Raw genomic sequence first — 57671 nt, 5'->3', positions numbered from 1 at the left:
TTTCGTCATACCCGGTGAACAGGCCGTCTTTGAAACCGTAGTCTTTACCCACGATCAAAGCGGCGTTGGTGTACTCGACAACGTATTCCTTGAAGAACTGTTCGTTTTCGAGAATGTACTTGATCATGCCACCCAGGAAGGCGATATCCGTTCCGGACCGCAAGGGGACATGGAAATCCGATCTGGCAGATGTACGGGAGAACTTTGGATCCACATGCATAACAGTGGCTCCCTTGTCCTTGGCCTGCAACACCCACTTGAAAGATATCGGATGATGTTCGGCAGCATTACTGCCCATTATGAGGATGGAATCGGCATTCTTGATGTCGATCCAGTGGTTGGTCATCGCACCGCGTCCGAACGACTCTCCCAGAGCCGCAACTGTTGCGCTGTGTCAAATGCGTGCTTGGTGGTCCATGTGGACCACACCGAGACTCCTCATAGCTTGGTGTGCGATGGCGCATTCCTCATTGCCCGCATGGGAGGTGCCCAGCAGAAACATTGATTCCAGTCGGTTGACCGTGTCGCCCTTCTTGTTCTTGAGAATGATGTCCTTGTCACGGGTGTCCTTGATGCGTCGCGCAATGCGGTCCAGCACCCAGTCCCAGCTCTTTTCTTCCCATTTGTCGCTGTACGGTGCGCGATACATGGGTTTTTCCAGCCGATGATGGCTGTTGGTCATGCTGAGCATGGCCGCACCCTTCGCACACAGCGAACCTTCGTTGATGGGATAGTCCGGGTCACCTTCGGTGCCCACGAGCTTTCCGTCCCTGACATACCCGATGATATGACAGCTTACGGAACAGAACGGACATACCGTCACCACCTCTTTCGCGCCGGCAATCTTGATCGATGCCGCGTAGGCCTTGACCGGAGTCAGGCTGACTCCGAGCTGCCCAAGGGTGAGACACGCCGCGCCTGTACCTGCAAGCTTCATAAAGCTCCGGCGGTCGAGTTTCATACCTATGGCCTCCTTGATCTATGCCGCGCTGATCGTCGCCCGGCAGTGTTGTTTCTCGAACCCAATGTTCAAGCACTACCACATTAGCATAAAATTCAATTATCTCAATATGTTATATTTAACACATTAAAGAACGCGACGACACGCTTCACTTGTACTTTTCAAGTGAAAAAGGTAGATATTCCTTGCTCTTGGCAAGGGCAAACAACTCAACTTCCTGAAACCAGTCATCGAAGCTCTTGGCTATGTCGCTCCCGAAGGACGTCAGACGGTATCCCGCCCTCCTGCAACCGGCTCGTTCGATGAGCTTTTCACCAATCAACCCTTCGGTAGTTTTGATCTTGCCCCATGCTCCGCGATACGACATTCCGAGGTCTTGTGCCGCAGCCTTGAGTGACCCGAGTTGCTCGACCTTTCGCAGCAACTGCAAACGGCCAAGACCAAAAACCACGCCATTTGTATTCTCGAACCACAAATGCATCCGCATAGTCGGATCGCTCTTCGATTTCTCGCTGGATTTCGTAGTAGCTTTCGTCATGCTCTACCTCCCGAAGGGACATTTGGGGAATGTACAGGACGTACACTCCATACACAGACCGCCATTGCCGAGCTTGGCAACATCACTCCGCGTGATACGCAGGTCGGCCAACAGCCGTGGCAGCAAGATATCCAGGCTGGTGGTCTTGTGGAACAAGGCGCACGCGGGAACGCCCAGCACCCGGCTTTTTCCGATTTGACCGACTAGGGTCATGGCTCCCGGCAGGACAGGCATGCCGTAGAGCACATCTTTCATCCCGGCCTCGACCAATCCCTGACGCGTAACATCATCGGGATCGACGGAAAGGCCGGCCGTGGTGATGATCAGTTCACAACCTGCTTGCTCGAGTTCCTTTGCAGCGGAAGCAATTTCAGCGGCATCGTCCGGCCGGATCAGGGTCTTGGAGATGTGGCTGCCAAAATGGGCTACCTTTGCATTCAGAACATCGGCAAAGCGATCTTCGATCAATCCCTTGAACACCTCGTTACCAGTGATCAAGAGACCAACATTTACTTTTCTGAGCGGTGCGATGGAGAAAAGCGGGGTTCCGTTGAGGATGGCCAGAGCACGACCAAAGATATTCCTCTCAAGATATAAGGGAATGGCCCGCGTAGCAGCGATACGACGCCCGGCGCGGACCAGGCTGAACTCATGTCGGGAAGCAACGACCACATCGGGCAAGGTATTGAATGCCCGCTGTTTGGCGTCATCAAGAAGCAGAATGCCGTCGGTTTCGGCAATGAAATTTATCTTTCCTTCCCTGGGATCACCCTCGATGGCAACCCCGTGACCACACATCCTTCCAGCAAACGTTTTTGCTGCCTCATCCTCATGGATATAGCCGTTAGGGACTTTCTGATCGACATACAGATTGAAGCGGCCCATCTGCTGCAAACGGCACACATCACCCGCCGTAACAACATGCCCACGGGAGAATTCCACCCCTTTGGACTCGCCTGGGACAATCCTCGTCATATCGTGGGCCACGGCTTTGCCGATGCTTTCTTCTACCGGAGTGGATGGGATGGTCTGCTTTATGTCCACCGCGATAGCGGACTCTACGCCCTCCATATAGGGGGAGTCTCCGCTGCAATTACGACAGATGGCGCCATGTAAGGAAGGATATGCATCACCGCACAGCAAACATATCACAATCTCGCCCTTGCTCCGCTTCCTGGCGACCTCAGGCTTCACCATGATGGCCGAAACAGATAACATCTCAGGACCATGCTCTTCAATCTCACGACGAAGCGCTTTGGAATCCTGTTCCTTTTTCGGTTTAGTCTTCATCAACCAGCAATGGGTATGGGGAAACGCTGCCAACTTGCTCGGATCAAGCCTGACGCGAATGCCTTCGCCGGTCTGTTTGTCGAACAGGGAAAGTGCATACACCCCTGTATTCCTGACACGCAGCCAACCGTTGCCGAGCGTACACGGGGTCAACAACTGCACCGCATCGGGAAGGCACCATGATGTCTCGGATATGGCATCGAACAACACACCTTCAGGCATCCGGCGCTTGGCCTCCTCGACCATATGCCCGCCAAGAAGCAGGCCGGGAGCCGGGTAATTGTGAAACCACGTGGCCAATTCCACGAATTGAGAGAAGGAGAAAGATGTTCCCGGCTTGAGAGAGGTAGCGTATTCGGTCATTGATTTTTCCATTTTGATTTCATTATGTCTAAAAAGACACAATGCATCCCTATGGAGAGAACCGACTCGAAGACAACAACATCATAACTTGATTGAGGTTTGACACACAACAAGTTAAGTTGAATAATATTGGATAATTATAAAGAAATCACATTGCATTCGCATAGGCACAATAAAACTGACAGCAAAAAATATCTGCCAAAAAATTCATTTGTTACAGGATGGTAAATCAAAATTAACCAATCAAGATCACACCCAGTGTCAAACCATGAGCAAGATCTGCTTAACCCTTAAAAATCGAATAACAAGGCCCTATTTTTTCGTACCCCATTGCCCCCCTTCTCAAATCATTTGTATTCCGGTCTCCTTAAATCCCTTGAGCCAAAACTCAAAATGCCACTGCACTCGCCTCAGCACATGAGAGACTATCCATGCACCGCATAAACACTATTCAAAGAGGACATATTAAGGAAACGAAACCACAGTTCGGCTCCAGACAAAAGAAAAGGACTTCAGATAGATATCTGAAGTCCTTAATTTTCTATGGTGGAGCTGGAGGGAATTGAACCCACGACCTCTTGAATGCGATTCAAGGTGCGGATTTTTTTTTCATTTGAAATCATTATTATTTTTCAAGCAATAATACCATTTTGGGTGGAAAACAATGATTTGAGGCTGCAAAAAAGTCTCCGACCTGCCCAAAGTAATAACAACGCCCCCCTTGACACTTCATTAATACGCTTGTATTAATACACTCGTATTAACTGAGTGCATAAAACATGATTTTGCAATGCGCATTTGACTTGGCTGTGACCGACTTCGCTAATATTAATTCTAAAGACGCAAGGACCAACCCATGCGGGAGGGGGAAAAATGCTTCAGACTGTAGAACTCCAAGGCAGCTACTACGATATTGGCAAGGGATGGGGCGAAGTGTTCAAACAGGATATGGACCGGATAATTTCCACCGAACTGGGCCTGATTGCCGCATTTTATGGGATCAACACCGAGACAGTAATAGAACTCGGACAAAAGTTTTTTCCTGCCGCGCAACAATATGATCCCGACTTCATTGAGGTGCTTCGGGGATTTTCCGAAGGCGCAGGAGTGAATTTTGATACCACTTTTGCCATTCGATCAGTTCTTGAACTCCTGTGCTCTGGTCCTCCCCCCCAAGGAATGTGCACCTCTTTGGCTGTAAGTGGCACAGCTACTCAGAATGGACAGATGATTATTGGGCAGAACATAGATTGGCATCCAACCCTGCCCATGGCCCTTCTCAGAATAACTTGGCCCAATGGAGTAAAGCAACTGGCCCTATCTATGAGCGGAATATGGGAATACACGCTGTCAGCCTACGCGGATTCATCCCCATTCTCCATTATGTCCACCCTTACCGTCACTCCCAACACAAAGCCCGAACTGCCCCTTGTCCCGATCAGCTTTATCCTAAACAAGGCATCCCGTCAGAAACGCCTGGAGCACGCCTTAGACGTCTTTATCAACGCAAACTCGACCATGCCCAGTTATCTACTGGCAAATGGTGATGGAGACATGATTGGAGTCGAACTCGGACTTCACAGCCACGAACTGCTACACCCTGACTCTGACGTTTTGATACACGCCAACCACAACCTTTCAGAACGATTTGCAGCAGTGGATGGCTTCCTCAAATTCGTGCCGGATTCACCACTCAGATATACACGCCTGAAACAACTCGTTGCTCAGAACCATGGCAAGATCACACCCAAGCACGTCATGACGTTTCTGTCTGATCACAATAACCACCCGAAGGGGATTTGCGCTCACGTTGACCCAGATTCCAAGCTACCGCCATCTGCCACACTTGCCTCAGTGGTGATCATACCCGAAGAAGCTGCAATGTACGTAGCGGTTGGAAACCCATGCGAAAATGAGTATGAAGGATATCACCTTGAGGCGGATTGATCCGACTGAAGGAAACTGACATTTTCAATCATGGGCACTGACACAAAAAACAATATTCTGCTGGCTGCGGTCAAAGTATTTGCCGAACACGGCTATCAGGCAGCGACGATACGCCAAATAGTAGACATGGCTGGGGCAAAAAATCTCAATGCCGTTGTCTACTATTTTGGCAGCAAACAAGATCTCTACAAAGCGGTGATGGAATTCATGTTCCTTGAAGCAGAAAAATTCAAGGACGAGATTGACATGGACACATTCGACTCACTTCCCATTGAAGAGCGACTGGCCTCCATGATCCGGTTTTATTGCAAAGCTTATTATTCCATAGAAAATGATCTTGATAGCGATCTGTTCCGAATCTTCGTAAATGAGGCACGCAATTCATCGCCTTTTTTTAATGACGTTATTTCGCGACATCTCAAACCGAGCCGGGATTATATGTGCTCCCTATTAAAGGAGTACCTCGGACCAGATACACCGGACAGCATAATCAACAATTGTGAATATAGCATAACCGCTCAAATTCTATACGGAGCTCTTGGCTGGTCCATTATTAGCGGAACTGTGCCTGAGCAAAAACCATTTGCAGAATGCGTAGAAGAGCTAGCCGAACACGTAGTAAGATTTTCTTTGGCAGCACTAGCCACCTACAAAAACCCAAAGGGGTCCTAACTTCAAATCTCATATTCCATCCTCCAGCCGCCGCCCCCCCCAAAAGGGTCGCTTGATGAACATTCAAGCTGTCTATTGCAACTATTGATCTAGAATCATTGGCAATTAAACAGCCTAAAAGGTTAAAAGGGAGCAGGCACCACCTCGAAACAAAAAAGAGGTTATCCCCAAAATGGATAACCTCTTGAAATTCCTGGTGGAGCTGGAGGGAATTGAACCCACGACCTCTTGAATGCCATTCAAGTGGTCGCACAAAAGGACTAAACCATTAACCATTTAAAAACTATGAACTTTCGCCCAATTATTCCAATTTATGCTTATTGTGCATAGTGTGCATGAAGTACCTAGTATCAACAGTAACCGCATGCTGTCGCTGTGGTTTGGAACACAAAAAGGACACAAAGCGCGCCCACAGCTAACCACCTTCAAGCCGGCGATGATCATGTCATTCAACTAACTGATGCCTTCTCGAAACTCCCAAAGGTCTATGCAAAGCGTTGCACAGATACCTTCGCTGAGTTGGCATGATTCCTAATGGGTGCTTCAAAGAGGCATTTACAACACAACTTGCCTATCTCAGACGAAGTTATCCATACTTAGTAAATGCCGACAACGACAATCCTTCCAGATCGACGCACTCCAAAAAGATGTTTTTTGAGGGGCCTACTTAGGCAATAACCATCTTTGACTAACGACAATAGGAGCCGCAATTTGCGCCGCCACCTATCAGTAAACCGATACCAATTGTAATTTTACAATCACAATTTCTCTTTATCTTTTGATCTAAAAAACTTGGAGTGCTATCAAGAGAGTTAAGGGGGACAAATGTCAGAAAGCGAGCATATCAAGGACTTTTTCACGAACCAAAACGGTAAAGTGCTTTGCATAGTAGAAGACATGTCTTTGTTTCGCACTGTGCGACATGCGCTTAGCCCGTTCGGGATTGATTTAGACGAAGTCGTTCTTTTGGAACAATGCGCAAAGACAGGCCTTCAGACCATCGAAGAGATGAGCAAAAAAGGCTTACCTTGTATCGTCTTTATGGAGAGAACTCTGCAAGGAGAAAAGACAACTAACCTTGTACTCAAAATCAAACGAACTTCTCCCAATGCTTGTTTATTCATTAAGGGTACTAATTTTACCAAAGAGATAATTTCATATTTATATGAAATAGGTACGAATGCCATAATTAGCCCGCCCATATCCGCAGAATCTGTGTTTCGGAAGCTCTCAATATGTGTAGAGAAAACCAAAGAACAACATCTTGAATTATATGTCAGACAACTAATAGCTGAGGCCAATCCACAGGACGCGCTTTTGGCAATCGAAAAATATCTTCTCCTAAATCCGGAGAGCTGCAACGCCTATTGCCTGAAAGGCGACGCCCTGCTTGCTGATGGGGATTATCCCAAGGCTGTTGAGGCCTATGAATACGCTTCCCGATTAAACCCGCTATACACCGAACCCCTTAAAAGACTGACAGCATTCTATAAACATACTCTTGACGACAAAGCGCTTCGGCTTTTGAGAAGGCTGGAATCGATAAGCCCATTCAACCCTGACCGAAAACTGGAAATGGCCGAGATACTGCTTCGCAAAGGAGAAAAAGAAGAGGCAAGCAAGATGTTTGATATGGCATTTAAGCAAGCTTCAAAAGAATTCTCTACTCTGTTGGGGGACATGACCGAAAGAATTGCAAAAGCAGCGGGAGAACAGTTGCCGGATCTGGCAGAAAAATATCTTGCCAAAACCATAGAAGTAAAAAAGTCCTTTTCTATCAACGACCTACCTATTTTCAACAGACTTGGTATGATGCACAGAAACAGAGGGGAGTGGGAGGAGGCCCTTGCCGTGTATAAAAAAGCTCTCTCAATCGCACCCAAAGATGCTGCTCTTCACTACAACATAGCACTGGCATACCATGAGGGAGGTAATAAGGCTGATGTCAAATATTACTTGAACAAGGCCTTTGAACTGAACAGAAATTTTTACAAGAGAAGTCCTGGAGTGTCTTATAATTTAGGATCAATCTATCTGGAATATGGGGATAAAACGTCTGCTAAAAAGTTCTTTGAACATGTAATGGAACTGGAACCGGCCAACAAAAAAGCTTCAAAGAAGCTGGCTCAGTGTTAGAATTACCATCTGAATTATTACTTTTATAATCAATTATCAAGAGATGCGATCTTAGGCAGTACAATACGACATTGCTTCATTTAAACTAATCCCATGAATACAATTCTAGGCTTGTAGTAATTAATCTGGATTTTTTTCGAAATATCAGAGTATAAGGGAACAGATGGAGAACTGTATTATACGGGGTTCGCATGATCGTTCCAAATCGCCTTCTCTTTCTTCTCATCCTAACAACACTACTGTTTGCCAGTAGTAGTGTGTTAGCTGCTTCCTGGCGTGAACAAAATCTGACGCCGGAAGAAATCTCTTTTCTTGATGCTCACCCAACAATGTTAGCCGGGGTCGGCACAGCCTTTCCGCCGATTATGTTTGCCCAGAAAGCAAAAAATGAAACCGTTTTCAAAGGCATGGTGTCCGACTACATCCAAGTCCTTGAGAACCGTTTAGGCATTACAATAGAACCGATCCTCAACATCCCTTTCAAAGAGGCTTTGCAGCGAGGAAGAGAAAAGAAGATAGACATTTTTCCCTGTATTGCCGAAACGGTTGAACGACAAAAATATTTGGCATTTTCCGACCCTTACCTGAGCTACCCGATCGTAATAATTACAAGGGAAAAAGCCCCTTTCATCTCCGGCATTGGAGATCTCGCCTCATATCGTATTGCGATCGTGAAGCACCTCGCAACTTACAGTCGACTCGTCAATCAATACAAAGTGAAGCAGTTCAATTATGTATTCCGGGAGACAATCCCTGATATTCTCAAAGCAGTCTCCGTCGGAAATGCAGATGCCTGTATCGTGAACTTGGCTGTTGCAATTTATGAAATAAACCGCCAAGGGTTAAGCAATCTGAAAGTTGCCGCCCCCACACCATGGAAGGACAACACTCTCTCGATGGCAGTCAGGTCGGATTGGCCTCTCATGCTTGGTATTATCGATAAGACTTTGAAATCGATCACGCCCCAAGAGCATGCTGCAATCAGAACCAAATGGATCAGCATCAAGGTCCCTCAACCAATAGATTTCCAGAACCTGATTACTTGGGGACTAGCGATTCTTGTCACGCTTATAATCATCGGTATTTTGGCTACATGCTGGATTAGGTCACTCAAAAAGGAAATCAGACAGAGAAAGATCGCCGAAACCAAACTTATGGAATCGGAAGCGAGTTTAATTCTTGCAGCCGAGAAAAACGGCCTGACACTTTGGGATTGGAATCTTTCAACTGACTGCATTGAGTATACTACAACCTCATACTCCGGGTTGCCTCAAAACGAGTGCAACTTCAAAAAAGCGTGGTTGGCAACGATACATACCGATGACGTATTGAGGGCCGAGGCGGCATTGGACAGTTGTTTCAACCGTCATTGTAAGAAGATTGAGTTGGAATACCGCAAACAAATCGTCGAAGGGGATGTCATGTGGGAGCACATGGCTGCCGTCATGCTGCCAGGGGTTGATGATCAAGCGGACCGCCTACTCGGTTTTTTCCAAGACATTACCACACGCAAGAATTTAGCCAAGAAGCGATCATTATCGGACAAGCTCGAGTCTATTGGTGAAATTGCATCTGGCATTGCCCACGAAATGAATACTCCACTGCATTACATCAGAGGTAACCTCAAATTTATTGTTGGGATTGTTGAAAGTCTGTACAGCCATAAATCATTGAAAGAGCCGCAAATAAGCTCCCTCTCTACGGCAGAATGCATGGAGATGAACACTGCTCTTGAAGAGTGCAAAGCTGCCGCAAACGAGTCAATAGAGGGTGTCGACAGGGTGTCTAAGATTATTAACGCTCTCAAGCTAGTAGCTCATGGTAGTGAGAGCCAAGTTCATTCATACAACCTGAAGGATGTGATCGAGAAAGCGCTTACAATATCTGAGAATGAATGGAAATATTCTTCTCAAATGACTCTCAATGTCGATGATCACATTGAAATCGTATGCAATCCTAGCGACATAATACAATTACTAACTATCATTATCGTAAACGCAGCCCATGCGATAAAAGGCCGATTCGGAGAAAAGGTTGCAGGCAAGATCATCGTCACAGCTTTTATTGAAAATGAAACACTAATTATAACCATTACAGATAATGGTTGTGGCATTGCTGATAATAATCTCGATCGAATTTTCGACCCTTTTTTCACGACAAAAGATGTCGGGGAAGGCACAGGCCAAGGTCTATATATCGCCTTCAACATCGCGAAAAAATATAACGGAACAATCACCTGTTCTTCCAAGGCAAATGACGGGACGACATTCAACATCAGCCTAAACGGCATCGTACAAAACTGATATTGTCTTGCTACTTGAGGCAGGAGGCCTAATGCGCTTTCTCTACCGTTTCGAATTGTCCGACAAAACGATCAGCTTCAAAGTCAATATTGATGAGCACACCGGCCTAGCTAAAAAAAAGCCGGAAACGTTACTCCCACAATGGGTACTATTAAAAACACATCAGTGTAGGCACTGCCCGTACTCTCACGATGAAATACGATATTGCCCCCTTGCGGAAGCAATCCACCCAACAATTGATCCTTTTCTGAAGATTAAATCGTACGAAGAGGCCACCGTTAAAGTATCCACCCGGGAACGTATGTTTGGCCTTCGAACCACAGTCCAGCGAGGGCTAGGCTCTCTTCTCGGACTGTTGATCGCCACAAGTGGCTGTCCACATACGTCTTTTCTGAAGCCTATGGCTCGATTTCATCTTCCTTTCGCATCGGAAGAGGAGACGCTCTACCGAGCTGTATCGACTTTCATGCTTGGAAAATTCATCCAAAGTAGGGACACCGGCTGTACCATTCCCGATCTAGATGAGCTAAAAGCTGCTTACGGCGAATTAGAAATTGTCAACAGTCATGTAGCCAGTCGTCTTCGTAAAATGACCGCAGATGATGCTTCTATCAATGCACTAATCATTCTTGATTTTTTTGCCAAAAGCGTCCCTCTCATTATTGAAGATGACTTAGGGGAACTACCTACCCTTTTCTCATAGTCTTTCTCTCCCCCCTTAAGGGGCATTACCCTTTATAATTTATCACTCTTCCTTTGCTCAGCCACTCTGCTGTGATATGTTTATAGTAAATCTGAATAGATACTTTTGGATATTCTGCCTTATGCAAAAGGATTCATATGCTTGCCGATTTTATCAAGTCCAACGAGCAGTGGCTCATGGAAAGAGTACTGAGTTACGCAACGCAGCAGGAATATACTAAGTATACTTCAACGCTCGTTGAGGCATGGCGAGTTTCAATAGTTGGAATGTCCGACGCAATAGTACAGGTGATTGACAAGCAGGGGGAAGAGCTTCTTGAGTTCGGCCCCAACGACCGATTCTCCAAAATCGAATTCGCGGCCTTTGGCATTAAGGAAGCACAACTACATCGAAAGCGCGGTATCAGCCTCCAAATGTTCCTCGGGTTGTACAAATACTATCGATACTCTTTCATAGATCTTATTCGAACGATGAACATTTCTAGTGAGAAAATGGACCACTACGAAAAATTCGTAGAACGGGTTTTTGATCTTATTGAGATAGCCTTCTGTTCTGAATGGGCGGGACTGGAAGCAGACAACGCCATACTGGAACTACAAAAAAACAATCGAGAGATGACTAATGAAAAAAACAAGTATCTCACATTGTTTGAAAGTCTTGATGTGCCAGTATTTCTTATCAACAACGAAGGCAACATCGACAACCTGAATCCATCCGCCGCAACGCTCATTGGAGAAAAAATTAAGGAGGGCGGGGTTTATTACGGTATTGGGGAGATTCTTGATCGTATCAAATTACAACCTCTATCGTCTTTCTTCCCATGGCTTGATGATGTTCTGCGAAGTTTTTTTGAAAATGAACTGCAATCCGAACAATTCGAGACAGTTCTGAAAGAAGGAGAACACTACATTCACAAACTCGTTCGGCTGGCGAGAATGTGTGACGTGAGTGGGAAATTCAGAGGCGGAATTGTCGTTATTGAAGATACAACTGACAAAAAAAGGGTTGAGCAGCAGTTGGCACAATCACAGAAGCTTGAGGGAATCGGAGTTCTTGCCTCTGGGATAGCTCATGAGATCAATACTCCAATCCACTTCATTGGTAACAATCTGAAATACCTCCACACGGTGTTAGAGGAGTTGAAAGATTCCATAGATATACCGCAATCTCATATGAAAGATATGACCGCTGCCATCCGAGAATCACAAGAGGGCGTCGAGCGGGTTGCCAACATTGTGAAAGCCTTAAAGCGTTTTGCTCATCCCAATACAAAGGATTTGGTTCAAGTTAGAATCGACGAGGTCGTAGACAATATAGTCGAGATAACCCGCAACGAATGGAAGTATATTGCTGAGGTAACAACAGGTTATCAAGACGACAGGCTATGTATTGAAGGAATTCCCGGTGAAATCGGCCAAATAGTACTCAACCTGATCATGAACTCAGTACAAGCCATCAAGGAAAGAGAACGTAAAGAGCTTGGCTCCATAGAAATTCATGTAACTCGTGATGGCAACTTTATCGTTATTACCGTCTCCGATGATGGCTGTGGAATTTCGCTGGAGAACAGGCACAGGGTATTTGATCCTTTCTTTACAACCAAAGAGGTCGGGCAAGGAACAGGACAAGGCCTGCACATCGCCCACTCCCTTGTCAGGAAGCACAAAGGCAGCATTGACTTCTCCTCTCATGTCGGCAGAGGCACCTCTTTCAAAGTAAAGCTACCGGCATGCAGAGAACAACTATAGCCTGAAACTTCTCAGAATAATAATCTCATCATTCTCATCGATATGCGACATTAACAGCTCACAGTAAATAGGAGAGGGGTGCCGTGATATCAACTATAAGATTCAAAAAAATAATTCTATATATTATATGTCTTTTGACACTACTCACCGGGTGCTCTGAAAATAGGGAACCAATTATGATTGGTGCCATTTTCGTCATGACCAACACTCATGGCAAAGCAGACCCTAATGGACAGGTAGTGTTAAATGGGATGCAGTTCGCTATTAATGCCATTAATGCGCAGGGAGGAGTCGAAGGACACCCTCTCAAATTGATGCACCGCAACTGCAAGGCTGATTCTACAATTGCAATTCAACAATTCAAAGAGTTGGCAGAACTGGGTGCTGTAGTGATAATTAACAACTATAGCCATATTACCTTGGCCCTCAAAAAAATTGCATTGGAAACAAAGGTTCCACAATTGGCAATAATGGCCACAGCCGAGGATATAACCGAAGACGGACCATACACTTTTCGCTACTGGACTAAAGCTTCCGATCAAGCGAAAGCTCTCCTTCCCCTTGTTAAAAAGCTCAAAATTAAGCGGCTTGGGCTTGTGAACATTGATAATACTTATGGCAACTCGGTCTCGGATGAGCTCATGAGCAAAATGACCTCTACCGGCATCGAAGTGCAGAAAACGGTATACTCATCAGTAGGAAAAGATTTGGAAACAAATCTTGCCACCTTAGGCGACATCGATGCCATAAGCTTCACCTGCTTCCCGAGTGACATCCTACCCATCGTGAAAACGATCAAAAAAGTATACCCATCAATCAAAATTATCGGCCCAGTCAGCGTTGCCAGTCCTAAATTCTTCTCTGAAAAAGAACTAGATGGGATTTATATCCCGGCCCCATTAATTTACAATGTAACATCTCGACAAATGAAACAATTACGCGTTGATTTTGTTCAACAGTACGACAGTCCCGTGGATGTGTATTCTACAATAGGCTACGACAGCATCATGCTTCTGTATGACATCTTCAAAGCAAAAGGAACGAAGCCACAGGATATAGTTGAATTTATGGAGAGGGGATTTGTTTATCCAGGGTTATTCGGTGATGTCGAAAGCCAACCCAATTCTCATCATTTCCATTTCCCTTTACGCCCGGCTCAAATGAAAAACGGCAAACTCGAATTCTTCAGGCGGTAATATGCGCATCAATACCAAAGTAATCATCTTACTGACTGGATTCGCCATACTGCTGCTTAGTGTGACAGGGGTGGTGTACCATCGGACCTACAATGCTTTCCAAGATCAACTATTCGAAGATGGAGAATTCTGGGGGAAGCATATCCAAGGGATGATACAAAGCAATATTTCCTTTTATCAAGAAGACTTGGGCTTATTCATAGCCACCTTACAGTCAGACGCACAAATACACACTGGGGCATGGTGGCAGCAGGTAGATAACCCCATGCTTTCCTCCAGATTTATTGACTTCTTTGAAAACAATTTCGGCCAGAGATTTTATGAAGAGGTTTTTCTCGCCAATAAGGATGGAAAGATACTCGCCTCCACAGAATCAGAAAAACAGGATTGCTGTAAGGAAGATTGGTGGTCAACTACACTTGAGACAGGTAGATCTATGGATTTTTTTAAAGACTCTCGTGGTCGCTCGATGCTTCGCATTTCAATGCGAATTGATAACCCAAGTAGCGATCCGGTTGTCCTGACTGCTATCTGCCATTCCTCTTCGCTTATTCGAAAAATTGGTCACACTCTAGATGAGTATCACATCAATAAACTGGAACTTCTCACTGATCATTGGGAGACACTCTACTCCACGTCCTTATACAAGCCTTTTTCTATAAACACTTTTTTAAAAAATAAATTTTCCAACAAGAACATCAATGGAGTTTTTCAAGACAAGATAAATGGCAATAACGAAATTATCGTTGTTCAAACTCATTTGGCTAATACGAATATTCCCATTAAGTGGCATATCGTATTGTCTCTGGATTACAATAGATTGTTGAAACCTGTATTGGCTATACGCTGGTGGATCCTTGGAGGATCTGCTTCACTAATTCTGCTGGCCATGATTCTCTTCTATTTAATTAGGAATATTCAAACAAAACATTATGATGAACTACAACTCATCAAGAACCAGAAAGTACTAGAAAGCATACTCGATGGTATTGAAGCAGGAGTGCTATTCATAGACATGGAACGTTTCATCATAACAAGAGCCAGCAACGTTGCTGGCAAAATTCTAAGGGTTTCGCCTTCGGAGCTTACCGGCAAGCCCTGCTATGAATACATTTGCAGGTATGGTGATCAATTTCCAAAGAAAGGATGCCCAGCCATTGGGAAAAAGCTATTGAACGCAGAATTTGAGTTGAAGCGCAAAGATGAAACCTCGGTACCAATCTCTAAGACAGTGCTCGAATTGGAGATTAATGACAAACCCCATTTCGTCGCAGTCATCTTCGATATTTCCGAACGAAAGAACATCGAAAGACAGCTTGCACACGCTCTCAAACTCGAAAGCATTGGCAGTCTGGCTGCAGGAATAGCACACGAAATCAACACTCCAGCTCAATACATCACTGACAATCTGAGATTCATTCAAAAGGCCTTTGAAACTTGTATTGCATGCTGGGCACAAAAGGCTAATCCAGAGGCCCACCCCTCCTTATCCTTTGAGGATATCGATTTTTACAATGAGGAAGTTCCTCAAGCCCTCGAACAATCCCTTGAAGGGGTTGAGAGCATTACGACGACAGTTCAAGCCTTAAAAAAATTGTCTCATCCGGGACTGGATCTGTTTGAATGGAACAACTTGAATGCAATCCTTCAAAATCTTTCTATCGTTTCAAAAAACGAATGGAAATACACTGCAGATTTAAACCTTGATCTAATGGAAGGCTTACCTCAAGTACGCTGTAATTCTCACGATATTAGCCAAGCGTTTCTTAATTTAATCATAAATGCAGTTCATGCAGTTAAAGATCGCTTTAAAGACACAACAGAGAAAGGGACAATCTCCATATCTACCTCGGAAGATGGAGACAATGTCACCATATCCATAGAAGACAATGGAATCGGCATCCCAAAAGAGATTCAAGAAAGAATCTTTGATCCCTTTTTCACCACAAAGGATGTCGGGCAAGGTAGCGGTCAAGGTTTAAGCATTTGTTATTCGATTATTACAAAACATAATGGTACCATAGAAGTCACAAGTGATCTCAATGTCGGCACTCGCTTCACGATAGTGTTGCCGATAAATCCTGATGAGAGGGACTAATGAGCGACAAAACTCAAATCATGTTTGTAGACGATGAACCTAATGTTCTTTCTGCGCTGAAGCGTATGCTCAGGTCAAAGCATAATGAATGGGACATGACCTTTGTTGAATCCGGCCAAAAGGCTCTTGAGGCGATGGAACATGCTGAATTTGATGTTGTGGTTTCAGACATACGCATGCCCGGGATGGACGGAGCAGATCTCCTCAGCCGGGTTAAGTCACTATCGCCTACCACTATTCGTATTGCGCTTTCGGGACAGGTGGACCTTAACGAAGTTATCCGTAGCATCAAGGCTGTGCATCAATACATCTCCAAACCATGTGAATCCGACGAACTCATCGAAAAGATCGAGGGGGCACTGCACTCCCGATCTGTTCTTACGGACCAAAACCTTCTAGAGCTTGTTACCAAACTTGATGCATTGCCCGTAATTCCACAAGTTTTCCATGACATAGAAAGTGAATTGGCTCAAAAAGAACCATCTATTGATAAAATAGCGGAACATATCTCACGTGATGTTGGCTTTGTTGCCAAAGTCCTCAAGCTTGTGAACTCTCCCTATTTCGGACTTCCTTCAAACGTAGACTCCGTTCATAAAGCTATAACCATGCTTGGACTGGACACTATTAAAGCGCTGGTTCTCTCCACCCATATGTTCTCCCTATATGACGAGAAGAAGCTTCCCGAACTAAGCATCACCCTTCTTTGGGAACATTGTTTCAGAGTGTCCACTATCGCTCAGTTGATTGCAGAGTGCGAAGGACTTGACAGAGACACTATCGCACAGTGTCGTATGACCGGGCTGCTACATGACGTTGGAAAGCTTGTCCTTATCAGTAGTTTCCCGGAACAGTACAAGCAAATGCTGAACGATATTAATGGAACCAACAAGCTCATCTTCGAAGCAGAGAAGGAGACATTTGGCACATCACATGCCGAAGTAGGCGCATACCTAATGGGCCTTTGGGGACTATCCGGCAGACTGGTCTACGGCATCGGGCACCATCATCATAAGGTCAATCCAGATGATCAAGTTTCAGTAATAGCGCACGTTGCAGATGTTTTCGATCATAACTGCGTCATTATAAACGAAAAGTATAGGAAGACTAAAATTAACGAGGAACTGGAAGGCCTTGTCGACAAAGCGAAACGGACCAAGTGGATCGCTTACCTTAAAAAGAAATGGGACTATTGGGAGTGCATCCCGGCTGAAAACATTGATATTTTCATGCAGTCCATTGGCAGAGGTGTTAAATGAAACAGCGAATCCTCTTAGTGGACGATGAACCCAATGTGCTGTCTGCGCTAAGGAGACAGCTAAGGGATTTATTCGAAGTCGAAATAGACACAGACCCTTTAAATGCGCTGGCAAATATAGACAAAAAACACCCATTTGCAGCGGTAGTATCTGACTTCAGAATGCCCAAAATGAATGGCATTGAATTCCTTAAAGAGGTCAAGGAACTTTCACCCGACACCACCCGGCTTATGCTCACAGGATACGCCGATCTGAATAATGCCATCCACGCTGTGAATGACGGGAATGTTTTCCGTTTTTTAACCAAGCCATGTGAGAAAGAGGATCTTCGCAAACATGTAGTAGAAGGCGTTCGTCAATTTGATTTGGTTACGGCAAAAAAAGTCTTAATGGAGAAAACTCTCAAAGGCAGTATAGAACTCCTTGGCGAAATAACGTCACTGGTGAACCCGGTTGCTGGAGAACAGGTCAACAGAGTACGCCGCTATGTAAGATATCTCGCCGAGAAAAAAGGGGTCAAAGATTTATGGCGTTATGACATCGCAACGATGCTTTCTCAATTTGGCACTCTGATCCTGCCGCCGGGCACGTTGGATGACATCTTCAACGGAAAGGAAATAACACCAGAACAACTGCAAATGTTTGAAATGCACCCTGTCATTGCCCAAAGCATGATCCAGAAGCTGCCGCGGCTTGAGTCGATTGCAGAAATGATCGCATATCAGCTCAAGGGATATGATGGTTCTGGCACACCTCGAGACAACAAGAAGGGAGATAGCATTCCTCTTGGCGGGCGTATTTTGAAAATTGCCTTGGATTATGATGTGGCACTCCAAAAGAATAAATCCCCCCAAAAAGCCTTCATGAGTTTGGAAAAGAATATTGAAGTATATGACCCGGAGTTAATATATTATCTCGAGGGAATGCTCGGCAATGAGGCCAGATATGAAACTAAGATGGTTGCACTGGCTGATCTGAACCCAGGGATGATTCTTCATCAAGACATCATTTCTGATCAAGGCGCCATGCTGCTCAGAAAAAGCTTGGAGCTAGATAAAGACAAAATTGATCGGATACACTTATTTGCTAAACAAGTCGGTGTGCCTGAAAAATTAGAAGTACTCGTACCAGGTTAGTAACAATGATGAATAAAGATTATTCCCGACACAAAGTGCTCATGGTCGACGATGAAGCCAACCTTCTGGATAGTCATCGCAGATTGTTGCGCAATGTATTCGATGTGCATACGGCCTTAGGTGGTGAAGCGGCCCTCGAAAAACTAGAGAAAGAAGGACCTTTCGTTGTCGCTGTAACCGATATTAAAATGCCAACCATGAGCGGTATTGAACTGCTAGGAAAAATCAAGGAGCTTTATCCGTCAACGATTCGTATGGTCCTGACAGGTTATGCTGACCTGGAAATGGCAATCAGTGTCGTCAACCGAGGTGATATCTTCCGTTTTCTTACAAAGCCCTGTGCTATTGAAGACCTTACCAATGCAATCATTGCAGGCATAGACCAGTTCAAGATGACCCAGGCCTCTCAAGAACTAGCAATTATGCGCCGTTTAAACGATGGTCTGGAAGGAACCCTTCAGGCTTTTACCCGTCTAGTTGAATTCCGAGACCCCTATACCGCAGGGCACATGGAACGGACCTCAAAATTAGCTGTTTTGATAGCTGAAAGAATAAACTTGCCCGAAGAAAAAATACATGGATTGGAACTGGCTGCCCGAGTTCATGATATTGGTAAGATAGCCGTACCGGCAGGTATTCTAAATAAGCCTGGCACACTAAACGATGCAGAATTTGCGCTGATTAAAGCTCATCCTCTTGTCGGAGCGGACATATTCCAGACCTTGGATACGGAATGGCCAATATCCAGGATAATCGTCGAGCACCATGAACGCCTTGACGGTTCAGGCTACCCCAATGGCATCACCAAAGAGAGCATATTAATTGAATCGAAAATTCTTTCTGTCGCTGATGTTATTGATGCTATAATGACCCACAGACCATATCGCAAAATTCTTGGAGCAAATGAGGCCATTCGTTTTCTCAATGAAATGAAAGGATCTTGTTTTGATGTTCAATGCGCAGAATCAGGGATTTCCATACTCCAGGAAGAGAACATATACTCTGAAGAAGCATTTTAGTCTTTATCTTCAAAAGGAAGCTTGATGACAAAAGTACTTCCTTCACCCACGGTGCTCAAGACTTCAATACTTCCGTTGTGAAGGTTCGTCACGACATTATGAGCTATCGCCAACCCTTGCCCAGTCCCCTTACCAACCTCCTTAGTTGTAAAGAACGGGTCAAAGATTCTATCGAGTAGTTCCTCTGGGATACCAGATCCTGTATCTGATATTTCCAACACAGCTAAATCTCTTTCGGAATAGGTTTTTATTGAGATAGAGCCCAGTTCATCGTCAATATCTCGAACCGCTTCAATCGCGTGGGCTGCATTAACGACTACATTTAAGATTACTTGTCCGACCTCTGCTTTGAGGCAATAAATGTGATCTAATTGTTCATCTAAATCATAATTGATAATTGCAGAATACTTCCACTCGTTGGTCGCGACTGTAACGGCGTCTCTAACTATCTCATTTAAGCTCCAAAAGCTCTTTTTGACTTCGCCAGGATGCGCCAGTTGCTTGATCGATTGTACGATCTCCGAAATACGCTTCAACCCTGACTCTGACTCTTGCAGTGCATTGGGGAGGTCTTCCTTGAGGAACTCCACTTCCTGATCATCAATAATCTTTTCAGCATACTCAAGAATTTCTGATTCGCTTCCGCCCAACTCTCTATTTTTAATAAGTAGTATCAACTTTTGAGTCTTTTCGATCATCCCTGAATATTTCGCGAATGAATCCTCAAAAAACTGCAAGTTACTTGTAACATACTGAGTGGGAGTATTGATTTCATGAGCAATTCCGGCTGCGAGTTCCCCTATTGACTCGAGTTTCTGAGATTGGCGTAAGCGGGCTTCAATAACGAGTTGCTCAGAAATATCTCGGGCTACTCCGACATAGCCGATTCGTTCTCCGTTGTCGTTCTTAACTGGGCCAATAGTTGACTCTTGGGTGTAACGTTCGCCATTTTTCCGCCTATTAATAAACCTACCAGTCCAGATTTCATCAGCAACAAGTGTTTCCCATAACCCAATATAAAAATCTCTCTTGTGCTCACCACTATTAAGGATTCGTGGATTCTTTCCTAAAACTTCTTCCTTGCTATAACCCGAAACCTGTTCAAAAGCGGGATTGACATATGAGATTGTTCCATCAAGATCGGTGATTATGATCATTTCTGCAGCCTGTTCGATAGCCGCAGTGAGACGACTACGGGCAACATCAGCCTCTTTTATCCGGGTGATGTCAGTGAGGGCTACCAACTTTCCGACAGTCTCACTATGTGCATTCTCCAAATCAACGATCTGACCAAGAATCCACAGTTCATCCCCTTTTAGGTTCGTCAATTGGAACTCATAACGCTGCTTAATATTATTTTGAGTAAACCATTCTCGAATGATTTCATCCCTCAGGCCTCTTTCAATAAACTGGAGCCAGCCAACCCCAGCAAGCTCAACGGTAGAAGCCCGTGTAAGTTCCTGCATCTTCTCATTTGCATACATTAGATTGCCCATCAGATCTGTAATGACAATTCCTACTGGTGCAGCTTTTGCCAGAGCCCTGAATCGTTCCTGCGATTCTTTCTGTGCTTGGCGAGCAAGATGCTCATTGGTCACATCAATACCAATACACAGCAACTCGGGAGTTTGTGATTCAAACAACTTCACAGTCCACGAGACATAAGCAAACTCATTTTTACTCTTGGCAATTTGAGTAGGATTAAGGCTGGTCCTTTCTGATAAAAATTCAGCTATTCCAAAAATCGAAGGAGTGCTCACCTCTTCTTCAAACAACTGATACATCGGGATTCCAACGACTGAATCAACTGCAAAATAATTTTGAGCATAGTTATTCGCGTAAGTAATATTACCATTACTGTCGATTCGAATAATCAAACTATCAGCATTCTCAACCAGCCCACGATATTGCTGCTCACTTTGCTGAAGGGCTCTTATGATCGGCTCGCTTATCCTCAAGAACAGCCAAACTCCGATCAAAGTAAGAAAACTACCAACTCCCAAAACGATTATGTTTGCCTCCATAAAAGGCGCTTTGACTTCTTCTAAATCAACCTTTGCAACAATACCCAGAGTAGTATTTCTTAATGTTACGTAGTTATAAGCAGCCAAAACTTCAGTGGTGTCATAGTCGTCGGCAATAATTGTTCCCACTTGTCGTAAAAGGGCATGCTTCATAGGTATGGCTAAACCTGAGTCAAAAGGGATTTTAGCCATCGGGCTATCGGAGGGCACAGCTTTGCCATTTAGACTTAGGAAGCTTATGAAGCCTCCTTCACGTTTTGCAACTATGAATTCTACTTTGGAATCTTTCTCCATGAAAAGCGAGTGGGAACGCACGAGAAGATCGATAACTCCATGCTCATCTATATCTGTGGATGCCCATAAGCGCACACCTATTTCCGCGATGACATTTTTTTGGACACCCACCAATTCAGATAGACGGGCCCGCTGCTCAGAGATGGACATTTGATACATGTAGTAGCTGTTAAAAAAAGATACAGCTACCACCAAAGCTACCATTATAAGTACTAAGTATATGAATCGCCGTTTTTTCCAGATCATGACCGCCCCAGATTCTCCTTTGCCCTTGCCCCCGCATCAATGAATCGACTACCCCTACCCGATTATTCCGCTTTTTCTTCCAAGTATTGCTTAATCTTCATATCACTCCCTAGGATGTGAGTAAGCAACCAGCTTGCGATAAGAGCCTTGATTTCATTGGTATCGATATCCTCCTGATAGAACCTTGCACTTTGAAATCACTTTGCGCTGTTCTTCAACTGCACAGGTTCGTGTGCATGCTCACCCAACTTGGGGAAAAACAATTTTAGACATACAGTCTTCTTCTAAAGTGAAATGGATAACCGCATACTCTCTCAAACGAGATAGATGGCGATTGGTTCATATTGCATCATCCCTTTCGACAATCCATTCAACTCCCTATCACTAGTTCTTGATTCATTACTAACATGTAATTTCAAAGAGGAAAACTCAATATCGAATCCCGCATAAGACGATTGACAAAGGCTCATTGCAATTCAAAGAAAGATTGCCATGAGCGCTCTGCCTCCTATCAACTCACATCACTCTTTTGGGAACTATGATCGATAGGACCAAGTGCTACTTTCACTTTCCCATGTAGCAAGCCTATCTACTCAGCTTCAATCGGTAGTTTAAGGGTAAATGTTGTACCAACCCCCAACTCCGATTCAAATGCAATTTCGCCACCATGCTTCTGAATAACAGCGTGCGTTATAGCCAAGCCTTGCCCTGTACCGTAGCCGACGTCTTTGGTTGTGAAGAAGGGGTCAAATATTTTCCCATAGTTCTCGGGGGCAATTCCTATTCCCGTATCCATAATAGATATGGCAATCGTGTCATCTTCATGTTTGGTAGAAATTCTTATAATCCCTTTTTCACCGCAATCTGAGCACTTTGAAGCGTTGGCATGGGCTGCATTAACGATAATATTCAAGATAGCCTGATTCAAATCTCCAGGGACAAACATCAGCAATGGCAAATCCTGAGAATATTCCGTCTCAATCTCCGAACAATATTTCCACTCGTTTCGAGCGACAATAATGGTGTTCTCAATGGCCGCATTCACATCAATGGCTTTACGGTCCTCAAGGTCAGGGTGTGAGAACTTCTTCATTGCAGTAACTATAGTGGAAACGCGTCCGACTCCTTCAAGAATGTCATCAATGGCTGCCTTTGACTCAGTAATATCATCTATCAAAGCAACCTTATCCACTAAGTTAACTAGTTCTGAAGCGACTTTGACAACATCTTGTTCCTCAACAACCGCACTGCTCAAGTCTTCGTACTTTTCCATGCAATTCGCAAAACTTTCGATAACGGACTTCAAAAAGGTAACATTGCCGCCAATGTACTGAATCGGAGTGTTGATTTCATGCGCAATTCCAGCGGCCAATTGCCCCACGGACTCTAGCTTTTGGGCATAAGCTAACTGTCGTTCCAGAGATTTCTTCTCTGTCACATCAAAAATGATTTCGACATGAATGTTTTGATCCTTTATCCGCAAAGGAAGAACATGCTTCATAACTGGAATGACAGTACCGTCAGGTAAAGACAATTGCTGTTCTTTATTCAGCATCTTGGTCATATAAATACTACACTTTTTACCCGGTACCGCTTTCTTACCAGGACATATGAGATCACAACATTTTCTGCCCAATATTTCAGGGCGCGTCATATCAAGCATCTTCTGGCCAGTTGTATTAACATATATAATAGAATAATTTGCAGGATCTACAAAGAAAACTCCAGCTCCCATTCCATTCAAAACCGCCCTTAAGATCTTTTCTGATTCAGCCAAATGTTCACTGACTTTTTTTCGTTCAGCAATTTCAGTCAGTAGATGCTCATTCGAAGCATTGAGCTCCCTTGTGCGAACCTCAACTTTCATCTCCAACTCTTCATTTATTTCAGAAAGTTGCTTCTCCATCTTTTTTCTTTCTGTGATGTCACGAACTACTCCAACAGTGCCGATAAAGGTCCTTGTCACTGTTCCACTACTGCCCCGATAAAGCCCAGCAGCATTTATCTCAGCGATAACATCATCACCGGATAGCCCTATTAATTCTGCTGGCTGGACAGAACTACTATCCTTTGATTTTAGTCCAACAACGAGTCCACAAGTCATACGAGCACCTGTACGACGCTCATCGACTATCTTGGGACTATAGTCATCTTGTCTCTCTAAAAGTTCAGTTTCCTCAAGTATCCCCTCTCTTGAAATACTTTTGCTCTCAATAGGATAGAAAAGAGTCTTGAAATGCTCACCAATTAATTCTTCCTGAGTATAGCCAAGCCTAGCAACGGCCTCGTTTACGAAGGTAAAATGCCCAGATGGAGAGACTTGATAAACAACATCAGGAATTGTTTTGACCAAACTATGATAACGCTCTTCAGAGACTTTAAGTTCATTTAGGGAAACCGATAGCCTCTGATTTGCATCATTCAACTCTATCGTTCTCTCCTTGACCAAGTCTTCCAAATGGTCACGATGCATGCGGAGTTCAGACTCGGATTCTCTTAACTCCTTTGTACGTTCGTTGACCCTATCGTCTAGCTCTAATGTCAATTGCAGCAATTCAGAGTTGGTTTTTGCCAATTCTTCATGCACCTCATTGAGCTCTCTTTTCAACCGCGAGAGTTCTGAATGGCTGCTGGCCGAATTTCCAACTGACATATCGAATCCTTCTCGAGCTTAACGTTTTGTTGTATCTGCTCCGTCTGCCTTTTTAACTATGAGAATTGTGGCATCATCATTATCTCTTCCATAATTCCTAAGAAGCGCTAATGCCATCTGTTTTGCCGAGAGCAGACTTATGGTCGGATCATCTTCCAAACTCCATTTGCTGGAGATCCCATCTGAGTGCATTATAAGAAGATCATTTGCTTCCCATACATGTTCAGAGATGGAAACTCGTCCAACACCTGCCCCCAAAAAGCCCCTCTTGAAAACATAGGAAAAGCCTGGATTGCTTCCACGATATCTCACTTCAATATTTCCGACACCGGCCAAGGAGATACTGTTCCGTTCCCAATCAATTAATGCCAGGGCCATAACGACACCACGTGTAGCCCTGCAACTTCTGTCCACGCCTTTAAACAGTGCTTCTATCTCCAAATGGACATGATCTTCGACATACTTTTGGGCCGCACTTGCAGCCTTATGCGCGAACTGTCCATGCCCCAACCCATCGATAACGCAAACCATCAGCCTGTTATCAATTATGCGCACTACATAGCTGTCACCATTAAGGTTGAAGCCTGGGCATGGCCTACTTGCGACTCCAACATCCAAAGGGCCTGAAACAGCGTATCGTTCTCGTTTCTTCAGCTTTCTAGTACATCGTATCCTGGTACCAGACTGACCCTCTGGGACTGGCAACAAATCCAATGAATCCATGAATCTGTTCAGTGTGCCAAGTCCGATTCCAAGCCCGCCTCGAGAAGAGAGCCCATCAGCGATAGCTTCATCAATACTTCTAAGTCCTGGCCCATTATCTTTTGCAGTAAATTCAATCTCCCAATCCATGAGTTCACATTTGACTCTGATACTTAAGATTCCACCTTCGGCATGAAGAACCATGTTCATCGCCAACTCCTTGGCGCACACCACCAGTTCCTCTTGTTCAGTCGCATCGAAACCAATCTCTCGAGCAATCTTTTTTACTTTGCTAACAGCCCAGTGCACGTCGGCCGAATTCTCAACAATTACGTGTTCAGTTTTGGGGCAAGTACGATCCATAGACACAACAAGATTCCTTGTAGAAAGCTAAGCAGCTTGCGGCGAAGAGACTATTCTTCCTTTTAGCCACTTACGAATAACAACATTCGTACCGACACCTGGAGTCGACTCAACATCTATCTCATCCATAAGCCTTTTAGCACCAGGAAGACCGAGCCCTAACCCCCTAGAGGTTGTAAATCCTGGGGACATTGCTAGGTCAATATCCCTAATTCCAGGCCCCCTATCCTCAAACAGCAACTCAACACCAATTCTTCCTATTTGATTGAGCTTTTTCCAGTGCATGTTGCCTTGAGACGCATACTTATAAATATTTCTTGCTAACTCGGAAGCCGCCGTGACTATACGAGTAACGTCTGTGTCATTAAATCCAAGGCGTTGGCAGGCAGACCGAATCTCTTTGCGCACAGCGACAATATCGACTTCAGAAGTAATTGCGATCTTACCGGAATAGTCTTGGAAATTATCTATAGACATTATTCCTCCGAAGAGACCGAGGTTGTACTATTAAGCATATCGAGAGCCTTATCGACTTCAAGTGCCGTACGCATGGCACCAAGAGTCAACCCAAGCTGTGTTGCCGTAATAGCAACACCGACCTGCATACCGGCCAAAATCGTAGTACCTCCCATTAGAGAGACCATTTGGCCTGTTTCAATAATCGTTCTGGCAAAATAAGAATCCAGAGTACTTACTTGGGACAAATCGAGGATCACACCTTTCGTATCCTGTTCACTCATCCGATTCAGGATGTTATCTTGCAATTCCGCAATTACCATATCTTGCGGATCTTGAGGCAAGGTGACAAGCAGCACTCCTTTAATCCGAACAATTGAAACTGTTGCTGTATTCATTCTAGACCCCCTCACTCAACAAAACTGCTTTTTCCTTCTGTTGTAAGGAGAGAGCCAATCGCAAACCGTCAGCAAAGGAATTTCTGGTCTTGATTCCTTTGAGGCCAATTCCAAGTTGAATGAGAGTTTGCGCTATCGATGGACTCACACCGGTCAGAATAACTTCTGCGCCAACCATGTTTGCTGCATTAACCGCATCTATGAAGTATTGTGCGGATTGTGTGTCTACATCCGGAACACCAGTGATATCCAATAACGCTAAGGGAGACTTGGTTTCCACGATAGCCCCCAGAAAACGTTCCATGAGTAGTTCGGCGCGTTCCCCGTCCATCAAACCGATAAGCGGGGCAGCCACAATGCCGTCCCACACTCTCACAACAGGAGTTGATAAATCCTGAATAGCTTGGGTCTTTTTTTCTAACTCCTTTGCCTGTTCCTTCTGAACTCTTTGTTCGAGGTAGGATTCCGAAACAACTTCAGCAAATAATTTTACGAAGTTAGTTAAATCAGGCAGTCGCTTTTTTTCTACGATTGGAACATGCTTTAGCGCTTTCAAGTAATCCTTTGAGTCAAAGCCATATTTTCGAGCAAAGGCACGAAATTTATCTTTATCAGGGGGAGCGGTAAGAAACTGTCCGATAAACGCATTGGCGACATGTTCTCCCTCAACGATGATTGGGGCAGCGGCGTCGATCAATCCATTCTTGCACTCATAAAGTGTGTATTTCTTATCCTTGGAAAGTCGATTGGCTAAAATCACATCGGATTCAATGCACTTTTTGCATGTCTCTTCGTTTTTGCGATGAAAATCAGTACAAATTCTTTGCCACTGGGCTCCCACCATGACATTCCCATCCAAATCAATGATGGCGCCGGCAATTCCGGTAGCCTTACAAAAGGCCTCCAGCAATTTTTGATGCCGATCGAGAGCTAGGGTTTCGGAAAACGACATTTGCATAACACGCTCCTAGAAATAGAAATATAAGTTAGAAACTACTGACTCTGAATACTCTGCACTTCGAGGCCAAGCCTTTTCAAACCCACACGTATTCCCGCAGAAAGAGAAGCTCTCGTAATCACCTCAGACAAGTCGATCCCCAGATGCACCAACGTCTTAGCTATTTCTGGTCTAACTCCTGTGAGAATGACTTCTGCTCCCAAGAGACGAGAGGCTCCGATCGTATCAATGATATGCTGCGCAGTTTGCGTATCCAGAATTGGAACACCGGTAATATCTATCAATGCAACGGAAGAATTGGTGGTCTCAATGCTCGACAAGATGAGATCCATAAACTGCCGTGTTCGTTCACTGTCCAAACTGCCGATCAAAGGTGCTATTACAATTCCCTCCCAGATCTTTAGGACAGGTGTAGATAGCTCCAATATTTCTTGTGCCTGAGCGGCCAATTTGTTCTCGGTTTGTTTGCTGTGAAGAGCTTGGTTCACAGCCACGGCCAACGACTCAACAGCTTCCTGATCTTTCTTTGTAAATCGCCCCTTCTTTTTTGCCAGTGAAATCATACCAATAGTTAATTCACCTTGCTTCATGGGGACGCCTAGAAAAGCATTTAAAGGAGGGTGCTCCGGAGGGAGCCCTGAGCTTGATGGATGCTTGCTCGGAGCATTAGTAAGCAATGATTTTCCATCTTTAAGGACTTTTCCCCAAATCCCGGAAATATCCATATCTGTAATCAGTAAACCAGCTTTGGAACTATCGATACCGCACGCATCCCATCCCGGATTACTCACAGCAATTGTATCGAACCGACCAACAGGATTTATTTCTCCAATAAAGCCGTAGTCACTGTTCGTTATCTTCTCCAAAGTATGAAGGCAGAGCTTTGCCAACTCTTCCTCATCATTGCCTGTCAAAGCCTGAAGAAAAATATTGTTAATTCCCTCTAAAACACTTCTTTCAAGCGATCTTTGACCTTTTGCATCAGACTTAGATACCTTTTCTTTGGAACTCACGCCTGCCTCCTCTTTGAACTCAGATCAATTCGCCTATAATTAAACGCACCCAAATAGAAAAACCTATTATCAGATAAACACATTCAAAAACAATATGTCCACTTCATGGCGTTATAATAATGCACCAAGACTGAGGATGGGGTTGAGGAACTTACACCAGCACGTATAACTATTCAGGAATGATCGGAATGGCAGCAACCGAATAAGGACGGCTACCGGGTGCTCATATTGAGATAACCATTGAAGAAAAGTCCCTATTGTGCCTGAAATATTCAACACAGATGAAGGCAGCCAATTTACCAGTTATGAGTTCATCAGAACCTTGCAGGATGCTGGCATCCGCATCTCAATGGATGGCCGAGGGCGTTGGATGGATAATGTTATGATCGAACGACTCTGAAAGTCGCTGAAATACGAATGCGTTTATCTGCGAGAGTTAGAGACAGGGTCCGACAGCGAAGTCGAGAACATGCTTGAACATGCTGCTAATCAGAAAACACGCCATTACATGTTTTTGGCAATTATGATCGCCGTCGCGCATGGTTGTGCTCGCCAAGAGGCACTTAACCTCAAATGACCCCATATCGATCTGAACTTTCAAGAAACAAGGCCGATCAGCTTCTTTCGCACCAAAAACAAGCATGACAGAATTCACGCGATAATGCTTCGAACAAGAGAGGCTTTACTCAATCGAAAAGCACACGTTGAAAAGATGCGAAAGAAACGTGGAATCAAAGTCAGAGACGAATATGTTATCGGCCGACTCGATGGTACTGGATTTAAGGATGTCAATAATGCTTGGAGAACCATTCGAAAGGCATGCGGATTCAACAAAAAGATTACCTTCCATGTTCAGCGCCACACATACTGCACCAATATTGTACTCTCTGGCAGTTCAACGAAGCATGCAGCAGCCATGATCGGACACAATGATCCCCGAATGACCGAACGATACACCAACCTTGAAAACCTTATCCACAATCCGGCGCAAGACAGACTTGCCGCACATTATAAAAACACAAAAAAATCCAAATAGGACACATTTGGGTCACAAAACCGTTTTTCGGTTCCAGACAAAAGAAAAAGGACTTCAGATAAACATCTGAAGTCCTTAAGTTTCTAGTGGTGGAGCTGGAGGGAATTGAACCCACGACCTCTTGAATGCCATTCAAGCGCTCTCCCAACTGAGCTACAGCCCCACGTCGTTGGAAAGTCAATTTGCAGAAAGTGCGGGATGTTGTCAACACAAAATAGTGTAGATTCACACTTTTATCAATATACGTGCCGTATTAATCTCAACAAACAATATATTGGACCTATTGAAGACGGAGCCATAGATTTCCTCCAACAGGAATGACAAGGAGGCACATATGTCTATTTCTTTCAGTGACACCAAAGAGTTATGCGAGCAGGAGCTACAAGACCTGTTTCTCTCCGTAGATTGGGATTCCGGGAATTATCCAGAAAAGCTGGTGAAGGCCATCCAAGGAGCACATGGGGTTTTTACTGCTTGGGATGGGGACAAGCTCGTCGGATTGATCAATGTTTTATCAGACGGACACATGGCCGCTTACGTTCATTATCTGCTGGTTCGTCCGGAATACCAGGGCAAAGGGATTGGAAAACTCCTCATTGAGCAAATGGCCGAGGCGTACCAGGACGTTCCGACCAAGCTACTGATTTCCTACAACACCAAAGCCGGGTTCTACGAACGACAAGGTTTTGTCGCCGCAACAGACAAGTCTCCCATGTTCATGACCTCAATGCGCTTGTAACCTCCATTCTTCACCGAACATAATGATGCATCCCTTCTTTTTTTCTGGTAATCCCCACACTCAGGTTGCCATTGAAATTGGAGGGATGCTTCATGAAAAGCATAAGCAAATATATTATTGGGCTAGCTGTAACCGTAATGACAGCAACATCAGCCTGGGCAGGCCAACAACTCAGCGTTCAGGTTCAAAACGGCCAACTCAGAAGCAAGCCCGGCTTCTATGGAAAGCAAACCGACACCCTGCCGTATGGGGATGCTGTAGAACTTAAAGCCGAAGAGGGAGAATGGCGTCGTATCACCTCCATCAAATCCGGCAAAAGCGGATGGATGCATTCCTCAGCGCTGAGCGAGCAGAAGATCATTCTTCGCCCTACCAATAGTGATGTACAAGCAGCAGAGCAAACCGATACCCTCATCCTCTCTGGACAAGGTTTCAATCAAAGGACCGAAGATAAATACCGAGAATCCACCAAAGCTGATTATACATTGGTAGACAAGATGGCCGCCGAAAGCGCCTCCCCCAAAGAAGTCGATGAATTCATCAAGGCTGGCGGCCTTGGGAAAGGCGGTATCTAATGAAACGTAGAAGCTTTCTCCGCGCCTTGTTTCTGACCACTCCCATCCTGCTTGCCCCGGGTCTTGCCAGTGCATTTGAAATCGGCCTTCCCGGTGGTTTCAAGGTGGACACTGAAGATATCAAAAACAGCTACAAAGCCCCCCCGAAAAAACCAGCGGGGTATCAGGAAATTACCCCGCAACAGGAGCACTACCTTGGCAGGGCTGTGGCAGCTTCAATATTAACGAAATACTCTCCACTCCAACATGATCGTGCGCAAAAGTATTTGAACGTCATGGGATTAGCTCTGGCAAAAGTATCCGACCGCCCTGAAACATTTGGCGGCTACAAATTCATGATCCTTGATACTGACGAGATCAACGCCATGTCAGCACCGGGAGGCTTTATCTTTGTCACCAAAGGCATGCTTCGATGCTGCAAAACAGAAGACGCCATGGCCGCAGCGCTAGCCCATGAGATAGCACATGTTCAACGCAAACACCCGCTCCAAGCCCTGAGCAAGGGCGTCATCAATCAAGCAGCGAGGACACAATCCCTCCCCGGCACATCCACATTCTTTCTTGAAAATGAGAAGAACCTCGCCAAGACACTAGGCACGGGCACTGAGACAATTACCACGACGCTACTCGAAAATGGATACTCCACAGAATTTGAAGAGGAAGCGGACAAAGACGCCGTCACGATACTACAACGCTTGGGCTATGACCCCAATTATTTCATCGAAATGTTACAGGTCATGAAAAAGCGCTTGGCCGAAGAAGCGGCTTTCGCCAAGACTCACCCTGCACCGGAAGACAGGATCAAGACAGTGGAGAGCATTATCGGAGCCTATAGGAAAACCAAACCATCCGTTGCGAGGAAGTTTCGCTTCATGACCATGACTGGTGGCATGTAACTCAAGAGCAAATAAAAAAGGGAAACCTCATACAAGACTCCCCTTTTTCCGTTATTTATCCGACTCGTTATTTAATTTCACCATACGGGACATACTTGCGCAGATTCTTTTGAAACACGGTATCACCATGAGCCATGGGGACTTTGATACTGGCCAAGGCATCGTTGTATAGCTTGATCTTGGCATCATCAGTATCCTTGCTGAAAGCAAAATAGAGCGGCACCTTTTTATAGACAAAAGCCACCTTGTATTTTCTTGGGTCAATCCGCATTTGACGCATCAGATAGGCCGTCTCCAGATTGGAGTAAGCAATTAGATCGGTCTTTTTCCCTTTCAACTCAAGAAGGGGCTGCACATAACTCGTGTGCATCTTGACCTTTTTTGGGTCAACGCCCTCTTCAATAAGGGTATCTAAAGGATCACTGCCGCGAATACTCCCCACTTGGTACTTTTCGACATCTTCGGTTGTCGCGATGGTGTACTCGTTCCCCTTCTTACCGATCAGGACATACTTAGGGAAATAAACAGGCCCCACCCATTTGAATTTCTCTTCAACTTCAGGCGTGCGAGGGACATTCAAGATGACCCTCTTCGGAAGAGTCTCCGCATCGGCATACGCTTTTTTCAGCGGCATTAATTTGATGTTCTTCCGATGAAACGGAGTACTCGTCATCTTCATGATACTTTCAATTGTATCAACCGACACACCTCCGACACGAAGCCCTTTATTGAAAGTAAATGGAGGGTAAACTCCGGACATAACGACATACTCATCCGCACTTGCAACAGATGACACTAACAACACCAAAACAACTAGTAGACTCGAAACGATCTTACACATACACCCCTCACCGATTTTTCTCTCTCGATTAGAAGAATACTCACGATAGTTGTATGTTCAGCTAAACAGATGTTTGTCAACAATCAGATATCTATTTCTTCAAAACGGCCAGCGTTCACGACATGTCATTTCTTAAATATCAACCATGACAAAGATCATGTTGTTACACTCAAATTCATGAAATCAGATATGTAGATTGACGATAAGATAGCCGTAATCAGCATAATAGACTTTCCACATGATAACTTTTCCTAATATTTATCTAAGATAAAAATTAATCAATACTTTCAAGCTATTAAAATTATTCAAACCAAAAATAACTCGTGGATAATAATATCAGAACAAATACAGTATTAAACACCACTATGTGGAAAACTTAATATAAAATCTCATAATCGCCCCTAATCGTCATACAGAAACATTCCTGAAATACCAGCAACAAGCATTGTGAAAGGACTCTTATCCACAACATAAGTGCTCATATTAACTTAATTTCAATCCGTTGACTTGTGACGCGACAGGCCATATATATAATCTAAGATTTTAAACTAAGAATCGACATATAAGCCACGCAACTTTTGTAGGAGGAAGTTATGGCCGACCAAATTACCGTCACGAAGCCTGCCATAGATGGTGTCACAACCATCCCGGTAGCAGCAGATGCAGCCCTTATATTTGACTTTGACATTTCCACTGCCGAATTCAACGGCAACGGTCCGGATCTCGTCATCACCCTTGAGGAAGGCGGCGTCGTCATCGTCAAGGACTACCTGATCATGGCCGAAGAAGGCACCCTGCCGACCTTCGAACTCATGGACGGCACAGAGGTCCCAGGTGATGTCTACCTGTTCGCCTTCAACGAAGAGTCCTCTGACCAGCAGGACAATTTCGATACCGCAGCCGATTCCGCAGCCAGTGGCAGTGGTGTTGGCTCTTATGTTGACGATAGCGGCAACCTGTTCCGCGGCGTCGACAGTCTGGGCAACCAGGGCGATCCGGAATTTGAGTCCTCAAGCTTTGCGCGCCGAGGAGGCTTCGGAGCCAGTGACACTACCGAAGCACCAAACACCGCCCCGATCATCAACGGCACCCTCTCTCTGTCCCTGAATGAAGACAATGACCCTCAGGTCGCCGGTGATCCATATATCATTAATGATACGGACATCCTTGCTCTGGTCACTGACACACCGGGTTCCTTTTTGTCCGTAACCCAACTGAATGTTTCTGGTGGCACTCTCACCAACATCGGCCCCGGCCAGTGGTCTTATGTACCTGATCAGGACTACTTCGGCACAATTGACGTGACCTTCACCGTAACAGACGCAGGCGGTCTGTCCTCCAGTGGGACTGGCACTATCACTGTCGTCCCTGTTAACGATGCACCTGAGGCCGAAGACGACACTAACGCCGTCACTGAAGATGCCATTATCAATGGCACCGTTGCTGGCAACGACAGCGATGTCGATAACACCGCAGAGGAACTCTCCTACAGCCTCGCGGACGACCAGGCACCGGTTAAGGGATTCACCCTGAATGCAGACGGCTCCTACACTTTTGACGCATCTGAATATGATGACCTGACTGATGGTGAAAAGCAGACAATCACCATCAAGTATCAGGTTTCTGACGGCGATTTGATAGATACGGCCGAACTGACCATTACCGTGACCGGCACCAACGACACGGCGGTCATCTCCGTGGGTGGTACCGATTCCGACACCGGCGCAGTCACCGAGCTGGCCGAAGGCATTGCCGATCAGGCTGTCACTCTGACAGACTCTGGCAAGCTCTCCATCTCCGACGCGGACGATGGCGAAGATGTCTTCTCCACCACCGTAGACAACACCGGCAAGGTCGGCGCACTGTCCATCACCACTGACGGCAACTGGACCTACAACGTCGACAACACCGCCACCGAAGTGCAGCAGCTCGGCGCTGGCGAGACACTCACCGAGACCTTTGTGGTCACTTCCGATGACGGCTCTGCCTCGCACACCGTCACCGTGACCATCAACGGCACCGAAGATACCCCGGTCATTACTGGCACCGCTTCCGGCGATGTCACCGAAGAGACCGACATCAGCGTGTCCGGCGCACTCGACGTCACCGACGTTGATCTGGTCGACACTCCTGACTTCGACGCAGGCACGGTTCAGGGCAACTACGGTGCTGTCACCATCGATGCAGACGGCAACTGGACCTACACTCTGGATTCCAGAGCTGACGCGCTGAACGCTGGCGACTCCGCCTCCGACAGCATCGTGGTCTACGCCCGCACCGACGACGGCGAAGTAGTCTCCCAGACCATCTCTATTGATATTACCGGCACCAACGACACTGCGGTCATCTCCGTGGGCGACACCGATTCCGACACCGGCTCCGTCACCGAGCTGGCAGAAGGCGTTGCCGATCAGGCTGTCACTCTGACAGACTCTGGCAAGCTCTCCATCTCCGACGCGGACGATGGCGAAGATGTCTTCTCCACCACCGTAGACAACACCGGCAAGGTCGGCGCACTGTCCATCACCACTGACGGCAACTGGACCTACAACGTCGACAACACCGCCACCGAAGTGCAGCAGCTCGGCGCTGGCGAGACACTCACCGAGACCTTTGTGGTCACTTCCGATGACGGCTCTGCCTCGCACACCGTCACCGTGACCATCAACGGCACCGAAGATACCCCGGTCATTACTGGCACCGCTTCCGGCGATGTCACCGAAGAGACCGACATCAGCGTGTCCGGCGCACTCGACGTCACCGACGTTGATCTGGTCGACACTCCTGACTTCGACGCAGGCACGGTTCAGGGCAACTACGGTGCTGTCACCATCGATGCAGACGGCAACTGGACCTACACTCTGGATTCCAGAGCTGACGCGCTGAACGCTGGCGACTCCGCCTCCGACAGCATCGTGGTCTACGCCCGCACCGACGACGGCGAAGTCGTCTCCCAGACCATCTCTATTGATATTACCGGCACCAACGACACGGCGGTCATCTCCGTGGGCGACACCGATTCCGACACCGGCGCAGTCACCGAGTTGGCCGAAGGCATTGCCGATCAGGATGTCACACTGACCTCCACCGGCAAGCTCTCCATCTCCGACGCGGACGATGGCGAAGATGTCTTCTCCACCACCGTAGACAACACCGGCAAGGTCGGCGCACTGTCCATCACCACTGACGGCAACTGGACCTACAACGTCGACAACACCGCCACCGAAGTGCAGCAGCTCGGCGCTGGCGAGACACTCACCGAGACCTTTGTGGTCACTTCCGATGACGGCTCTGCCTCGCACACCGTCACCGTGACCATCAACGGCACCGAAGATACCCCGGTCATTACTGGCACCGCTTCCGGCGATGTCACCGAAGAGACCGACATCAGCGTGTCCGGCGCACTCGACGTCACCGACGTTGATCTGGTCGACACTCCTGACTTCGACGCAGGCACGGTTCAGGGCAACTACGGTGCTGTCACCATCGATGCAGACGGCAACTGGACCTACACTCTGGACTCCAGAGCTGACGCGCTCAACGCTGGCGACTCCGCCTCCGACAGCATCGTGGTCTACGCCCGCACCGACGACGGCGAAGTCGTCTCCCAGACCATCTCTATTGATATTACCGGCACCAACGACACTGCGGTCATCTCCGTGGGCGACACCGATTCCGACACCGGCGCAGTCACCGAGCTGGCCGAAGGCATTGCCGATCAGGATGTCACACTGACCTCCACCGGCAAGCTCTCCATCTCCGACGCGGACGATGGCGAAGATGTCTTCTCCACCACCGTGGACAACACCGGCAAGGTCGGCGCACTGTCCATCACCGCTGACGGCAACTGGACCTACAACGTCGACAACACCGCCACCGAAGTGCAGCAGCTCGGCGCTGGCGAGACACTCACCGAGACCTTTGTGGTCACTTCCGATGACGGCTCTGCCTCCCACACCGTCACCGTGACCATCAACGGCACCGAAGATACTCCGGTCATCACCGGCACCGCTTCCGGCGCAGTCACAGAAGAGACCGACATCAGCGTGTCCGGCGCACTTGACGTCACCGACGTTGATCTGGTCGACACTCCTGACTTCGACGCAGGCACGGTTCAGGGCAACTACGGTGCTGTCACCATCGATGCAGACGGCAACTGGACCTACACTCTGGACTCCAGAGCTGACGCGCTCAACGCTGGCGACTCCGCCTCCGACAGCATCGTGGTCTACGCCCGCACCGACGACGGCGAAGTAGTCTCCCAGACCATCTCTATTGATATTACCGGCACCAACGACACGGCGGTCATCTCCGTGGGCGACACCGATTCCGACACCGGCGCAGTCACCGAGTTGGCCGAAGGCATTGCCGATCAGGATGTCACACTGACCTCCACCGGCAAGCTCTCCATCTCCGACGCGGACGATGGCGAAGATGTCTTCTCCACCACCGTAGACAACACCGGCAAGGTCGGCGCACTGTCCATCACCACTGACGGCAACTGGACCTACAACGTCGACAACACCGCCACCGAAGTGCAGCAGCTCGGCGCTGGCGAGACACTCACCGAGACCTTTGTGGTCACTTCCGATGACGGCTCTGCCTCGCACACCGTCACCGTGACCATCAACGGCACCGAAGATACCCCGGTCATTACTGGCACCGCTTCCGGCGATGTCACCGAAGAGACCGACATCAGCGTGTCCGGCGCACTCGACGTCACCGACGTTGATCTGGTCGACACTCCTGACTTCGACGCCGGCACGGTTCAGGGCAACTACGGCTCCGTCACCATCGATGCAGACGGCAACTGGACCTACACTCTGGACTCCAGAGCTGACGCGCTGAACGCTGGCGACTCCGCCTCCGACAGCATCGTGGTCTACGCCCGCACCGACGACGGCGAAGTAGTCTCCCAGACCATCTCCATTGATATTACCGGCACCAACGACACGGCGGTCATCTCCGTGGGTGGTACCGATTCCGACACCGGCTCCGTCACCGAGCTGGCAGAAGGCGTTGCCGATCAGGCTGTCACTCTGACAGACTCTGGCAAGCTCTCCATCTCCGACGCGGACGATGGCGAAGATGTCTTCTCCACCACCGTGGACAACACCGGCAAGGTCGGCGCACTGTCCATCACCGCTGACGGTAACTGGACCTACAACGTCGACAACACTGCCACCGAAGTGCAGCAGCTCGGCGCTGGAGACACCCTCACCGAGACCTTTGTGGTCACCTCCGCTGACGGCTCTGCCTCGCACACCGTCACCGTGACCATCAACGGCACCGAAGATACTCCGGTCATCACTGGCACCGCTTCCGGCGATGTCACCGAAGAGACCGACATCAGCGTGTCCGGCGCACTCGACGTCACCGACGTTGATCTCGTCGACACTCCTGACTTCGACGCCGGCACGGTTCAGGGCAACTACGGCTCCGTCACCATCGATGCAGACGGCAACTGGACCTACACTCTGGATTCCAGAGCTGACGCGCTCAACGCTGGCGACTCCGCCTCCGACAGCATCGTGGTCTACGCCCGCACCGACGACGGCGAAGTAGTCTCCCAGACCATCTCTATTGATATTACCGGCACCAACGACACGGCGGTCATCTCCGTGGGTGGTACCGATTCCGACACCGGCTCCGTCACCGAGCTGGCAGAAGGCGTTGCCGATCAGGCTGTCACTCTGACAGACTCTGGCAAGCTCTCCATCTCCGACGCGGACGATGGCGAAGATGTCTTCTCCACCACCGTGGACAACACCGGCAAGGTCGGTGCACTGTCCATCACCGCTGACGGTAACTGGACCTACAACGTCGACAACACTGCCACCGAAGTGCAGCAGCTCGGCGCTGGCGAGACCCTCACCGAGATATTTGTAGTCACTTCCGCTGACGGCTCTGCCTCGCACACCGTCACCGTGACCATCAACGGCACCGAAGATACTCCGGTCATCACTGGCACCGCTTCCGGCGATGTCACCGAAGAGACCGACATCAGCGTGTCCGGCGCACTCGACGTCACCGACGTTGATCTCGTCGACACTCCTGACTTCGACGCAGGCACGGTTCAGGGCAACTACGGCTCCGTCACCATCGATGCAGACGGCAACTGGACCTACACTCTGGATTCCAGAGCTGACGCGCTGAACGCTGGTGACTCCGCCTCCGACAGCATCGTGGTCTACGCCCGCACCGACGACGGCGAAGTAGTCTCCCAGACCATCTCTATTGATATTACCGGCACCAACGACACGGCAGTCATCTCCGTGGGTGGTACCGATTCCGACACAGGCGCAGTCACCGAGCTGGCAGAAGGCGTTGCCGATCAGGCTGTCACTCTGACAGACTCTGGTAAGCTCTCCATCTCCGACGCGGACGATGGCGAAGATGTCTTCTCCACCACCGTGGACAACACCGGCAAGGTCGGCGCACTGTCCATCACCGCTGACGGCAACTGGACCTACAACGTCGACAACACTGCCACCGAAGTGCAGCAGCTCGGCGCTGGAGACACCCTCACCGAGACATTTGTAGTCACTTCCGCTGACGGCTCTGCCTCGCACACCGTCACCGTGACCATCAACGGCACCGAAGATACTCCGGTCATCACTGGCACCGCTTCCGGCGATGTCACCGAAGAGACCGACATCAGCGTGTCCGGCGCACTCGACGTCACCGACGTTGATCTGGTCGACACTCCTGACTTCGACGCCGGCACGGTTCAGGGCAACTACGGCTCCGTCACCATCGATGCAGACGGCAACTGGACCTACACTCTGGACTCCAGAGCTGACGCGCTGAACGCTGGCGACTCCGCCTCCGACAGCATCGTGGTCTACGCCCGCACCGACGACGGCGAAGTAGTCTCCCAGACCATCTCCATTGATATTACCGGCACCAACGACACGGCGGTCATCTCCGTGGGTGGTACCGATTCCGACACCGGCTCCGTCACCGAGCTGGCAGAAGGCGTTGCCGATCAGGCTGTCACTCTGACAGACTCTGGCAAGCTCTCCATCTCCGACGCGGACGATGGCGAAGATGTCTTCTCCACCACCGTGGACAACACCGGCAAGGTCGGCGCACTGTCCATCACCGCTGACGGTAACTGGACCTACAACGTCGACAACACTGCCACCGAAGTGCAGCAGCTCGGCGCTGGAGACACCCTCACCGAGACCTTTGTGGTCACCTCCGCTGACGGCTCTGCCTCGCACACCGTCACCGTGACCATCAACGGCACCGAAGATACTCCGGTCATCACTGGCACCGCTTCCGGCGATGTCACCGAAGAGACCGACATCAGCGTGTCCGGCGCACTCGACGTCACCGACGTTGATCTCGTCGACACTCCTGACTTCGACGCCGGCACGGTTCAGGGCAACTACGGCTCCGTCACCATCGATGCAGACGGCAACTGGACCTACACTCTGGATTCCAGAGCTGACGCGCTCAACGCTGGCGACTCCGCCTCCGACAGCATCGTGGTCTACGCCCGCACCGACGACGGCGAAGTAGTCTCCCAGACCATCTCTATTGATATTACCGGAACCAACGACACGGCGGTCATCTCCGTGGGTGGTACCGATTCCGACACCGGTTCCGTCACCGAGCTGGCCGAAGGCATTGCCGATCAGGCTGTCACTCTGACAGACTCTGGCAAGCTTTCCATCTCCGACGCGGACGATGGCGAAGATGTCTTCTCCACCACCGTGGACAACACCGGCAAGGTCGGTGCACTGTCCATCACCGCTGACGGTAACTGGACCTACAACGTCGACAACACTGCCACCGAAGTGCAGCAGCTCGGCGCTGGCGAGACCCTCACCGAGATATTTGTAGTCACTTCCGCTGACGGCTCTGCCTCGCACACCGTCACCGTGACCATCAACGGCACCGAAGATACTCCGGTCATCACTGGCACCGCTTCCGGCGATGTCACCGAAGAGACCGACATCAGCGTGTCCGGCGCACTCGACGTCACCGACGTTGATCTCGTCGACACTCCTGACTTCGACGCAGGCACGGTTCAGGGCAACTACGGCTCCGTCACCATCGATGCAGACGGCAACTGGACCTACACTCTGGATTCCAGAGCTGACGCGCTGAACGCTGGTGACTCCGCCTCCGACAGCATCGTGGTCTACGCCCGCACCGACGACGGCGAAGTAGTCTCCCAGACCATCTCCATTGATATTACCGGCACCAACGACACCGCGGTGATCACCACACGTCCTGGCGGCGACACCGGCAGCGTTTCTGAACGCCCCGAAAATGCGGCCAATCAGGATGTAACCCTTACCACCAAGGGTAAGCTCTCCATTGAGGATGCCGACGAAGGTGAAGACGAGTTCTCCACCACCGTGGACAACACTGGCAAGGTCGGTTCTCTGACCATCACTGCCGACGGCAAGTGGACCTACGAAGTCGATAACAACGACTCTCGTGTCCAAGAGCTTGAGGCTGGCGAGACGCTGACTGAAACCTTCGTAGTCGAGTCTGCTGACGGTTCTGCTTCGCACACGGTTACCGTGACCATTAACGGCACCGAAGACACTCCGGTGATCAGCGGCGATGCTTCTGGAAGCGTTGTTGAAGCCACCGACATCAGCGTATCCGGCGCTCTTGACGTCAACGACCTTGACGCTGAAGAGAGCCTCGGATTTGACGCTGGCACGGTTCAGGGCAACTACGGTTCCGTTGAAATCGATGCTGACGGCAACTGGACCTACACTCTGGATTCCCGCGCTGACGTTCTCAATGCAGGTGACGATGCGACCGACAGCATCACTGTCTACGCCCGCACTGACGATGGCGAAGTGGTCTCCCAGACTATCTCTATCGATATCACCGGCACCAATGACGACGCTGAAATCTCTGTTCCCGCAGATGGCGCAGACACTGGCTCCGTAAATGAAGATGATTTCGAAACGACCCTGACCACCTCAGGCAAGCTCGATATTGCTGACGCAGATGATGGAGAAGCCAATTTCTCCACCTCTGTGGATCAGGGCGACAACCTCGGTTCTCTGACCATCGATGCCGATGGCAACTGGGACTACTCAGTTAATAACAATCTCGATGCAGTTCAGCAGCTGGGCGTTGGCGACACCTTGACCGAGACATTCGTTGTCTCTTCTCAGGACGGCACCGCCTCTCACACTGTGACAGTCACCATCAATGGAACCAACGACGCTCCGACCATCGATCTGGACGGCGGCAGCCACCTCGAAGTGAACTTCGTCCGTGAAACTGCCGGTTACAACAACCTCTTCGGCGTCTACAAGATCGCCGCAGACGGCACTGCTTCCGAACCGCAGGTTCTTATCAACAACCAAAACGCCGGTATCCCCGGTGGTCACACCCTCGGCACTCTTGAGCCCGGTGAATCCTACGGTTACTTCATCATTGCCAATGGCTCCGGCCAGTACGGCGATGTTTCTGACGATCAGCTCTCCTTCGGCATGGGAGCCGACGGCAAGATGGTCCTCATGATCGATGGCCAGCCCTCCAGCCATCCGGTTTACTTTTCTCAGGATGAGCACAACCCGGATTCTCTGGATGGTAGCGATCCCAACCACACTGATAAGAACGGCGTTTCCGCTCCTGGTCACTTCATCATTGAAGACCCGGATGCAGACGGTTCCTACATCGTGCGCATGGAAGACCTGCCCAATGGCGGCGACCATGACTATGTTGACATCGTCGTCCGTATCACCCCGGTTGAGGGCTCCGAAGGCACAGGCTTCGAAGGTACCTACATCGAGAACGCCGGTTCCGTTTACATCGCCTCCGCTGCGCTCGATATCTCTGATGTCGATAGCGCAACCATGACCGATGCAACCATCACCCTGACCAACACGCTGGATGGTGACGAACTGCAGCTCGGCACTCTGCCGGACGGCATCGTCGCCACCACTTCCACGGATGATCAAGGCAACATCGTGATCACTCTGACCGCAGCCGACGGCACCACCGCTCCGGTGGCTGACTTCGAAGCTGCGATCAAGTCCATCGCATTCTTCAACACCTCTGATGATCCGGACACCGCCGACCGCACTGTCACCGTAACCGTCTCCGACGACTACGGCGCATCCAGCAACACTGCAGTGTCCACCATCCACGTGGAAGCTCGCAACGATGCTCCGCTCATTCGCAATGACGCAGTCTCTACTGACGAAGACAACTCCGTCACCATCGACTTCGCCACGCTGCTGGCCAATGACAGCGACGTGGACAGCGACACGCTGACCATCACCCGCGTACTGAATCCGCAGAATGGTACGGTCACCATAGACCACGATGCCCAGACCATCACCTTCACTCCGGACCCGGATTACAACGGTCCTGCTTCCTTCACATACGGCGTCTCCGACGGCGACGGTGCCTACCGCGAAGGCAGAGTCGACGTTACTGTCAATCCGGTCAACGAACCGCCGACCAGCGTGGACTTCGCTGTCGCAGGCGATGATATGGGCGAAGCCGTTACCATCGACTTCCTCCGCGATGTCGGAGCCACCGATCCTGACGGCGTAAATGTTGACGACGTGGACGGCACCGTGACTCAGATCAAGATCACCAGCCTGCCCGAGGGTGGTACCTTGTACTACACCCCGGCAGAGGGCGGCGATCCGGTGGAAGTCACCGACGAGACCACCTACGATGCTGACGGCACCTTCACCTTCGAGCCGGAAGAGTTGGATAGCTCCACTCTGATGCTCGGCACCAAGGACGGCAGCCACCTCGGTCTGGATAACTGGGGCAGCAACACTGACGGCGACGCCACCACCCTGACGCAGACTGTTAACGGTTCCACCGTTACCATCTCCAGCGGCACCGGCACCCTGTCCGGCAACGCCACTGATGGCTACCAGATCACTGCGGGTGGTGCTGGACGTCCGCTCTATCAGTACAATGAAAATACTCCGAGCCACATGGGCTTCGGTATCGGCGATAACGACGGCAACGGCATCGAAGCCGGTGAGACCATCACCGTGGACTTCGGCGACAGCGTTGTCTCCACTGCTAAGGTTGGCTTTGACGGCCTCGGCGGGCACTTCGACGACGGCGGCTCTGTCGGAGCCAAGGCTGTCTGGATCGCCATGCTCGATGGCCAGGTTGTCGGTTCCGGCGCCGTGGTCAATGACAACACAGACGGTTCCCTGTTCGAAGAACTGGTAATCACCTCCGACATGATCGACGGCGGCCTGTTTGACTCCATCGTCTTCACCACCGATTCTCCGACCAATTCCAACTGGGAACTGCGTTACGTTGAATCCGAATTCGGTGCAGACAGCTCCTTCACTTACAAGCCTGTCGACAATGACGGCCTGGAAGGTAACGAGTCCGTAGTCTCCATCGATGTAACTCCGGAAAACCTCACCCACGAACCGCCTGTCAGCCAGAGCTTCAGCGAAGACGTCAACCCCGGCGAAACCGTTGCCGTGGACTTCACTGACGGCGCACTGAGCGATCTGGAAGACGGCACTGTTGACACCGTGGTCATCAAGTCTCTGCCCACCGAAGGCAAGCTTGTCGATGATCAGGGTAACGAAATCAACGTGGGCGACGAAGTCAACATCAACAATGTTAATTACGAAGCCCCCGACACCGTGGACGGCCCGGCAGTAACCGGCGTCTTCCTGGGTGCTCGCGATGCAGGCGACGAAGACCTTGCCAACTGGGGCACTGAAATCGACGCCAATACCCGCCAGATGGCTGTCACCGATGACATCACCGTCACGGTCACGTCCGAAGGCGGCAGCCTGACCCAATTCCACGCCGAGAACCCGAGTCACATGGGCACCGGAATCGGCGTCGGTGGCGGCGAAGGCATCAATGACGGCGAGACCATCTCCATCGACTTCGACGGAGCCCTCGTCTCGGTAGCCGAAGTATCCTTCGATGGCCTCGGCGGCCACTTCGAAGAAGGCGGCTCTGTTGGCGCAAGCGCCACTTGGGTTGCCTACAACGGCGACACCGTCGTCGCATCCGGCGAAGTCTACGCCCCGGATTCCGGTCTGGAAAGTGTAGTCACCATCGGTCAGGACATACTCCAAGGTCAGCTCTTTGACCGCATTGAGTTCTCCACCGATTCGACCGCCGCCTCCAACTGGGAACTGAAGTACGTGGATGTCGAATTCGGCTCCGGTACCTCCTTCGACTATGCTCCGATCGACTCTGACAACATGGAAGGTAACACCTCCACTGTGAGCCTGACCTTCGACGCTCCGGACTCCCTGACCGACGAAGCTCCCATTGCAGCGGACGACACCTTCAACACTAATGAAGATGAAGCGCTGACCATCTCCTACGCCGACCTGCTCGCCAATGACGTCGAGCTGGACGGTGAGGATCTGACTCTGGATTCCGTACAGGATGCACAGGGCGGCACCGTGGAAATCGTGGACGGCCAGGTGGTCTTCACTCCCGATGCCGAATTCAGCGGCACCGCTTCCTTCACCTACACCATCAGCGACGAAGGCGGCACGCAGTCCACTGCCACCGCTACCGTCGAAGTAGCCGAAGTCAACGACGCGCCCGTGGCCGTGGATGACGAGTTCGGTTCTGTTACTGTTAATCCGGGCCTCGACATTGATGTCGACACCCCCATGGGCGTGGCACCGCAGGCCGTAGCGGACAGCTGGAAGGAATCCGGCGTCACCGTCGAAGCCTACAAGGGCGACGCACTCAACATGAATAATTGGACCTCCGAGTCTGACATCGTGATCAGCGGCAAGACTGTAAACGCTGACTACGATCCTGAAAACGAATACGCCGGCCTCGGTATCAGCAACCCGAGCGAAGAAATCGACGCAGGCGAAATCGATGGCCTGCGTGCATTCAATGGCTCCGGCAACAATAACCACACTGAAGTCATGTCCGTCTCCTTTGCTCAGGGCATGGAGAGTGTGACTCTGGAACTGGCAGCTCTCTTCGACGGCAACCGCTACGACGCCGGCAACATGGAAAGCGCCCGCATCGCTGTCTACGGCGAAGCCACCAGCCCCAACGGCAAGCCCGTACTGCTCGGCTACGTAGACGTAGACGCGGACGACAATGGTCAGGTGACCGTTTACGGTCCCAAGACGCAAGGTCAGTACCCAGCCATCGGCACCGCCACTGTCACTCAGGGCGAGCACGACGGTCTGGTTAACGTGACCCTCGACTCCGACACCTTCGGCGACGAGATCATCCAGCTTGGCCTGATGCCGCTCGATAACGGTGTCGGTTCCTCCGGCAACAACTCCGACTTCCTGCTCAAGTCCGTCTCCGCTACCTCCGAAGGCAGCATCGACGCCACTTACCTGGAAGGTGAAACCATTACTCTGAACGCCAGCGACCTGCTGACAAACGACACTGACGCCGAGGGCGCAACCCTCACCATCGCTTCGGTCTCTGATGTGGTGGACGAAGACGGCAACGTGATCGGTCATGGCAATGTGACCCTGAACGCTGACGGCACCATCACCTTCGAGCCTGAAGGCGACTTCTCTGGCAAGGCTTCCTTCACCTACACCGTCACCGACGGCGACAAGGAGAGCGAACCCGCCACTGTCACGCTGAACATCACTCCTGTGAATGACGCACCGGTTCTCGATCTCGCCGATGGCCAGGTCGTTACAGTGGACAGCCAGGATGCTGGCTACACCAACATGCTCGGCATCTACTTCGTTGAAAACGGTGTCCCGACTGAACCGGAAATCATTCTGGCCAACAGCCACGATGCCAACATGCTCAAGAACGTCCTCGAGACCTTCGACGGCGACGAGGATGTCCACTTCTTCGTCATCTCCGATGCAGGCGACAAGGGCATCTCCGCCAGCGATGTGCAGCAGGATGGTCTGGTCTTCGCCAAGGACGACGGCGAATGGGCCCTCTCCATCCCGCAGGCTGACGGCTCCGCAGAGTACGTAGATGTCCAGTTCGACATCGCGGCCTTCAACCCCAATGGCGAAGAAGCGACCTTCCGCTTCGAAACCGCTGCTGACGGTTCCATGAGCGTCATGATCGACGATCAGATCAGCACCGGCGATGACGACGACTTCAACGATCTCGTTGCCAGCGTGGATGCGGCCGCCGATAATGATACCGGCTACGCCACCACCTGGGTCGAGACTGAAGACGCTGTCTCCATCGCAGGTGACGTCACCATCACCGATGTTGACTCCGCCAACATGTCCAGCGCCACCATCGTGCTCACCAACGCACAGGATGGCGATGTGCTGAATACCGACAACCTGCCTGACGGCATCACCGCCGAGACGGTTGTTGCCAACGGTCAGATCACCGTCACCCTGACTGGCGCCGCAGACCTGGCGGTCTACATGGCAGCCATCAAGGCAGTTACCTTTGAAAACGGTAACGTTACTCCGAACACCACCGACAGAGTGGTTCAGGTCACGGTCTTCGACGACGAAGGTGCCGCCAGCAACACGGCGACCAGCACCATCGCAGTCGTCGATGATCCGACCACCGTACCGTATGTCCCGGAACCGGAATACAACGGCAACGACGGCATGACCGTACCCGATGACTTCGACAGTCATCCGACCAATGGTGACGATGTGCTGGTTGGCCATAATTACGGCGACGTAATCCTTGGAAGCAACGGTAACGACGTCATCTACGGCCTTGGACACGGCGACAACCTGCATGGTGAAAACGGCAACGACACCATCTACGGCGGCGATGGCGGAGACGTCATCACCGGCAGCAATGGTCAGGATGTGCTCCACGGTGGCGACGGCAGCGACGTCCTCACTGGAGGAAACGATAACGACCTGATCTACGGTGGCCGAGACAATGACCTCATGGCAGGCGACAACGGCATGGATACGCTGGCCGGTGGTGAAGGTAACGACAAGCTGTACGGCGGACACGACTCCGACCTGCTCCACGGCGGTTCTGGCGATGACACCCTTTACGGTGACTTCGAGAACAGCCACAAGGGCGGCGGTAGCGACACCCTCATCGGTGGAGACGGCGACGACCATCTCTACGGCGGTCGAGGCAACAACCTCCTGGTTGGCGGAGAAGGCGACGACTTCCTGACCGGAGGAGAACACAACGACATCTTCGTTACCGGCGATGGCGACGATACCATCGAAACCGGTCGCGGAAACGATACAGTGTTCATCGACCAGTCCGTACTGGGCCACGGCAGCGACATCGTGGTCACCGACTTCAACGCTGGACACGACGTCCTCGAACTCGGCGACGGAGTTTCGGTCAAGGATATCACCTCCGGCACCGAAAACCATGTCGAGTACACCGAAGTGCTGGTAGGCGATGAGCAAGGAAACGACGTAGTGGTCAAGCTTCTGGGCGTCTCCCAGACTGACCTGTCGGATCACAATTCCTCGGTCGATTCCACCAACACTGCGGCAGACGATCTGATCCAGTACATGATCGACTCCGGCAACGAGTCCTAATAAACAATAAGAACAAGAGGCCCGGTTTACACGTAAACCGGGCCTCTTGCTTTTGGATTTAACCTTGCCTTTAGGAACGATTGCCGATAGAGAATTAAATGGATGTATAAACATTTTCTAAACAAAGTTTTCCACACATGAAACGGCTACTTCTGACCATAATCGCAACACTGCTGCTCACCATCCCTGCCCTGGCAGCAGAGGATGGAATGATCTCATTGAAAGAGAGCGTTGTTGCTGCGGTCAAACAACATCCGCAGATCAAATCATTGCTGCACAACCGGGACGCCCAGGCTAACAACCTCCGCGCATCCATCGGCCGTTTCTTCCCTACTCTCGATTTGACCTCCAGCGTCGGTTTTCAGAAGTACAGCAGCTCCACCACGAGACTCAACGGCACTGACAAACGGTATAAGAGCGCCAAGGATACCACCGTCAGCCTGACCCAGAACGTATTTGACGGCATGAACCGCTTTTATGAATATGAAGGTTCCAAAGCTCGTCTGAAATCTGCTGAATTCCGCCTGATCGACAACGTCGAGACTGTGGCGCTGGAAGCTGTACGTGCCCATATGGATGTTGACCGAGAACGCAGACTCGTTGCTCTGGCCGAAGACAACATCATCGCTCACAAAGAAGTGCTCGCTTCAATTGTAGAGCGTGTCGCTGGTGGCGCTGGCAGCAAGGCTGACGAAATGCAGGCCCGAGGCCGTGTCGCACGAGCTGAGACAACATTCATTACATATACCGGCAATCTGCGCACTGCAGAAGCTCAATATTTCCGTGTAACCGGCATGAAGGCCGACGCACTGGACAGTGCTGATTACATGTTGGGCGACGTCCCGGAGGAGATGACTCCCATTCTGGACAATTGCCTCACCTATAACCCCAAGATCCTCGTTGCCAAGGCTGACCTTGAAGCCACCAATCAGGACAAGGGCGTGAGCGGCTCTGATTTCTATCCTACTGTAGATTTGGAACTGAGCAGCCGTAACACGGACAAGTTGGACGGTGCTGCCACCTACCTGCAGGACAACCGCGCCATGCTGAACGTTTCCTGGAATCTGTTCAACGGTGGATCTGACTACAGCCGCCTCAAGGCCGCAAAGTCCCGCATCAGCGAATCGCAGGCCAACCTTCAGGATACGACAGATGACCTGACCCGTCAGGTCGCCGCGGCATGGACCGAATACGAGACCGCGTACAAGTCCGTTGAAAAACACATGGAAGCGCTCCAGTACAGCATGGAATCCCGTGACATGTACATGATGCAGTTCAACGTGGGCCAACGCTCCCTGCTCGACGTCCTCGACTCCATCAATGAAGTGTTCAGCAACTCGGTGCTGCTTGAGACCTCACAGTCCAACACCAACTTCGCTCTCTACAAACTGCTGGCTCTGCAAGGCGCTCTGGTAAAGACCATGGACGTTGCTGCCAGCAACTACGACAAAGAAGCAAAGTAACCCATTTTTCATGCGAATAGAAAAGGGGCGCGGTTAATACACCGCGCCCCTTTTTTTTAACTATCTATAATCGTAATGACGAAAGGAGCTTATTCGACTCAAGCAACCGGGAGTTCCCTTCTGGCGAGTTATGCACTCCTCAAAACGCGGCGACGCCTTAATGCTCAATCACCCGGATGCTTCGCCAACCGCCCTTGCGGAATCGGACCATGAATGCCGTGGCTAGCAATGCGACATAGACAAGCAGACAAATCCACGGGCCATGCACTCCGCCCACACCAAGCCACGTCATGACGGAAATGGGAATGACCAGACAGCCGAAGGCTCCCAAACACATGGTGCGCATGATGAACCGGGTGTCACCTGCTCCCTTGAGCCCCCCCATATACACAATGGCGACAGCATCGATGAGCGTGAATGCGGCCACGTATCGAAGCAACACCACACCAGACTCCTTGACCAAGGCAAAATCACCACCAGCATCTCCGCGAGTACGGAAAAGCTCCAGAAGCGGCCCGGGAAAAAGGATAAATAGGGTGGCCATCAACGCCATGTAAGCCAGGGCAATATGTAGCACGGACTTGGTGGCATATGCCGCATCGTCCGGATTGCCGCTGCCCATGGCCTGCCCTACGAGAATGGAGGCCGCGATACTCATGCCGATCATGGGCAGGAAGGCCAACGTGTCGATGGAGATGGCAATATTCGTGGCAGCCAATTCGACCTGACCGAGGCGGCCCACCATAAAGACGAAGAACGAGATACCGAACATGTCGATAAAGAACTGCACTCCTCCGGGCAATCCGAAGCGCATGAAACGCTTGAATAGATCGGGCAAGAAACGACGTGCCGATCGCACACGGAAAGCTTCCTCGTTCTCCTTGGTGAACACCATGAAAGTAAGACAGATGGCGGGCAACATCGTGCCGAAGACAGTAGCCAGACCGGCACCTACGATACCGAGTTCAGGAAACGGCCCCCATCCATTAATGAGGCAGTAGTCCAACGGGATGTTGATGCCTGCAGCAGCCATATTCACCAACATGACAGGACGGGTAAGCCCTCGGCCTGAAAAGAAACAGGACAGCGTAACACCTACCAAGGCGGGGCCACCGCCCAGCGTCAGAATGCGGAAATAGACGATCTCCAACTCACGCACTTCAGGCGCATGCCCGCCCAGCATAAAGAGCGGCTCGGCAATAAACCAGAGGGAAGAGAGAAATATCCCGGCAGGTATGCAAAACCACAAGCCCTGCCACAATGCCGCACCAACACGTTCAGGCCTCTGAGCTCCAGTGTACTGAGAGACAAAGACACCGATGTATTCGGTGACGCCGAGAAAAAATGAGAAGAAAAGAAAAGAGGCAATACTCGCTGGAAGCGATGCGCTGAGCGCTTCCAGCGAATAGTTGCCGAGAAAGATGCGATCAGTGAAGGTCATCACAGTGGATGACATCATGCTGATCACCAGAGGCATCCCCAGAATCAGGGATTCCTTATATCCGTTATGTGCGTTCCATCGCGTAAGCATCCCGGTGGGATACTCTACATGAAGACACTCCACAACATCTTAGTTCCAACAATATATAACAAGATGGCGAAAATGCGCTTAAGCTTGGCCACAGGCAGGGAATGCGCCAGCTTGGCACCCCACGGAGCGGTCAACATGCTCATGCTGATGATGCCGAGGAACGCCGGAATATAGACATACCCAATGTGCGGTCCGGGAATACCTTCCACACCCATTCCGTTGATGACATACCCCGCAGTTCCGGACAGAGCGATGGGCAGTCCTACGGCTGCGGCCGTGGCAATGGCAGTATGCATGGTCTGGTTGCACCAGGACAGGAACGGCACAGTCAACGTACCGCCACCGATGCCGACAAGCGCGGAAAAGATTCCGATACCATTACCAGCGCCGAAGACACCTAGAGTGCCCGGCATTTCACGGGAGCCAGAGGTCTTCTTTCCGAAAAGCATCTGCGTGGCAACATAGTACAGGAACAGACCGAAGAACGTCTTCAAAACGCCAGTGGAAAGAATGGATGCCACCCATGCGCCGAGATACGTACCAGTGATGATACCGGGAGTCAGGCGCTTGAAGGCGTCCCAATTGATGGCATTATGCTTGTAGTGAGCATACATGCTTGACAACGAAGTAAAGATGATGGTGGCCATCGATGTTCCCAGCGCGACATGTTGAATGTGCACGTCAGGGAAGCTCTGCAACTCGAAGGCGATATTGAGCATGGGCACGATGACCAGCCCGCCGCCGATACCGAGAAGACCGGCCAGCACTCCGGCCAATGCCCCAAGGCAAATATAGATAATATATGTTGTAATCATGGGTATACTATACGGCCCGCTCCTTTCGAAGCGGGCCAATTTGATGTTCTATACGCTGAAAAGGACATGGGCGTTGATATCCTTGACCGTATGTGAACCGGTCAGGACCATTGCCTGAATCAATTGCCCCTTGAGGGTGGCGAAGTATTTTTCCACGCCTTCCTGCAAACCGCCAACAGCAGCAACGGAAACGGGACGACCGATCATCACGGCATCTGCACCCAGAGCGAGCATCTTGAGGACGTCCACACCATCGCGGATACCGCCGTCGGCCAGAATGTCGATCTTGCCGGAAACCGCACCTGCAATGGAGGGCAGAACCTCAGCAGAGCCAGGCGCATGGTCGAGCACCCGGCCACCATGGTTGGAAACCACGATTGCATCAGCACCGACTTCAACAGCCAACTGAGCCTCGTCCGGGGTCATGATGCCCTTGAGGACGAACTTGGCACCCCAGCCGTGGATCTTCTCGATGATCTTGGACAACTCTTCCGGAGCCTTGGGAGACACAGGACGGCCCATCTGACGCAGGGTGATGAGACCCGCGGCGTCGACATCCATACCAAATACTTTGCAACCGGTGGCACGGGCCTTTTCGAATTTCTCGTCCATTTCATCACCTTCCCAAGGCTTGATGAAAGGAATGCCGTGACCATCGCTCTTCTCAACAGCGGCATACGCTGCTTCATGGATGAACGGCGGTACACCATCGCCCACGCCAGCAATAAGACCAGCAGCCTTGGAACCGCCGACCACTGCGTCAGCATATTCTTCTTCAGAGATACCGCCGCCCATGTTGAAGGACACGCCGCCAATGGGCGCGGCCATAACAGGAAAATCGAGATCATAGCCCAGCACGGTGGTGCCGGGATTCGGAGATACGGCATCATGCAGCAGACGCATATTCAGTTTGACCTTGGCGAGCGCAGCGACATTGTTCTTAAAAGACGCAGCCGTTCCCAAACCGCCCATTCCGGGCACTTCGCCAACACAGGCACGTCCGTCACAAACTTTGCAGACACGACAGTAGCCCTTCATCATTTCTCGCGCTTTCTCGTGGATCTCTTTCATCATTTCCTCCTGATGGAGAGTTGCTTATTTTGCTGAAAATACTATTGATTCGACTTCTTCAATGTGCTCACGCATGGCTCTTTCAGCCTGCATGACGCGACCTTCCCGGACGGCATCAACGATAGCTCGATGTGCTGCCAGAGATGCACCTTGCCGCTCCTTGGACTGCAAACCTACAGCACGACTCTCGTTGAGTTCCTCGTGAAGTGCGCCCACCATGGCGCGCATGATCTTGTTCCCAGAGGCTTCGGCAAGTATTTCGTGAAAAAGTTGGTCCAGATCACCGCCAAAAATTCCTTTTTTGGCAGCCTCTTCCTGCTCACTGATCACGTTCTCCAGCCATGTAACATCACTGGGGGACGCATTGCGGGCGGCCAATGCAGCGATCTCCGGCTCGATGAGCTTGCGGACTTCGAAAATTTCTTTGAGCTGTGGCTGGCTGCGGAGAATGGCTCCGGCAAAGTTGGCGGCAAAATCCTCGGGATCGCTATCACGCACAAAGGTGCCGGCACCCTGACGACTTTCCAGTACATCTTTCTCTGCCAGCGCTTTGATGGCTTCGCGAACCGTATTGCGGGAAACTGAGAACATCTCCGCAAGTCGACGCTCGGGCGGCAACTTGTCGCCCGGCTTGAGTTCTCCCTGTTCGATCATCGCACGAATCTGGAGAACGATATCTTCATAAATGGCCTTCCGGCTAACCGGCTTGATATACATGACTCCCTCCATAGGAGTTTCAAGACAGCCCGGGTTGCCATCTGGCACAACACATTTTGGACATCATTGTGGCAACCAGTGCAGACAGCAACCCGGGCCGGCCCAAACCAATCCGCAACGCGCCAACACCTCTCAGGCGCTGATTGGTTGGACCAATGACCCGACTAGACCAATCGATTGCGTGGGTCAACTTTTTTTTGAAATAAAAACCATATTTGAAGCTTTCCCAGACCACCTCCAGACACAAAAAAAGGGGCGTCGGCATTGCCGACGCCCCATACGGAACAGACTAGAACTACTGACTATCCCAGTTCAACCATAAACGGAATAACATGAAGCTGATTGCTCATTTCCTGAGTCGCGCCCAGCTTCCAGGATGCACCGCCCTTACCCGCAGCCTCGGCTGCGGCATCGGCAATGCCCTGCACGTTAATGATGGGATGACGGGCAAACACCTGAGGCAGCCCGTATGTCAGATTGCAGGCCAGGCACTTGCCTGGACGCTGTGTCAGGCGCAGCTCGAAATTCAGCTTGTCGCCTCGATTTCCAGCGTACCCGAGAGCAATGTCGTAAGCTCCTTCCTCGGCATCGCCAAAGAGTGCTTCGAAAAAGTCATTGGTACGCTCAGCAGGGAAAAGCGCCTCCAGCTTCTCCTGCGTGAAAATTGCTTCATAGTCCATAAATTAGCCCCCTAATAAATTGCTTTCAGCCATGGTCAGAATAGCGTCTTTACAAAAAAACGAAGCGTCGTTCAAGTCGTTTCGGCATTGGTGCAATTGTTCACACGTACAACCAAAACAGTACTCCGCCTGAAAGCATCAAGACTGCACATGCTGGTAGGAGCTTGCGCCAGGTACGGGCCAGATCACACTCAAAGTACTGACAAGTAAGAATAAGACAGATGTGAATAGGCGAGGCCATCACTCCGGTCAGACCTGAGAAAAGGGCCAACAGCATGTAAGACGTGATCTGGTCCTGCATGCCAAGACTGTGGAGCAAGGCGATCAGCAAAGGAAACGTTGAGCCCACATAAGCGATAGTAATGCCAGCGACCATGCCTACAAGGAATGGGAGAAAAACGGCAGCTGCAAACAAGGCTGCCCCGCCTCCAGCCGCTTTGGCCATTTCGTCCACAACACCCGCAGCCTGCATCACTTCCTTGAATATGAAGATCGACACCACAACAAAGATCATGGACCACATGGACTTCTTGGTCATGATGTCTTTGAGGAACGGAATCCCAAGATTGCTGTTCTGCATCATGATACAGACAACACCTGCAGCAAGGGCCAGAACAACGCCCCATTCAAAATCAACTCCGGGCAGGAACGCCGATATGACGCCCTCAAGGCCAATGGCCCCGACAATGGCGACAATCAAGGGCAGACCTTCACGAAACACATGCCGTTTTTTCCGTGCTGTAACCGGCTGAGGAGCCATGAGCTCCCCTTTGCCCAGAACGCCGGGCCTCAGGAAGAAGAACCACCCTGCTGCAAGCATCACAACAGTCCCGGGCCATGTCAGCGACAAGAGTTCGCCAATGGAAATATCCGCCAAAGAGACAGTCAGAATTATTCCGGGGTACAAAGGCCAACACAGTTCCCAGACATGGCGAAACCAGTAGTTGACCACGGCACGGTCCGAATTTCTGACCCGCATATCTTCAGACACATTCTTGACCATGGGAGCGGAGAACACCGCACCACCGGGCATGGGCAGAAGCCCGATAAGGGCCGGAAAGAATACAAGACGTAGACGAGGACTGGTCAAATACCCCGAAAGCGAATCCATGAGCCGACGAGACTGATTGGACCGCTCCATGGCGTCGGAAAGAATAAGGATAAGGCCTATGATAGCAGCGAGAAAGAGGAACTTATCCTGTGTCAAAGCCACTACGCCAGCATCGGCCCACTCACCCAAACCAAGCCCAAACAGAAAAGCCATCACGCCCCCGCCAATCAGGATGGAAATCCCCACCCCAAGACGGAAACGGATGCCCACCAGCATGACGACGAATGCAGATAATACCTTTATGAACGGCAGGAGTTTGAGCAAGAGAGATTCCACGACGGCCTCCGGAAATAGTGCGTGTATTTCCGGTGGATGTACGCCCTTTTTTTATGAAAGGAAACGGGAAACAGGAGGCTTTCCGCGGTCACCAGCAAGGTCGGCGACCACCGTGATATGGCTGGGCCAGGCCTGCTGCGATTAAGATGGCAGCGACATCGGTATCATCAGCAAATACATCGGCAACAAGACGAAAATACTTACCCCGACGGATATTACGCAGCTCAACCGTCTTGGCCTGCGTGAGAAGTAACCCCAAAGCCTCTTTTGCTTGATACGCCATGATCTTGATAGCAGGCCGTTTGTCCCGCAGTTCCGGGGTATCACACCCGGCTAACCGTACGCCGATTTCACGTCCGACCACATCCGGCCACCCCGCAATGTTCACGACAAAAGTATCACCATCCACCACGCGCACCAACTCCACCACCATCCCGTCAGCGGCATAGGAAGATGGACAAAAGAAGCAAAGAAGAACAAGCATCAGCACGCGCAACATGACAATACAGTATCATCGATAATATATATCGTCTATACGATAAATCTATACTCATACATTCTTTCTGCTCCTCTTGCTCGATCCGTCACATTGGGCTACAGTGTTTCCGCCCAACCGGGCGTGTATGCAACTTTTTTCGGAGACAGCAGATACATGTCGATGGACCAAAAACAGATTCGTGAACACATTTTTTCGGTGATCATCAACAAGGTTGAGGAGCAGGACGAAGGCAAGCGCCTCGAGGCCCTCAACGAATTCATGGCCGTGACCGGCACAGCAGGCAACGCAACAGAACAGGTGGCCAGTCTGATTCCGCCGCTGATGCACGACCTCTATATGAAGTGGATCACCATGTTCATCGACCGCCTGCTGGAAACCGTCCCCGTAAAGAACATCGAACTCCTCTGCGACGGCTCTGACGACAACAACGCCGCCCTTGTTCTGGCCTACATCATGTTCCTTGAATCCGCGAAAATGGAAAAGCAGATCGACGAAGATCTCAAGCAGCACGGCCTCGCCGCTTCCGGCAACAACGACCTCGGAGATTTGGCCGCCAACTACATCCGCGCCCAAATGTCCAAGATCGCTCAGCAAAGCAGTGACGACGAGGAAGTCGCCGGAAACTGCTAGTTTTTCTTTCATACGAAATAAAAAGCCCGCCCTTCATATGAAGGACGGGCTTTTTTAAAACTATATTACTCATGAAAAAACCACAGCTCGGGCCTGTCAAACGGAGTCTCCGGTGTTAACAGCGGATTCTCAATCGAGAATAGCATTCGTTGATCAAGCTTTGCTTTTTTGATGGAGCTGCCAAACTCTGCTTCAAACATCCTATCCAGTTCTCCTGTTGCAATCAGCTTCTCCATTCCTCGCCTTATGCGATCCGCCAATTCAGGATATCTCGGAGACACAAAAAAGTAACTTGGGGTAGGGAAATATAAAGCAAGGGCAGATTCTATACGAAGATCCGGATATTTATCCTTATACTCGTCGAACTCCCGAAATATCTCATTTAGTCCACGAGGAAAATAATCGAAGCGCCCACGGTTTAACATCCCAAAAAGGCCTTCATAATCAACTCCTGTTTCAACATAAAATCCAGCCTTTCTCAAAACAGCAGTAGTTGTCCACTGTTGTCCGAGTCCCGCTGTTAACCTCTTAAGTTGTTCTATTTTTTGAATATCTTTAAATATAAAATCTTTTGACTTGTGCACTAACAAAAGACGATACCCCAGAACTCCTTTCCTAATCGGAATTCTTACTGGAAGAGTCTCCACTTCCCATTTTGCCCTAGTAGCCGCAACATGTACGTTAATGCTATCGCCTAGAATCAACTCGTGTAACGCACGTTCTCTGCTCATTTTATAAGATGAATTTGTTATGCGATAAGAGCCATCGGAATCGATTGTGGCTTTCAACGCATTCTCCAACAGAGTATACGCATAAGCTTCTCTCGGGTTGTCGAGACAAATATCCAATGCCAACCTGATTTGATCCATGGA

The 57671-nt window shown here is 49.7% G+C and carries 37 protein-coding genes, 1 tRNA gene and 1 pseudogene (2 of these 39 running past the window's edge); 19 read left to right on the top strand and 20 right to left on the bottom strand.

Features of this window, described 5'->3' with window-relative positions; genetic code table 11:
• The 3 genes from fdnG to HFN16_RS12600 all read right to left on the bottom strand — a co-directional run.
• A protein-coding gene (gene fdnG / locus HFN16_RS12610) for a formate dehydrogenase-N subunit alpha (RefSeq protein ID WP_168891093.1) crosses the window boundary here: on the bottom strand, positions 1-961 show its beginning. The gene continues 2081 nt to the left of window position 1, outside the view; 961 of the gene's 3042 nt are visible here — the first part of the coding sequence; it begins with the start codon at positions 959-961; its stop codon lies beyond the left edge, outside the window.
• 148 nt (positions 962-1109) lie between these two features.
• On the bottom strand, positions 1110-1499 hold the full coding sequence (locus HFN16_RS12605; protein ID WP_168891092.1) for a LysR family transcriptional regulator: 390 nt from the start codon (positions 1497-1499) through the stop codon (positions 1110-1112).
• 3 nt (positions 1500-1502) lie between these two features.
• The gene (locus HFN16_RS12600) at positions 1503-3152 is read right to left on the bottom strand and encodes an FmdE family protein (protein WP_168891091.1); all 1650 of its coding nucleotides are present in this window, start codon (positions 3150-3152) and stop codon (positions 1503-1505) included.
• Positions 3153-4025: 873 nt separating this feature from the next.
• Here HFN16_RS12600 and HFN16_RS12595 point away from each other — a divergent pair.
• The 11 genes from HFN16_RS12595 to HFN16_RS12545 all read left to right on the top strand — a co-directional run bounded on the left by HFN16_RS12595 (position 4026) and on the right by HFN16_RS12545 (position 19369).
• Positions 4026-5099: a C45 family peptidase gene (locus HFN16_RS12595; protein WP_168891090.1), complete on the top strand. Its 1074-nt coding sequence runs from the start codon at positions 4026-4028 to the stop codon at positions 5097-5099.
• 30 nt (positions 5100-5129) lie between these two features.
• On the top strand, positions 5130-5771 hold the full coding sequence (locus HFN16_RS12590; RefSeq protein ID WP_168891089.1) for a TetR/AcrR family transcriptional regulator: 642 nt from the start codon (positions 5130-5132) through the stop codon (positions 5769-5771).
• An 825-nt stretch (positions 5772-6596) separates the two neighbouring features.
• Positions 6597-7907 carry a tetratricopeptide repeat protein gene (locus HFN16_RS12585; protein WP_168891088.1) on the top strand — a complete coding sequence of 437 codons (1311 nt, stop codon included), beginning with the start codon at positions 6597-6599 and terminating at the stop codon, positions 7905-7907.
• 191 nt (positions 7908-8098) lie between these two features.
• Positions 8099-10210 carry a transporter substrate-binding domain-containing protein gene (locus HFN16_RS12580; RefSeq protein ID WP_168891087.1) on the top strand — a complete coding sequence of 704 codons (2112 nt, stop codon included), beginning with the start codon at positions 8099-8101 and terminating at the stop codon, positions 10208-10210.
• Between the two features lie 31 nt (positions 10211-10241).
• Positions 10242-10913, top strand: a complete 672-nt coding sequence (locus tag HFN16_RS12575) for a hypothetical protein (RefSeq protein WP_168891086.1) — start codon at positions 10242-10244, stop codon at positions 10911-10913.
• A gap of 137 nt (positions 10914-11050) precedes the next feature.
• Positions 11051-12661 (top strand): ATP-binding protein, encoded by a 1611-nt coding sequence (locus tag HFN16_RS12570; RefSeq protein ID WP_168891085.1) that lies wholly within the window; start codon positions 11051-11053, stop codon positions 12659-12661.
• Positions 12662-12837: 176 nt separating this feature from the next.
• Positions 12838-13857 carry an ABC transporter substrate-binding protein gene (locus HFN16_RS12565; RefSeq protein ID WP_168891084.1) on the top strand — a complete coding sequence of 340 codons (1020 nt, stop codon included), beginning with the start codon at positions 12838-12840 and terminating at the stop codon, positions 13855-13857.
• Position 13858: 1 nt separating this feature from the next.
• Positions 13859-15955: an ATP-binding protein gene (locus tag HFN16_RS12560; protein WP_168891083.1), complete on the top strand. Its 2097-nt coding sequence runs from the start codon at positions 13859-13861 to the stop codon at positions 15953-15955.
• On the top strand, positions 15955-17214 hold the full coding sequence (locus HFN16_RS12555; RefSeq protein WP_168891082.1) for a response regulator: 1260 nt from the start codon (positions 15955-15957) through the stop codon (positions 17212-17214). Before HFN16_RS12560 ends, HFN16_RS12555 begins: the two co-directional genes overlap by 1 nt.
• Complete coding sequence (locus tag HFN16_RS12550; RefSeq protein WP_168891081.1) at positions 17211-18350, top strand: HD domain-containing phosphohydrolase; 1140 nt, start codon at positions 17211-17213, stop codon at positions 18348-18350. The genes HFN16_RS12555 and HFN16_RS12550 overlap by 4 nt, the downstream gene beginning before the upstream one ends.
• Positions 18351-18355: 5 nt before the next feature.
• Complete coding sequence (locus HFN16_RS12545; protein WP_168891080.1) at positions 18356-19369, top strand: HD domain-containing phosphohydrolase; 1014 nt, start codon at positions 18356-18358, stop codon at positions 19367-19369.
• Here the strand turns inward: HFN16_RS12545 and HFN16_RS12540 are convergent.
• From HFN16_RS12540 to HFN16_RS12510, 7 genes are all read right to left on the bottom strand, one after another.
• Entirely contained in the window at positions 19366-21933 is a 2568-nt protein-coding gene (locus tag HFN16_RS12540; RefSeq protein WP_168891079.1) for a PAS domain-containing sensor histidine kinase, read from the bottom strand. The two genes, HFN16_RS12545 and HFN16_RS12540, sit on opposite strands and share 4 nt — an antisense overlap.
• 589 nt (positions 21934-22522) lie before the next feature.
• Positions 22523-24586 (bottom strand): PAS domain S-box protein, encoded by a 2064-nt coding sequence (locus HFN16_RS12535; RefSeq protein WP_168891078.1) that lies wholly within the window; start codon positions 24584-24586, stop codon positions 22523-22525.
• 18 nt (positions 24587-24604) lie between these two features.
• On the bottom strand, positions 24605-25651 hold the full coding sequence (locus HFN16_RS12530; protein ID WP_247648504.1) for an ATP-binding protein: 1047 nt from the start codon (positions 25649-25651) through the stop codon (positions 24605-24607).
• A 27-nt stretch (positions 25652-25678) separates the two neighbouring features.
• Positions 25679-26128: an anti-sigma regulatory factor gene (locus HFN16_RS12525; RefSeq protein ID WP_168891076.1), complete on the bottom strand. Its 450-nt coding sequence runs from the start codon at positions 26126-26128 to the stop codon at positions 25679-25681.
• On the bottom strand, positions 26128-26505 hold the full coding sequence (locus HFN16_RS12520) for an STAS domain-containing protein (RefSeq protein ID WP_168891075.1): 378 nt from the start codon (positions 26503-26505) through the stop codon (positions 26128-26130). The genes HFN16_RS12525 and HFN16_RS12520 overlap by 1 nt, the downstream gene beginning before the upstream one ends.
• Position 26506: 1 nt before the next feature.
• Positions 26507-27463 carry a PocR ligand-binding domain-containing protein gene (locus HFN16_RS12515; RefSeq protein ID WP_168891074.1) on the bottom strand — a complete coding sequence of 319 codons (957 nt, stop codon included), beginning with the start codon at positions 27461-27463 and terminating at the stop codon, positions 26507-26509.
• 35 nt (positions 27464-27498) lie between these two features.
• Positions 27499-28476, bottom strand: a complete 978-nt coding sequence (locus HFN16_RS12510; protein WP_168891073.1) for a GAF domain-containing protein — start codon at positions 28474-28476, stop codon at positions 27499-27501.
• A gap of 262 nt (positions 28477-28738) precedes the next feature.
• On the opposite strand from HFN16_RS12510, the pseudogene HFN16_RS12505 reads away from it, so the two are divergent.
• Positions 28739-28873: pseudogene (locus tag HFN16_RS12505) on the top strand (IS3 family transposase); the annotation flags it as partial.
• A 264-nt stretch (positions 28874-29137) separates the two neighbouring features.
• Positions 29138-29512: a tyrosine-type recombinase/integrase gene (locus HFN16_RS12500; RefSeq protein ID WP_168892354.1), complete on the top strand. Its 375-nt coding sequence runs from the start codon at positions 29138-29140 to the stop codon at positions 29510-29512.
• Positions 29513-29599: 87 nt separating this feature from the next.
• Here the strand turns inward: HFN16_RS12500 and HFN16_RS12495 are convergent.
• A tRNA-Ala gene (locus tag HFN16_RS12495) sits at positions 29600-29675 on the bottom strand.
• A 171-nt stretch (positions 29676-29846) separates the two neighbouring features.
• On the opposite strand from HFN16_RS12495, the gene HFN16_RS12490 reads away from it, so the two are divergent.
• The 3 genes from HFN16_RS12490 to HFN16_RS12480 all read left to right on the top strand — a co-directional run bounded on the left by HFN16_RS12490 (position 29847) and on the right by HFN16_RS12480 (position 31722).
• Positions 29847-30251 carry a GNAT family N-acetyltransferase gene (locus tag HFN16_RS12490; protein ID WP_168891072.1) on the top strand — a complete coding sequence of 135 codons (405 nt, stop codon included), beginning with the start codon at positions 29847-29849 and terminating at the stop codon, positions 30249-30251.
• A gap of 92 nt (positions 30252-30343) precedes the next feature.
• The gene (locus HFN16_RS12485; RefSeq protein ID WP_168891071.1) at positions 30344-30826 is read left to right on the top strand and encodes an SH3 domain-containing protein; all 483 of its coding nucleotides are present in this window, start codon (positions 30344-30346) and stop codon (positions 30824-30826) included.
• Complete coding sequence (locus tag HFN16_RS12480) at positions 30826-31722, top strand: M48 family metallopeptidase (protein ID WP_168891070.1); 897 nt, start codon at positions 30826-30828, stop codon at positions 31720-31722. The genes HFN16_RS12485 and HFN16_RS12480 overlap by 1 nt, the downstream gene beginning before the upstream one ends.
• 67 nt (positions 31723-31789) lie before the next feature.
• On the opposite strand, the gene HFN16_RS12475 is transcribed toward HFN16_RS12480, so the two are convergent.
• Positions 31790-32563: an ABC transporter substrate-binding protein gene (locus HFN16_RS12475; RefSeq protein WP_168891069.1), complete on the bottom strand. Its 774-nt coding sequence runs from the start codon at positions 32561-32563 to the stop codon at positions 31790-31792.
• A gap of 593 nt (positions 32564-33156) precedes the next feature.
• Here HFN16_RS12475 and HFN16_RS12470 point away from each other — a divergent pair.
• A complete protein-coding gene (locus HFN16_RS12470) occupies positions 33157-48006 on the top strand; it encodes a VCBS domain-containing protein (protein ID WP_168891068.1) in 14850 nt (4949 codons plus the stop codon).
• A gap of 137 nt (positions 48007-48143) precedes the next feature.
• The gene (locus HFN16_RS12465; protein ID WP_168891067.1) at positions 48144-49469 is read left to right on the top strand and encodes a TolC family outer membrane protein; all 1326 of its coding nucleotides are present in this window, start codon (positions 48144-48146) and stop codon (positions 49467-49469) included.
• 157 nt (positions 49470-49626) lie between these two features.
• Here the strand turns inward: HFN16_RS12465 and HFN16_RS12460 are convergent, their stop codons facing one another.
• From HFN16_RS12460 to HFN16_RS12430, 7 genes are all read right to left on the bottom strand, one after another.
• Positions 49627-50928: an MATE family efflux transporter gene (locus tag HFN16_RS12460; protein ID WP_348771048.1), complete on the bottom strand. Its 1302-nt coding sequence runs from the start codon at positions 50926-50928 to the stop codon at positions 49627-49629.
• Positions 50929-51014: 86 nt separating this feature from the next.
• The gene (locus HFN16_RS12455) at positions 51015-51815 is read right to left on the bottom strand and encodes a sulfite exporter TauE/SafE family protein (RefSeq protein ID WP_168891065.1); all 801 of its coding nucleotides are present in this window, start codon (positions 51813-51815) and stop codon (positions 51015-51017) included.
• Between the two features lie 48 nt (positions 51816-51863).
• On the bottom strand, positions 51864-52886 hold the full coding sequence (locus HFN16_RS12450; protein ID WP_168892353.1) for an alpha-hydroxy-acid oxidizing protein: 1023 nt from the start codon (positions 52884-52886) through the stop codon (positions 51864-51866).
• 24 nt (positions 52887-52910) lie between these two features.
• Entirely contained in the window at positions 52911-53603 is a 693-nt protein-coding gene (locus HFN16_RS12445; RefSeq protein ID WP_168891064.1) for a FadR/GntR family transcriptional regulator, read from the bottom strand.
• 302 nt (positions 53604-53905) lie between these two features.
• The gene (locus HFN16_RS12440; RefSeq protein ID WP_168891063.1) at positions 53906-54283 is read right to left on the bottom strand and encodes a pancreas/duodenum homeobox protein 1; all 378 of its coding nucleotides are present in this window, start codon (positions 54281-54283) and stop codon (positions 53906-53908) included.
• Between the two features lie 100 nt (positions 54284-54383).
• Positions 54384-55670: a DUF401 family protein gene (locus HFN16_RS12435; RefSeq protein WP_168891062.1), complete on the bottom strand. Its 1287-nt coding sequence runs from the start codon at positions 55668-55670 to the stop codon at positions 54384-54386.
• An 88-nt stretch (positions 55671-55758) separates the two neighbouring features.
• Complete coding sequence (locus tag HFN16_RS12430; RefSeq protein WP_168891061.1) at positions 55759-56154, bottom strand: thermonuclease family protein; 396 nt, start codon at positions 56152-56154, stop codon at positions 55759-55761.
• Between the two features lie 168 nt (positions 56155-56322).
• Between HFN16_RS12430 and HFN16_RS12425 the strand changes: the two genes are divergently transcribed.
• Positions 56323-56799, top strand: a complete 477-nt coding sequence (locus tag HFN16_RS12425) for a hypothetical protein (RefSeq protein ID WP_168891060.1) — start codon at positions 56323-56325, stop codon at positions 56797-56799.
• A gap of 65 nt (positions 56800-56864) precedes the next feature.
• Here HFN16_RS12425 and HFN16_RS12420 read toward each other — a convergent pair whose 3' ends face one another.
• Positions 56865-57671, bottom strand: the 3' portion of a protein-coding gene (locus HFN16_RS12420) for a transporter substrate-binding domain-containing protein (RefSeq protein ID WP_168891059.1). It continues 87 nt past the right edge of the window; only the last 807 of its 894 coding nucleotides appear in the window; the start codon falls outside the window, past its right edge; its stop codon occupies positions 56865-56867.

The organism is Pseudodesulfovibrio sp. zrk46, assembly GCF_012516435.1.
Lineage (GTDB): Bacteria > Desulfobacterota > Desulfovibrionia > Desulfovibrionales > Desulfovibrionaceae > Pseudodesulfovibrio.
The sequence above is the reverse complement of the archived record's forward strand: the minus strand, read 5'-3'. Positions and strand labels throughout refer to the sequence as shown.

Bases quoted from the DNA above. Each gene is read 5' to 3' on its own strand.
- HFN16_RS12570 (WP_168891085.1), top strand. From the start codon at position 11,051: ATGCTTGCCGATTTTATCAAGTCCAACGAGCAGTGGCTCATGGAAAGA.
- HFN16_RS12605 (WP_168891092.1), bottom strand. From the start codon at position 1,499: ATGACGAAAGCTACTACGAAATCCAGCGAGAAATCGAAGAGCGATCCG.
- HFN16_RS12485 (WP_168891071.1), top strand. From the start codon at position 30,344: ATGAAAAGCATAAGCAAATATATTATTGGGCTAGCTGTAACCGTAATG.
- HFN16_RS12500 (WP_168892354.1), top strand. From the start codon at position 29,138: ATGCTTCGAACAAGAGAGGCTTTACTCAATCGAAAAGCACACGTTGAA.
- HFN16_RS12430 (WP_168891061.1), bottom strand. From the start codon at position 56,154: ATGCTTGTTCTTCTTTGCTTCTTTTGTCCATCTTCCTATGCCGCTGAC.
- HFN16_RS12490 (WP_168891072.1), top strand. From the start codon at position 29,847: ATGTCTATTTCTTTCAGTGACACCAAAGAGTTATGCGAGCAGGAGCTA.
- HFN16_RS12550 (WP_168891081.1), top strand. From the start codon at position 17,211: ATGAAACAGCGAATCCTCTTAGTGGACGATGAACCCAATGTGCTGTCT.
- HFN16_RS12475 (WP_168891069.1), bottom strand. From the start codon at position 32,563: ATGTGTAAGATCGTTTCGAGTCTACTAGTTGTTTTGGTGTTGTTAGTG.
- HFN16_RS12445 (WP_168891064.1), bottom strand. From the start codon at position 53,603: ATGTATATCAAGCCGGTTAGCCGGAAGGCCATTTATGAAGATATCGTT.
- HFN16_RS12595 (WP_168891090.1), top strand. From the start codon at position 4,026: ATGCTTCAGACTGTAGAACTCCAAGGCAGCTACTACGATATTGGCAAG.
- HFN16_RS12440 (WP_168891063.1), bottom strand. From the start codon at position 54,283: ATGGACTATGAAGCAATTTTCACGCAGGAGAAGCTGGAGGCGCTTTTC.
- HFN16_RS12425 (WP_168891060.1), top strand. From the start codon at position 56,323: ATGTCGATGGACCAAAAACAGATTCGTGAACACATTTTTTCGGTGATC.
- HFN16_RS12590 (WP_168891089.1), top strand. From the start codon at position 5,130: ATGGGCACTGACACAAAAAACAATATTCTGCTGGCTGCGGTCAAAGTA.
- HFN16_RS12555 (WP_168891082.1), top strand. From the start codon at position 15,955: ATGAGCGACAAAACTCAAATCATGTTTGTAGACGATGAACCTAATGTT.
- HFN16_RS12545 (WP_168891080.1), top strand. From the start codon at position 18,356: ATGATGAATAAAGATTATTCCCGACACAAAGTGCTCATGGTCGACGAT.
- HFN16_RS12515 (WP_168891074.1), bottom strand. From the start codon at position 27,463: ATGCAAATGTCGTTTTCCGAAACCCTAGCTCTCGATCGGCATCAAAAA.
- HFN16_RS12585 (WP_168891088.1), top strand. From the start codon at position 6,597: ATGTCAGAAAGCGAGCATATCAAGGACTTTTTCACGAACCAAAACGGT.
- HFN16_RS12455 (WP_168891065.1), bottom strand. From the start codon at position 51,815: ATGATTACAACATATATTATCTATATTTGCCTTGGGGCATTGGCCGGA.
- HFN16_RS12530 (WP_247648504.1), bottom strand. From the start codon at position 25,651: ATGGATCGTACTTGCCCCAAAACTGAACACGTAATTGTTGAGAATTCG.
- HFN16_RS12560 (WP_168891083.1), top strand. From the start codon at position 13,859: ATGCGCATCAATACCAAAGTAATCATCTTACTGACTGGATTCGCCATA.
- HFN16_RS12565 (WP_168891084.1), top strand. From the start codon at position 12,838: ATGATTGGTGCCATTTTCGTCATGACCAACACTCATGGCAAAGCAGAC.
- HFN16_RS12600 (WP_168891091.1), bottom strand. From the start codon at position 3,152: ATGACCGAATACGCTACCTCTCTCAAGCCGGGAACATCTTTCTCCTTC.
- HFN16_RS12470 (WP_168891068.1), top strand. From the start codon at position 33,157: ATGGCCGACCAAATTACCGTCACGAAGCCTGCCATAGATGGTGTCACA.
- HFN16_RS12540 (WP_168891079.1), bottom strand. From the start codon at position 21,933: ATGATCTGGAAAAAACGGCGATTCATATACTTAGTACTTATAATGGTA.
- HFN16_RS12535 (WP_168891078.1), bottom strand. From the start codon at position 24,586: ATGTCAGTTGGAAATTCGGCCAGCAGCCATTCAGAACTCTCGCGGTTG.
- HFN16_RS12480 (WP_168891070.1), top strand. From the start codon at position 30,826: ATGAAACGTAGAAGCTTTCTCCGCGCCTTGTTTCTGACCACTCCCATC.
- HFN16_RS12465 (WP_168891067.1), top strand. From the start codon at position 48,144: ATGAAACGGCTACTTCTGACCATAATCGCAACACTGCTGCTCACCATC.
- HFN16_RS12580 (WP_168891087.1), top strand. From the start codon at position 8,099: ATGATCGTTCCAAATCGCCTTCTCTTTCTTCTCATCCTAACAACACTA.
- HFN16_RS12525 (WP_168891076.1), bottom strand. From the start codon at position 26,128: ATGTCTATAGATAATTTCCAAGACTATTCCGGTAAGATCGCAATTACT.
- HFN16_RS12575 (WP_168891086.1), top strand. From the start codon at position 10,242: ATGCGCTTTCTCTACCGTTTCGAATTGTCCGACAAAACGATCAGCTTC.
- HFN16_RS12460 (WP_348771048.1), bottom strand. From the start codon at position 50,928: ATGATGTCATCCACTGTGATGACCTTCACTGATCGCATCTTTCTCGGC.
- HFN16_RS12520 (WP_168891075.1), bottom strand. From the start codon at position 26,505: ATGAATACAGCAACAGTTTCAATTGTTCGGATTAAAGGAGTGCTGCTT.
- HFN16_RS12450 (WP_168892353.1), bottom strand. From the start codon at position 52,886: ATGAAAGAGATCCACGAGAAAGCGCGAGAAATGATGAAGGGCTACTGT.